Below are 57,671 nucleotides of genomic sequence, written 5' to 3'. Positions count from 1 at the left end.
TCGAGGTACTCCGTTTTCTCCGTGGCCTCGTAGGCAGCGAGGTACGCCTCGCAGGCGTGCATATTCGCGTTCTGGCCGCGATACGCCTCCTGTTCGGTCCAGTCCGAGGCACAGTCGCTCCGTAGCATCCCAGCGTCGTCGCGGAGTCGGTTCTCGATCAGTTCGTGGATCGCCGCGAGCCCGTCCTCGGCGCCGTCGATCCCGGCCTCGGTGGCACGTGCGTACGCAAGGAGGACGAAGGCATGCCCGTACACCGAGCGGGTTTTATCGAGGGGCGTTCCGTCGGCATCCACAAGCAAGTGATAGCTGTCCCCGCCGTCACGGTGTCCCTCTTCAAGGAATGCCAGTCCGTGTTCGGCAGCGTCGAGACACCAGTCCGAGCCGTCGACGATCGCACCGACTGCGAAGTTCGAAATCGACCGACACGTTGCGACGAGGTGTCGGCGGTGGTCCGTGTACGGCTCCCCGGATGTTGGGTGCAACAGCCGAAAGCCCTGTTCTGCGAGGGTGTCCGGGTACTGTACCCGGAGCGTCGCGAGCAGTCGAGCGCGATGTGCGGTTGCGTGGCGGTTACTCTCCTTCATACGCTATAATTGGCTCGAGCTCGCACCGGCGTTCTGTGATTGCTCGGTAGGTGCGGCCTCGATCTCACTGTCGAGTTTGCGCTGATGGAGCGTCTCGCCGGTCGCACGATCGAAGAGGTGTGCATCCGTCGACGGAATGTGGGCGTATAGCGTCTGGCCTTCGGTGATCAGCTGCTGTCCGTCGACTTCGACGACGAACGTGTCGTCGTGGTCCTGTCCTTCGGCCCGACAGTATGCGTACGAGATGCTCCCCATCGGTTCGACCACGTCGACGGCGACCTCGAAGCTGTTCCGATCGACAGACTCGTCGTGCAGTTCGATGTCCTCGGGACGGATACCGAGATCCAGCTCGCCGTGACTGCCGGCGCTCTCTTGCATCCGTTCCGAAAGGTCGTATCCGAATCCGTCACACTGTAACATACCAGCTCGTGCGGTTCCGCTGAAGAAATTCATCGAGGGCGATCCGATGAATCCAGCAACGAACCGATTGACTGGCCGGTAGAAACACTCGAGCGGTGTGCCGACCTGCTGGAGATCGCCCTCGTTGAGGACGACCAATCGATCGCCCATCGTCATCGCTTCCGTCTGGTCGTGCGTGACGTAGAGTGTGGTGACCCCGAGGTCGTTCTGGAGTCGGTTGATCTCGGTCCGCATCTCAGTTCGGAGTTTCGCGTCCAGGTTCGATAGCGGTTCGTCCATCAAGAAGACGTTGGGGTCACGGACAATCGCACGACCGAGCGCAACGCGTTGCTGCTGCCCACCCGAGAGTTCCCCGGGCGTGTTATCCAGCAGGTTGGCGATGCCCATCATCTCGGCCGTGGAAGTCACTTTTGTCTCGATCTCTTCGTCGGACATCTCCGTCGACATCTTCAATCCAAACGACATGTTCTCCTCGACGGTCATGTTCGGGTACAGCGCATAGTTCTGGAACACCATCGCAATGTCCCGTGCACGTGGCCCGAGCTGATTGACGACCGTGTCGCCGATCTCGATGTCGCCTTCCGTCTGGGTTTCGAGTCCCGCGACGATCCGCATGAGCGTCGACTTCCCGCTTCCTGACGGACCCACGAAGACGACGAACTCACCGTCATCAATCTCGAGGGACACGTCGTCGACTGCGACGATCGAGTTATTCCCTTCTCCGAATCGTTTCGTAACGCCGTCTATCGTGATATTCGCCATTATCGTTCCTCCGTTGTGCAGCTGTCCGTCCCCGCTGCACGGGTGCGGTTTGCGAGTGATGCGCGTCGGTTGTGAGCTGTCGTTTTCATTCTTTGATCACCACGCCGAAGCTGAGTCCAGCGGCAAGGTACTTGTTGACCGCAACGAGGAAGATGGCGACCGGGATGATCATCGACATCGAAGCGGCCGCGAGCATTCCCCACTCGATCGAGCGCGATCCGATGAACGAGTAGACGAACAGCGTCACCGGCACTGCCTCGAAGCTCGTCAGCACGAGGCCGAACAGCAGCTCGATCCACGCGAAGATGAAGCTGATAATCGCGACCGAGAAGATTCCGGGTTTCGCTGCCGGGAGGACGACCTTCCGGAACCCTTGGAACCGAGTCGCGCCGTCCACTCGTGCGGCCTCTTCCAGCGTCTCGGGGATACCGTCGAAGAACGCCTTCATCACCCAGACCACTAACGAGAGGTTGATGCTGACGTACATCAGCACCATCCCTATCCGGGTGTCGAACAGGTTGAGCTCCCGGAAAACGATGAAGAAGGGGAGCACGACGGCGATGGGGGGGAGCATCCGTGAGGAGAGGATCCACACGAGCACGTCCCGTTCCATCGGGATGTCGTATCGTGAGAGGACGTACGCCGCCGGCACGCCGATCAACAACACCAGTACGACCGACACCGACACCATAATCAGGCTATTGGCGAACGCCGCCAGGAACTCCGAGCTCTGGGCGAGCTGGATGTAGTTGTACACCGTCGGCAGAAAAATCCAGTCCGGCGGAAGCGAGTTCGCTTGCCCCGGCGGTTTCAGCGACATCGACGCGAGCCAATACAGCGGGAACAGGACGATACCCGACCACGTCAGCAGGACGGCGTGTCGAACGACCGTGACGAACGTCTCGCGCGTGTTCTTGGCGAGGCGCTGCGAGGAGCCGGGCTCGATATCCGTCGTCGCCATCAGTCCCACACCCCCTCGAAGCCGACTTTCGCGATGATGATGTTACACAACGCGACGACCATAACGAGATAGACGAGCGCGATGGCAGCTGCGACGGTAATTTGGTTGTTGATGAACATCTGCTCGTAGATGTTGATACTCACCAACTGGGTGGCCGTGCCCGGCCCACCCTGCGTGAGCCCGTAGACCACACCGAACGTCCGGAAGAGGTCGATCATCCGGATGAGAGCCGCGACGAACACGACCGGCTTCATATACGGAATGATGACGTGGACGTAGCGTCGCCACAACGGCGCGCCATCGACCCGCGACGCCTCTACAAGCGTGTCGGGCACCGACGACAGCCCGGCGTAGAAGATAATGAACATAAACGGCGTCCAGTTCCACGTGTCGAGCAAAATCACGGTGAAGAGCGGAATATTCGAGAGAAACCCTGGGGACGAAAACGGCGTCACCATCTCGATCAGGTACGGAATGATACCGATCTCGGAGTTCAACATAATCCGGCCAATCGTCGCCATCGACACGGGCGCGACTGCCATCGGAATAATGAAAAGAATCCGATAGAACGACTTCGCTCGACTGGACTCGACGCCGGCGACGAACGCTGCCAAGACGAACCCGAGGACGCTCTCCAGGAGCAACGCGCTGACGACGACGGCAATCGTGATGACGAACGAGTGGATAGCACCGCCTCGGGCAAACGCCGTCTCGAAGTTGCTTAGCCCGACGAACTCGGCCGCGAAGACGTTCGTCGTCGCCTCCCCGATCAGGCTAAGATAGAGGTTGTAGGCACCGGGGAAGAAGGTGATCAGTATCATCACCAGCACCATCGGTGCAATAAACCAGTACGGTAGGTACTCGTTCCACAGATTGTGGAGTCTGGCCAATCCCCGCTCGCGAGCCGTGTCGGTTTTCGTTTCAGTTGGAATGCTCATAGGTGGGAAGCTCTGAATGATTACCTCAGCCGCTGTAGGTGCCCTCGGCGACCTGTGCTGCCCGAGTCATCGCTGCTTTCGCCGATTTCTGTCCGGCGATAGCCCGCTGTAGTTCTTCGGAGTAGCGCTGGCCCCACTCGGGGTACTTGCGGTCGAAGGGATCCGGTGCCGCTTCCTGCAGGGATTCGAGCGTGACCTGTGCGAACTCGTCGCCGACTCGCGAACGGAACTCGTCGTTCTCCCAGACGGACTGACGGACCGAGAACGCGGCGTCGTTGTTCAGATGCATCCAGGTGTTGGTCGGCTTCGAGGTCGCCCAGAGCATGAACAGGAACCCCTGTTCGGAGTTCTTCGCGTTCTTCGACGTGGATATCTGCCAGTTGTACGCGTTCGGTGCGAACTGGCCGTCGGCCGGCTTCGGCACCTTCGCGATGCCGACACTGTCGGCGACCGACGAGTCCGAGCCGGTCAGCCCGGGCCAGAACAGGTTGGCGTCGGCGACGATGTGCCCGGCGCGGCCTTCCTGCATCGTCGAGAGAACATCGGACCACGCCTGAGTAGACGCACCTTCCGGACCGTAGTTCTGCAGTAGATTGACGTACCACTCTGCAGCGTTACTCGTCGCCTCCGTATCGAGGCCGGAATCGTCCGGGAACTCGGTCCAGAGTTCGGCTCCGTGCTCACGCAGGAACGTGTTCAGGACGTAGATGTTCATCCCGTACCCCTTCTGGCCGCGGCCGACGGTACCGACGATGTTGGACTCGTTCTCGTGGATCGTCTTCGCGTTCTGGCGGAACTGTTCGAGGGTCTCCGCGACTTCCAGCCCGTGTTTCTCGTAGAGGTCCGTTCGGTAGAACTGCGTCTGAACCTCGACGGTGATCGGGAGACCGGTCCATTTCTCGGTAAACCCACCGCCGTGGGCTTGCCACCGCGAGGACTCGAAAATATCGCCCGGCTGGTACCAGTTCTTGTCGTACAGACTGCTGTCCTCGAAGTACGGGTCGAGGGGCTGGAGCCATCCTTCGTTGCGATACTGGTTAACGACCTGATCCATGAAGAACACGTCGAACTGTCCGGCACCGGTGCTGACGTCGGTTTGTCGCTTCGTCCGGAACTGGTTCTCCGGCAGGATGTTCCAGACGACATCGATCCCGGTGAGTTCCTCGAAGACGGGGACTGCGGGTTTGATAGCATCGACCCACGGATGCTGGACGGCCCCGATGTTGATCTGTGAGCCCTCGAACTGCGTCCAGTCGATGTCGGCGTCCTCGTAGTCGCTGTGCGGAATCGCGAGTCCGCCGTCTGACGAGTTAGTTGATTCGGAATCGGTACCGTCAGAACCCCCCGTGTCGCTGCCGCCGCGGGTACAGCCCGCGAGACCGGCGAGGAGGCCAGTACTGGTCGCTTTCAGGAATGTCCGTCGGTTGTGTGATTTGTCTGCCATTGTTGTGTGATCTGTGGATGTGGAATCGCTGTCTACAGGTTGGGGTAGATAATCTTCTTGAGACCGTCGCGGTCCTCCATCTGCTCGAAGGCCTCTTCGAGGCCCTCCAGCGCGAACTCATCGGTGACGAGCGTGTCGACGTCGATGCAGTCGTTCTGGAGCAGCGTCACCGCTCGGGCGAACGTGTCCGGTGTGAGTGAATAGGTCCCGACAATTTCCCGCTCCTCGAAGAGCAGGTCAAACGGAGAGATCTCAACTGTCGCTCCTTCCGGTGGAACGCCGAAAACGAGCGTCCGACCGCCCGGTCCCGTGAGAGAATGTGCTTGGTTGATCGTCTCCGGCAAGCCGACCGCCTCGATAGCAATGTCGACCTCGCCGACGAGGTTCGGAACGACGGTCGACGGATCTTGCTCAGTTGGATCAAAAACATGGTCTGCACCGACTTCAAGAGCCGCTTCGCGGCGTTCGTCGACGGGTTCGGAGACGAGGACGGTTCCGGCACCACTTGTCTTGAGTAGCTGAACGAGCAACAGACCGATCGCTCCCGCCCCGACGACGACAACTGTCTCGCCGCTCGTCAGATCGATCTGGTCAACGCCCTCGATGCAGCACCCAAGCGGTTCGGCGAGTGCTGCCGTCCGGTACTCCATGTCGCCGATATGTTCGACGTTACCGGTGGGAACCGTTACGTACTCCGCAAACGCGCCCTCGCTGATGTGCTTGGCTGCGCCACCGAGCGAGGTAAGATCCTGGCAGAGGTTCTCTCGTCCAGATTTGCACGCTCGGCACTTGTTGCACGGTATCGAGGGATTGATCGCGACGCGGTCGCCTACCTCGTAGCCGTCTACATAATCTCCAACTGTCACTACTTCCCCAGCACTCTCGTGGCCAGGGATCATCGGATAGTCCACTGTGAGTGACCCACTGTACATATGCACGTCCGTTGTACAGACGCCACAGGCGTCGACTTCGACAAGCAGTTCGTCGGTATCCGGCTCCGGCTGTTGCTGCTCGCCGATCTCGACCGAGTTGGCGTCCGTGAGTGTTGCTGCTTTCATCGAACCAGCCGTTCGACCCGATTCGGAAGTCCTTGTTAAGGGTTTCCTATCAAGGTCCAATACTCCTTTGCACGCTATTAGACCCTTGAAATCGACGTTTTAGTTTTGTTTTTCTATGGAAAACAACTCTATGGCCGGCATTATAATATAAGAAATAACACAGTTAATGGACTATTATGTACGTTTTGGCCAGCTCTCAGCCAGCTCTTTCGAGACAGCTGTTTTTCTCTGAAGAACAATTTATAAGCATCTTGAGAACCTGTTGAGAGCTAATCAATGTCGAGTCAAAGTCCAAAGACTGTCAAAGCAACGGTGAATTCGTTCAAAATTTTGGAGAGGCTCGTCGAGGTGGATCATCCAATGGGCGTTACAGAACTGTCCGACGCAGTCGGACTCTCGAAAGGAGTGGTCTATAACCACCTGGGGACGCTCATGGAACTTGGCTACATCCAGAAAGAAGACCGGGAATACCACCCGTCACTTCGCCTGCTATCGCTCAGTGAACCGACACGCTTGAACCATGACGTCTACCGTGTCGCACGATCACACGTCGATAACCTCGCTGAGACGACTAATGAGGTCGCAACACTCTTCGTTGAAGAAGATGGTCTTGGTATTTGCACGTATCTGGCGACGGGTACTAACATCTGGTCGCCGGACTACTTCTGTGGCGACGCGCTTCCTTTGCACGTTACTGCGCCAGGGAAGGCGATTCTTGCCACGCTAGACACCGACCGAATCGATGAGATCATCTCGCAGCATGGCTTGTCATCGATGACCGATCACACCATTTCAAACAGAGAGTTGCTTGAAACAGAGCTGCGATCGATCAGAGAGAACGAGATTGCGTTTTCCAGAGAAGAACAGTCTGAGGAAGTCGTCGGTGTCGGGGCCTCATTTGGTCTCGATAAGCGCGCGCCAGCCGCTGCGATCGGGGTCTGTGGACCCCTGGATCGACTGTCCGGTCGCTACCTCCAAGAGGATATCACTGGTCAGGTGATCAGTACGGCGAAGTCGATACAGGTTGAATTGACGAAGTAACCGACTCGGCCGCCGTACTCTCGGCCCCACAGTCATCCTCCATCTAAATTCACCCATAACGAGGAGAGGCCTACGAACACCCATATTACATCATTCAGCAGGCTAGGAACCGCGAGATCCGGCTGCTCTTTCCGTTGGCGAACAATTGGAGGGTCCTACGGCGGAATGTTGAAGTACGTGAAGTCGTCGGACTCTGCGGATACCCACGACGAATTCTACACGAACGATCAGTGCCGGGAGTGATACTGTGAGCATGTGGAGAGCCTCGACAACCAAGGCGACGATCGACCAGCGACTCACACTTGAGGCCGTAGACACCACCGTTGACATCCTTCCCGTCGTGAAGGGTGATGATTCCTCCGGTGGGGTTCGGACGGCCTACGCCGCCGAACCTACGAAAATCTTTTAATAGTGTACCTGAACCTCGTTGGGACGAGAGCGTGACAACTCTGACCATCGGTGGTCGTCCCACTTGAGGCGCGCGGACCGTGCCATCGGCCCAACTTCGCCGTTCGTCTGTCGTGCGAGGAACTTCGCTGACGCATCGAGGTCCGCGTGTCCCTTGTAGCAGCACGGACACCAGAACGAATCGCTCGACCGAACGGTGTCCTCACGTTTGCCGCACTCGGGGCACTCTCGCGTGGTATTCGCTTCCGGTTTCACTTCGACCGTGATACCGAACTCGGCGGCGGTGTACGCGAGTCGGTCGATGAACGCTCGGAACGCCCAGAAGTTGTGCGTTTTCGCGTTCACTTCGACCGACCAGTGTTTGTCGAAAACGCCCTTGAGGTCGCCGACGTACACCGTCGCCACACCCCCAGCGTGAACGCGCTCCATCAGGTCGCGGGCGAGAGCGTCGTGTGCGTGGTCGCGCCGCCGTGTTTGCTTCCAATGCAGTCGCCGAATCCGGTTGCTCGAATACTGACCTTCGCGGAGTTTCGACTGGTCACGCGGAAGCGGTCGAACAGGTCGCGCCCCTCGTACAGCAGTTGCGTTCCAGTGGTCGTACTGCACGCGACGATGTTGTTCGCGCCTACGTCCAGAGCGGCGGTTTCGTCCGCCAGTGGTGAATCCAGTCGAGAATCGTTGACGGTGACTGGTTGAATCGCTCTGAATTGGTCGTTCATCTCGTCGTAGTACAGTTCGAGTTGCCCGGCTTTGCCATTTCCACTTCGGGGCCGCCCTAAACGTCGAGACGGAGCCGTTCGTGGTCGCTAATGTCTTACTCCTCTCTCTCAGTTGCTTCCCGCCCGGAATATTGAGGAGGGACTGTTCGAGGTTGCATACTACTACAGGAGAGCTTACGGCGCGTATCCCCACCGTGAACGGAGAGAGTTAGCGTCTGTCTTTCACATAATTTGTTGAGTCCGCCAGTCGCAGATCCAGAGCTACGTTAACAGAACCGTTCCGTAGTCCTGTTCGCCTACTACTTGTCAATGTTAATTCGTCCTGTAGTAACTCCTTTATCCGAAGCCACCGATGCATGCTCATGGCTATCGTATCGACTAGGCAGGACCAACAGCCATTTATTGACGGACAGTGGGAGGATGGCAGTGAATCCATTGAGGTCGACGACCTCGCCGAGGGCGGCGTGTTCGGTCGGATCGCCGCCGCGGGTCCGCTTCAGGCCGAGGCCGCGCTCGATGCGGCCGAGAACGCACAGACGGCGATGGCTGCATCGACGATCCCCGAGCGGGTGGCGTGGCTCGAAGCCATCGCCACGGGACTGCGCGAGCGGAAGGACGAACTCGCAGACGTGATCGTTTGCGAGGCGGGCAAACCCATCGCGAGCGCGCGCGGCGAGGTCGAATCGGCGGCCGAGCGGTTCGAGCGCGCCGTCGAGGAGGCACGGAATCTGGACGGCGAGTATCGGCCGGGGACGACCGCTGGGCACGAGGGCTGGGAGGCGATCACCAAGCCCGAGCCCCGGGGAACCGTGCTCTGCATCACGCCGTACAACTACCCGCTTTCGACGACCGCGCTCCAGGTCGCGCCCGCGCTCGCCGCCGGCAACAGTGTCGTGCTCAAGCCCGCGAGCAAGACCCCCGTGAGCGCCGCCATCCTGACCGACGTCATCGCTGCGACCGACGTTCCGGCGGGCGGGTTCAACTTTGTGCCAGGGCACGCGAGCACGATCGGCGACGTGCTCGCCGGTTCGGACCAGATCGATGCGATCGCGATGACTGGCTCGTCGGGCGCGGGCGAACACGTGGCGCGCCAGAGCGGGATCGTGAACCTCCACATGGAGCTCGGAGGCAACGCGCCCGCCGTCGTCTTTCCGGATGCCGACCTCGACGAAGCCGCCGCGGCGTGTGCGAAAGGCGGACTCAAGTACGCCGGCCAGCGGTGTTCGGCGGTCAGCCGCGTGCTGGTCCACGAATCGATCCACGACAACCTCGTCGAGCGGATCGAGAGCGAGATGGACGCCTACCCCACCGGCGATCTGTTCGAGGAGGACACCGCGCTCGGACCACTCATCAGCGACGAGCAGGCCGACTGGGTCGAAGAACTCGTCACCGACGCCACCGATCGGGGTGCCGAGATCGTTCGCGGCGGCGGGCGTGACGGCCAGTTCGTCGAGCCCACGCTGCTCGGTCGTGTTCCCGAGAGCGCACGCCTCGTTACCGAGGAGCAGTTCGGCCCCGTGATCCCGGTGACGACGTTCGCCGACGAGGATCACGCCATCGAGATCGCCAACGGCACCGACCTCGCACTCGACGGCTGCGTCTTTACTACTGAGTACGACCGCGCGCTCCGGGTTGCCGAGCGGATCGACGCTGGCGCAGTCCGGATCAACGGTGCACCGAGCCACGGTCTCGGCGACATCCCGTTCGGTGGGAACGAGGACTCGGGCATCGGCCGCGAGGGCATCGGCATGAGTATCGAAGGGTTCATTCGCTACAAGAGTATTGTTCTATAGTCAATGTTATTACACAATCACACGGTGGAGCGGGACGTTCGGGAACTCGGCGCGCTGGTTGGCGAGATGCTCGAAACACAGACCTCGACCGACGCGTTCGAGACGGTCGAGGAACTCCGGACGACTGCTATCGACTACCGCAACGACGAGATCGACTCGCGCAACGGCCTCGATCGCACGCTTCGCGGCCTCGACCCCGAGACCGCCGTCACGGTCGCGCGCGCGTTCACGACGTACTTCGAGATGGTGAACCTCGCCGAGGAGCGCGAACGCGTCCGCGCCATTCGAACCGCCTCACAGGAGGGCTCGCTCGCCGACAGTCTGGGTGCCGCCGTCGAGAGCCTCGCCGACCGCGATCCGGAGGTCGTCGAGCAGATTCTCGAGGACGTGCTGATCGAGCCGACCTTCACTGCTCATCCCACCGAGGCCCACCGCAAAACCGTCAAGGCGAAGCTTCGCACCATCGCCGACCACCTCGTCGCACTCGACGAGCGCCGGCTGACCGACACCGAGCGCGAACAGCTCGAGGACGCCCTCGAAGCTCAGGTCACGAGCCTCTGGGGCACCCGCCAGATCCGCGAGCGCCAGCCCGAACCGCTCGACGAGGCTCGGAACGTCCACTGGTATCTCGAAAACACCCTCTTCGATACGACCGGCGAGGTCTATCGGGAGATCGAGGACACGCTCGGGGCCGAGTTCGACGATATTGGAGTACCCAAACTCTTCGAGTTCCGATCGTGGGCCGGTAGCGACAGAGACGGCAACCCCTACGTCACGCCCGACGTGACGAGCGAGACCCTCGCGCGACAGCGCCGCAGTGTGTTGGAGAAATACCAGGAGGCACTCGCCGACCTCTCGAGCGTACTCGCCCACGACGCCGACCGACTCGACACGGGCGCAACCTTCGACGAACGCCTCGCTGCGAACCGCAAGCGCTTCCCCACCCTCGCCGATCAGGCCCGCGAGCGCTACCCAGACGAACCCTACCGCCAGCACCTCCGGCTGATGGGCGAGCGCCTCGAACGCATCGGCGACGTTCGGCCGAACGGGTACGACGAGGTAGCGGAGTTCACCGCCGATCTCGACGCGCTGGCGACGAGCCTTCGGGCGAACGGCGGCGAGCGGATCGCCGCGGTCCACGTCGACCCGCTCGAACGCCAGGCCCAAACGTTTGGATTCTGTCTCGCGGGCCTCGACCTTCGGGATCACCAGGAGAAACACACCGAGGCGATCGCCGCAGCGCTCGGTCGCGAGGACATCGCCTACGAGAGCCTCGACGAGGACGAGCGCGTCGAACTCCTCACCGAGGCCATTCTCCAGGACGCGCCACTGATCGACGTCACCGACAGGGAGGGACTGTTCGACCCCGCGGCACGCGTGCTCGAACGGTTCGATCGGCTGAACGATTGGCAGCGCGAGTACGGCGCGGATGCGATCGACACCTACTGCATCTCGATGGCCGAGAAGCCGAGTCACGTGCTCGAAGTCCTGTTTCTCGCGGATCAGGCAGGCGCGGTCTCCCTCCCCGAGTACTGTGGACTCGACGTCGTGCCGCTGCTGGAGACCGAGGCCGCCCTCGACGGCGCGCGCGAGATCATGGGGACCCTCTTCGAGAACGAGGCGTACAGCCAGGCGCTCGCCGCGCGCGGCGACGTTCAAGAAGTGATGCTCGGCTACTCCGATTCGAACAAGGAGAACGGGTTCTTCGCCGCGAACTGGGATCTCTACCGCAACCAGCGCCGACTCGCCGACATCGTGGACGATCACGACATCGACCTCCGGCTGTTCCACGGTCGTGGGGGTTCGATCTCCAGAGGTGGTGGCCCGATGAACGAGGCACTGCTGGCGCTGCCGAACAAGACAGTGAACGGCCAGGTCAAGTTCACCGAACAGGGCGAGGCGATCGCGGAGAAGTACGCCAACCCCCGCATCGCCGAACGCAACCTCGAACAGATGCTGAACGCCCAGATCCGCGCACGGGCACGGTCGCTCGATCAGCCTGCGGATGACGTACCCGAGGAGTGGCTCGATGCGGCCGCGACGATCGCCGACGCGGCGCGGACGGCCTACCAGGACCTGCTCGACACGGACGGATTCGTGTCGTACTTCGAGCAGGCTACGCCGATCACGGTGATCGAGGAGCTCAACATGGGCTCGCGGCCGGCGTCGCGGTCGGGTGAGCGCACGGTCGAAGACCTTCGGGCGATTCCGTGGGTGTTCTCGTGGACGCAGTCGCGATGTATTCTGCCTGGCTGGTACGGCCTCGGAGCGGGGATCGAGGCCTACCTCGACGATGGTGGCTCGACCGAGACGCTTCAGGCGATGTACGACGAGTGGGCGTTTTTCCGAACGACGATCGACAACGCGGCGCTCGCGCTCGCGCGCACCGACATGGAGATCGCCACCGAGTACGCCAGGGTCGCCGACGACGACCTGGAAGCACGCTTCTTCCCAGTGTTCGAGGCCGAATACGAGCGGGCTGCCGACTTCGCGACGACCATCGGCGACCGCGACGACCTCGTGAACCGTGGGTGGCTTCAGGAGAGTCTCCGTCGTCGGAATCCCTACGTCGACCCGCTGAACGTGCTCCAGACCCACCTGCTGGATCGCGAGCACCGGACCGAGACGGAAAAGCGTGCGCTGCGCCTGACGGTCAAGGGGATCGCTGCCGGCATGAAAAACACTGGATAGAAGTACTGTATTCGAAGCTATCTTCAACGAGCGCTCGTCCAACAAGTGCGTGATTAGGTCGACCGTATTTGTAGGAGTATTTGAGCCGTCGCAGCCAGTGCTGGAATGGTCGGATAATGCAGTAGGTCAAGGGTTATGCGGTAGGACGTACCGAGATAGATACAGAGGCATTGGTAGGAAACGAGAGCATAATTAGCGAATCCGCTGCCCCGAAAGGTAGCAGCGGATTCGCCTCCCTCGCCAGTAACTCTTCTGTCCCGCGGATCCAGAGAAACCGCCATCGGACGAAAGTGGTACATGGAACAAACGCGGCTTCTGGACTGTTGATCGGATCGTCAACTGGATCATCACCGGCGATTCCGAAATGCCATAACATCGGTGTTCGGCCGGTCGAAAGGCGCTGTCTAGTTAAGCCTCCTCAGCCGGCGTGCGGCCGTTGAGCGCTTGATGCGGTCGTTGCGTGTTATAGTAGTGAACGAACCGCCGCAGCCAGCGGCGAATGCTGGCCGGACCGCCGTTCCAGGTCGTATAGAAGCGGTCCGTTCGCTGTTTGAGCGTCTGGAACCACGCTTGATGTGATTCCGGCCGCTGTACTCCACCTGACCGCTCAGTCCCAGTCGGGACAAAGCGGTCCGATAGCCGAAACTATCGACCAGCAATTCCGCCTCTGAGAGGTCGTGACGCTCTGCGAGGCGTGAGAGAAACGCCGCCGCGGGATTGGTCCCGCGGCGGCTGGACACCTCGATATCGAGCACTACCATCGAGTCAAGATCGATTGCAGCGTAGCACCACCGCCACTCCATGCCGATCTGGACCGCCGTCTCGTCGACGGCGACTCGCCGCGGAGCACTCCGTGGCGGGTCATTCTGGTTGTCTGCGAGGCGGTGCGTCCAGTCCCAGACCGCTCCGTGCGAGCGATCAACGTTGAGGAGATCGAGAATCGCCACGGTCTCGCGCAGTGACAGCCCCGCAGAATGGAGCTGGACGGCGAACGCCCTGACGGGCGTCGCCGTCCGCTCTCGATCCCAACAATCACTATCTGCCGCCTCACACGTTTCACCGAGTAGGTCGCTGAGTGGCATGAATCACCAGCTCTTCGACCTGCTCACTCTTAACTAGACAGCGCTGGTTCCGACGTCCCGACAGAGTCGATTGTAGTAGCTTCGATGCGGGTCGCACCGTCTTCGCTGTTGATCATTATCACTTGATCTCACCTTTGGTGCTGTCCTTATAGTACTGCTTTCAGCAGTAGCAGAGGCGGGCTGGCTGGATTCGTCATGCACAGCAATCTGCGAAGTTTAGACTACCTGATGTCGAAATCCAATTTTCATGAATAACTGCTTGTGGAGTTAGATTCCCTCTATAAATTTCGAATCTAGCCGTGCATGACGAATCCAGCTAGCCGACCTCAGATGGTGGGGTTTCGAGTTGGTGCTTATGTCTGTTGCTGCTGTGCCCGAAATTCAGTCGCCACTTCGATGATAGGACGTTCGTGTTCGGCTTCGGCATCAGCGACAATTCCCTCGGTGAGCGAGGCAATCGTCACGTCGGCGAGACGTTCCTCGAAGGCTCGCTCCGCGGACGCGAGCATATCGTTGAGCACCTCGGGCATCCGACAACCGACCGGACACTCCTCGTTCGGATAGTCGTCGTAGGACTGGAACAACGGGCCGGTATCAACCGTGCGATAGACGTCGAGCAGAGTGATCTCCTCCGGAGAGCGTGCGAGTTCGAACCCGCCGCTGCGGCCACGTTGGGACCGGACGATACCAGCCTCCTGAAAATCCCCCAACAGCCGGCGAACGACCACGGGATTCGTGTCGACGCTGTACGAAATCGTTTCGGAGGTAGTCGGCCTGTCCCACACGGCCAGCACGACAAGCGTGTGTACACCGGCTTGAAACCGAGTGTTGTTCATAGATCCGTGTCAGTACCGAGTGGCTAAATCTCCGTCGCCGCCCTATCGGTGCTGTACCGGTTGTCCGTCGAAACAGTCTGAATGCGGTGCGTTTATGTACAATCCAAATCGTAACTAGAGTTGTTACGATAAAACGTAACGGGCAAATCACCATGCATAGCCAGTTCAGCTCCCTCATGGAGCACTTGCTCGACGAAATCGACTATCAGGTCGTCGCAGCCTGAACCAACCGAACGACACAGGAGAAATAACCATGGCAGCAACCAACACGGAAGCAATGGAGTACAACGAGCGGAAACTAGAGAACAAGGTCGCGGTCGTCACTGGCGGCAACAGCGGTATCGGCCGCGCGATCGCCGAGAGGTTTCACGCCCAAGGCGCGTCGGTCGCGATCTTCGGCCGGAATCAGGAAACGCTCGACGAGACCCTCGACGCGCTTGGCGGCGAGGACGAGTCGCTCGCCGTCCAAGGTGACGTCACCAACCCCGAGGATCTCGACACGCTCTATGCGGCCGTCGAGGAGCGTTTCGGTCGCGTTGACGTCCTCGTGGCGAACGCCGGGGTCGGCAAGATCCGTCCGTTCGACGAGGTCGACGAGGACTTTTTCGACACGGTCACGGACATCGATTTCAAGGGTGCGTTCTTCACGGTCCAAAAGGCCCTCCCGCTACTGAGCGACGGCGGCTCTGTGATGTTTACTACCACGGGCGCGACCGAAAAAGGTCTCCCGGGTATGTCGGTCTACGCAGCAGCGAAGGCGGCGCTGCGCTCGCTAACGCGCACGTTAGCGGCCGAGCTCGCGCCACGAGGAGTCCGCGTGAACGCTATTAGTCCTGGTCCGGTCGAGACATCGCTCGTGGAACGAATGGGTATCCCGACCGAGCAGGCCACCGAGGAACTGGGCAAAATCACTGAGCAGCAACCACTCGATCGATTCGGCCGGCCAGAAGAGGTTGCGGCGGCAGCGGTGTTCCTCGCCAGCGAAGACGCTTCCTATGTCACCGGCGCGAAGCTCGACGTTGACGGTGGGATGGCACAGGTCTGAATCATATCTGATGTCGGCTAGCTAGGTTCAGTATTCACAGTTCTCTGCGAAAGTTGGCTATCGGCGTAGATTTCGAGCCTAGTCATGCGTGAGAGATTTACCTGCCTGACTTCAGGTGAGATAGACAAAAACCCGGGAGCGATCGCGAAAGCTGCTCCCTGCATGAGCGTTGGGACGAGTTCGGTCCCGCTGTTGAGGACAAAAATCGGTCCATGCCACGAAACTATCCGACAATGAAAGCCACTGCCGCATCGGACAGCAGCAGGGTCCAAGCCACGGTTTTGAAAGTCCTCCCACGGGAAATCGTCAGCCATCTCAGTTCGCGGTGGCGTTCAGTTGTGAGTCGTCGCTGAGTTCATCGAACAGATCCACCACACGCTGGTGAATGTCGTCTCGAATCGAACGTACCGTGTCGATGTCCTCTCCATGAGGATCGAGAAGGTTCCAGTCGCGGATGTCAACCGTTGAATCCTCCTCGTCAACGTCGAGCGTCGAACAGCCCATCGTCGCCACGTATTCACAGGAACGAAGTTCTTCGCTCGTGATTTTGCGGGGCGTCCGCTCCGAGAGATCGAATCCTTCCTCGCGCATGACTTCGATGACCTCCTCGTGAACGTGGTCCGCTGGGCGGGTACCTCCAGTGAGAATCTCGATAGCGTCGTCGAGACCTCGATGCTCGCGTTCGTACTCGGCGAATGCGGTCGCCATCTGCGAGCGGCCAGCATTTTGGACGCACATGAACGCGAGTCGGATCGGGTTCGCTGTATCAGTAGTGGTGGACATTGGTTTTGGTTCGTGTGGTGGTTAGTCGTCAGTTGTCGGCTCCGAAGCGGACGCGTCGAGACTGTCAGTCCCAGTCCCACTCCAGTCGAGTTGGCGCTGGAAGTAGAGTGCAACGTTGACCAGCGCGAGCAAGACGGGCACCTCGATGAGCGGGCCGACGACGGTCGTGAAGGCGACGCCGGAGCCAACACCGAACACGGCGACCGCGACCGCGATGGCGAGCTCGAAGTTGTTCGAGGCCGCTGTGAATCCGATTGCGGTCGTCGTCGAGTAGTCCGCGCCGATCCCCTTCCCCATGCCGAAGCTCACGAGGAACATCACCACGAAGTAAATCGTCAGCGGCACGGCGATCAACAGGACATCTGCGGGTGCAGCGATGATGTTCTCACCCTGCGTGGCGAACATCACAATCACGGTGAACAGTAACGCGACCAGCGTCAGTGGGTCGATTTTCGGGACGAACTCCTCGTCATACCACTCTTCGCCCCTGGTGTGCGTGCCGACGTAGCGAGTGAGAAAGCCGCCGACGAAGGGAATGCCGAGAAAGACCACGATCGCTTGAAACACCTGCATCGGCGTGATGTCGAAGGTCGTGATCCCAGCGACGAGCGAATCCATCCCCAGCAGCGGCGGCAGGAACAACCCGAAGAACCAGACGTAGACGCCGTAGGTGACGATCTGGAAGAGGCTGTTGAACGCCACTAACCCGGTGACGTATTCAGGTGAGCCCTCAGCGAGTTCGTTCCAGACGAGCACCATCGCGATACAGCGGGCCATCCCGATGAAGACGAGTCCGAGGAAGAACTCGGGACGGGCTGGCAGACCGGGGACGAGTCCGCTGAAGAACACGACCGCCAGTCCGAACATCAGCGTCGGGCCGATGAGCCAGTTCTGGATGAGGCTCAGACCGAGTACGCGCCAGTTGCTGAACACCGTTCGGAGCTGCGAGTAGTCCGCCTTCGCCAGCGGCGGGTACATCATCACTATGAGGCCGATCTCCACGAGGTGGAGGTTCTGAATCGGTTCGGTTACCGATGGGGCAACATAGCCCAGCCCCACGCCAACGGCCATCGCGCCGAAAATCCAGACGGTGAGATACTTGTCGAGAAAGTCCATCGAGCGCGGGTCGCCACACTGCGGACACGAGCAGTCCGGGCCGTGCTCGTGAGCATCGACGCTACTCATCGCTCACGCTCCCTTCAAGGACTGTCACAAGGGCGATGGCACGGTTGGTAGCTTGGTACTTCTTCCAGCGTCCGTCCTTGCGTCCGGTCACGAGCCCCGCGTCGACGAGTGCCGAGAGCGCGTGACTGAGCCCGCTCTCGCTCACGTCGACGACGGCCTGAAGCTCACAAACACAGAGTTCCTCCTCGGCTGCTACGAGCACGCGAACGAGGGTGTAGCGCGTCTCGTTGGCGAGCGCGGCGAGCACGTCGAGTTCGGCGTCGACCTGCTCCGGGCCGAGTGCCGCTTCGAGCGTGCCGAGTTCGTCGAGTCGCCGCTCGACGTCCTCGTCTCGACACTCCCCGAGCTCGTCTTCGAGGTATCGCTGAAGTCGTTCAGTCGCTTGTGCCATGAGAGATTAATTGATTATCGGCTCAATTAATTGTTTCGATGCCAACGCGAGTGGTCTCCTCTCTGTGTGCTATCTCTGCCTCTATATCATTTGTCTGGGTGCGGACGAAAGGCTTTTTGTTTGAGCAAATACTAAACTGGAGCGTGCAATCAGAGCAAGTCAGCAAATCGATTCCGGATCGAGCGAGCGAAGCCAGCCGAAGGCAGCGCGCTGGGACGGAGTTCATCGGCGGCTACGGAATGAAGACTGGCGACTCGGACCTCCGTTTCATCGAGGGGCAACTTCCCGAGGACGAAGACCGGATCGAAAGCGACGAATCGCCGGCCCAGCAGCTCGAACTCGTCTTACAGAACCTCGAAGCCACGCTGAATCAGCGCGGGCAGAGGATGGATGATGTGCTTCAGCTAACGCTCTATCTTGCCGATATGGACGCCTACGAGTCGGTCAACGAGACCTACGAGAGATACTTCGAGGACACGTATCCGGCGCGCACGACCGTTGGAGCCTGCGAACTACTCGGTGGTGCCGCAGTCACCGTCGACGCAGTCGCCGTCCTCGAATAGCACCGAGCAGACTGTTACGGATACGAAGCCGATTCCGGGCGCTCGTGATCGGGACCATCAGGACGGCGAAGCCGTCGGCGGGTCGCGGTCGACGAGACCGCGATTCAGGTCGGCCGTGAACAGTGCTGGGTGTACGCCGCGATCGACGTGGATTCGAAGCTGCTGCTCGGCGTGCGCGTCTCTCGCTGGCGGGGCACGCGGCTCGCCAGCGCGATCTTTGCCGAACTGAAAGAGCGCCATGACCTCTCGGAGGCGGAATTTCTGGTCGATGGTATGGGCTACCTGACCGCACTTGCACAGAATGATCTGGGTGGTCACCTCGACTACATCATGCGAAATCTGATCGAGAAGTGGTTCCAGACGCTCACAATGCGGGTTGACCGTTTCCACAACACGTGGATGGGCGGCAGAGCCAGCGCGCAGCGCTGGCGAGCCCGCCGTTCCAGGTATTGTGGAAGCGCTCGACGCGCATTTTCAGTGTCTGGAACCACTTCTCGATCTTGTCTCGCTCGGTGTACTCGAGCTGACCGCTCAGGTCGGTTCGTGCGAGAGCGGTCAGGGAGCCGAAGCCGTCGACCAACAGCTCCGCCGCAGAGAGGTCGTGGCGCTCCTTCAGCTCCGAGAGGAACGCCGCGACGGGGGTCTCCCCCGCCGCGGCGACAGCCGCACGCCGAACAAGAGCTTCGAGTCCAGATCGATCGCGGCGTACAGCCAGCACCACTCGGAGCCGATCTGCACCGCGGTTTCGTCGACAGCGACCCGCCGCGGAGCACTCCGCGGCGGGTCGGGAAGGTGGTCGGCGAGGCGGTGGACCCACTGGAAGACCGCCTGATGCGAGCGGGAAACGCCGAACAGCTCCAACACAGCCGCCGTCTCCCGCAGCGACAACCCCGCCGAATGGAGTCGCACCCGACGCCCTGACGGGCGTCGGAGTGCTCTCCTCGGCCCAACACTCAAGAGATGCCGTGTTTAACGTCTCTTCGAGCAGTTCTTGGAGTTGCATGGACACCAGACCCAGGAACTGCTCATACTTTGACTAGGCAGTGCCCTGGCAGCCAAAATGTAAAGATATCGTCCATAAGACTATAGTTTTTGTATGGGTCGGTAATACCTGTTCTACGATGGAATACACTACCTTGGGGAATACTGGCCTCGAAGTAAGTCGTATCTGTGTTGGATGCATGGGATTCGGTGGATCTGCCGATTGGAAACTCGGCGAGCAGGCGAGCCGCGAAATCATCGACCGCGCTATCGATCTCGGGATCAATTTCTTCGATACTGCGAATAAATACGCTGACGGCGAAAGCGAGACCATCCTCGGGAATGCACTTGCGGAATATGACTCCGAGCAATTCGTCATCGCAACAAAAGGGCGATGGGGTTCTGGACAGGATGACCGCAACGCTCAGGGCCTTTCACGGAAGGCTATCGATCGACAGATCCAAAACAGCCGCGACAGACTTGGTGTTGAGACTATTGATCTCTATCAACTTCATCGGTGGGACGACGATACGCCGATTGAACAGACCCTTCGCGCTCTTGACGACGCTGTGAGTCGGGGCGACATCCGATATATGGGGGCGTCATCAATGTGGACCTACCAGTTCGCCGAGTCACTGTTTGCGAGCGAGCGTCTGAACCTCGAACCGTTCACGACGATGCAACCCTTCTATAACCTTGTCTATCGTGAACGAGAGCGTGAACTCCTTCCATACTGTCACGAGAAAAACATCGGTGTCCTCCCCTGGAGCCCCCTCGAACATGGCTATCTCACCCGTCCTGATGAGGAGTGGACCACAACAACCCGTGGGGAGGGGCTCGTAGATAATACTCACCCCGTTCGAGAAGGAAATAATCCAGAAATCAATCGCCGTGTCAAGGAACTTGCCGAGGAAAAGGGTGTTTCGATGGCACAGATCAGCATAGCGTGGTTATTTCATAATGAATACGTTGATGCCCCGATCCTCGGGACCACCAGTATCGAACACCTCGAAGATGCCGTAGAGGCTCTTAATATCTCTCTTTCGACGAGTGATATCGAGCATCTTGAAGAACCCTACACCCCCGTTCGCGTCTCGGGTTGGGACTCTGCCCGCGAACGCATGGATTATGAAACTGAAACTACTGGTGGAGAGTGATACCCCGTCCTGATCGATAGGAGATATTTACTCTTCTTCCCCTGAATGCAAGAGCTGTGGGGAACGCTTCAGACTTCAGCAGCAGGTGTGCTCTGAGTGCGGTGAGTACATTCTCGACCGGGTTGAGTAGTCCTCTGAGAGCACCCTGTAACGAGAAAAGTGGCTATCGACAGGCTGATTAGCTCGATTGCCTCACTACGTGAAACTGGCTCGCAAAATCAGTGCGAAAGGTGAGGAAATGGCTAAGAAGTCGGTGTGTTCCTCAGCTTCGCCTCCCAGCCAAGATAGGCGAGTGCGATGATGAGTGTCGGGAGTGTAGCTAGATCAAGGAGAGTAAAAGCGGGTCCCTCAACAGGTGTGCGGAGGATGCTGAGTGGGTAGGGTATTGATGGAATTGTGCCCCAGAACCGCCAGAAATAGAGACCGATCCACCACACGAATCCAGCTATCGCGGGAGTACCGATCAGAAGAATCTCTTTCCATGACTGCTGTGCGGTCGCCAAGAGATATCCCGTAGTCAGGGTTGCTACTGGAAGCACGTACCAGCAGAAAAGTGCCCATGAGGCGATAAGTTGACCAAGAAAGAAAAGAAGGCGCTCCACCCCCGTCTCCTGATCAACAACGGGTGCAAGATAGATATTGACGAAGAGAGGAACGAGAATAATGGAAAGCAACGCAACAAATCCAGTCAAAGCACTGACTGGAAGGAGTGATAAATCTCGACGGTGTGGGGTGGTTCTGGCGAGTCCGAGAGCGAAAATAACAGGAATGAGTACGGCTCCAGCAGCTATGAGTGGTGAAACTGTCACGACTTCCAGTACCTCCTCCAAACAAAAATAATTCACTCTATGTTCAACATGATCCGAGAATCATTGTCACACCCTAAAACCCACCGCTACGGCCTAGACAGAATAGGGATTGTGAGGGTCGATAAAAGGCAAGATATAGCGAGCAGAATTCTCACGGATGTCTAGTTATGTCTCCTGTACCGGCGAGGTCGTTGAGCATTTGATGTAGTCGCTGTGTGTTATAGTAGAAAATGAACCGCCACAGCCAGCGGCGAATGCTGACCGGACCGCCGTTTCAGGTCGTATGGAAGCGGTTGGTCCGCTGTTTGAGTGTTTGGAACCACCACTTGATGTCGGTTCTATCACCACTGTGTTTGTTCGGAGACTAATATTCAATCATTAGAACTAGATATCAGCCGATACAACCGATATTTCTCATTCCACTGGTTGGTTGTGGACCTGTACAGTATGTTCGAGCGTTCCAGCTATGCCAGCGTAATATCGCAAGCTTGGCAAAGAGAGATCAAAACTATCTTTGAAACCCCACTCTGTTCCACCGATGAACTCTCACCGATGAGTATAGAATAAAGTCGAAAAGAAAGTATACCCCTACTCCGTTATTCTGGTGATGGCAGACACCTACGAGAACTACGTCGACGGGGAGTGGCGCGCGTCGGAGACCGGCGAGACGTTCGTGGTCGTGAACCCCGCGAACACCGACGAGACGGTCGCGGAGTGTCAGGATTCGAGCGCCGCGGATGCACGGGGAGCCATCGAGGCGGCCGCGGCTGCCGAGGACGCGTGGGCGGACACGCCCGGCCCCGCCCGTGGGAAGCTCCTGCGCGAGACCGCCAAGCGGATGGACGATCGGCGCGAGGAGCTCACCGAGATGCTCGCGCGCGAGGAGGGCAAGGCCCGCGGCGAGGCAGGCGGCGAGGTCGGCCGCGCGATCAACATCTTCTACTACTACGCCGAGAAGGCGATGGACTACGCTGGCGAGGCCAGCAATCCGAGTGCTACCGGCCAGAACCTCTACACCGTCCGGGAGCCGATGGGCGTCGCGGGCCTGATCGTGCCGTGGAACTACCCCATCGCGATCCCCTCCTGGAAGATGGCCCCGGCGCTCGCGACGGGCAACACCGTGGTCTGCAAGCTCTCGCGGGACGCCCCGACGGTCTTTTTGAAGGTCACGGAGTGTCTCGCCGAGGCTGCCGAGGCCGTGGACGCCCCCGATGGTGTCGTCAACGTCCTGACCGGCAGCGGCAGCGAAATCGGCACCCCGATCGTCGAACACGACGAGGTCGACGCAGTCTCCTTCACGGGGAGCCGGTCGGTCGGGGACATGATCTACGAGCAGGCCACCGACGCCCACAAGCGCGTCCAGACCGAACTCGGCTCGAAAAATCCTACCGTCGTGACCGAGAGCGCCGACGTCGAGGAGGCAGCCCAGATCGTCGGCGGCGGTGCATTTGGAGTGACGGGCCAGGCGTGTACGGCGACCGAACGGGTGATCGTCCACGAATCCATCGAGGAGGAGTTCGTCGACGCGCTCGTCGAGTACGCCGAGTCGATCGAGATCGGCCCCGCTCTCGACGGGGCGGACATGGGTCCCCAGGCGAACGAGGGCGAACTCGAAGGCACCCTCGACGACGTCGAGACTGCCAAAGAGGAAGGAGCGACCGTCGAGTACGGTGGCAGCCGGCCCGACGGCGAGGCGTACGAGAACGGCTACTTCGTCGAACCGACGATCCTCTCTGGCCTCGATTCGGACGCGACCGTGATGCAGGAGGAGGTGTTCGGCCCCTTCGTCGGGATCATGACCGTGAGCGATCTCGACGAGGCGATCAAGCTGGCGAACGACGTCGAGTTCGGACTGGCGGCCGGGATCGTCACCAGTGATCACACACAGGCAAACCGCTTCGTCGACGAGGTCGACTTCGGGGTTGTGAAGGTCAACGAGGCCACCACCGGCCTCGAACTCCACGTTCCCTTCGGTGGGATGAACGCCTCTTCCTCCGAGACCTACCGCGAGCAGGGCGAGGAGGGGATGGACTACTTCACCATCATCAAAACCGTCTACGATAACTACTAATATATTACAAAGGTATAGTATATGGTGAAAAACAACTGATTACAAAACAGTTGAGATAATTTTCGCAAAAATTTCACTAACTCGTTCATCCAGCATACACGGCACTGTCTAGTCAAAGTACGAGCAGTTTCTGGATGTGCATGACACCAGACCCATGAACTGCTTTGCTGCTGATTGACTTTCTCTTGTTCTATGCTTATTCAGAAGGTTCGCTTCTAGACGACTCTTTCTGATTTAGTTAGGCATCGGTAAGTGGTTCACTGTCCCAATACGGGTGCTCATCGCTGTAGTCACGGAAGCATGCAGACCCATGTCCATCACTGTCTCTATCTTGAAGACTTGGATGATCTTGCTTACAGACCTCTCGGGCCTCTGGGCACCGAGTATGGAACCGACAGCCTGTTGGTGGATCGACTGGATCTGGAATGTCGATCCCACGAATTGGTGGACTCTCAGCCGATTGATCAGCATCAAGTTCTGCTGTAGACCACTTTAGAACCTTTGTATACGGATGTTCCGGATTGCTCACAACCTCTTCTGCAGGTCCGATTTCCACAATCTCGCCGAGGTACATGACACCAATCCTACCGCCTGCTTTGCCAGCAATATATCTGGCATTTGATAGGTTATGCGAGATGAACACATATGACGTATCGAAAAGATCTTGCAGTTTGAGCATGAGATCCATCATTTCTACACGCAATGAAACATCTAATGCGCTCACAGCCTCATCTGCAAGTATGAGATCTGGATTCATTAGTAGTGCTCGAATGAGAGCAACTCGCTGCTTTTCACCACCACTGAGTTGGTGTGGATACCTTCCAGCATAGTCTTCGGGTGGCGTCATTCCGACATAATCTAGTAATGAAAGGATTCTCCCCTCTCGTTCGTCCTTACTTAGGTCGGACTGAGTGTGCTTTAGTGGAACTTCCAAGCTTTTCATCACCGATCGGTTCGGATTTAGTGCACTACCAGGATCCTGATGAATGATTTGCAGGGAACGACGGATCTCCTCGAACGGAATATTAGCATCCTCCTCGTTGTCATGTGCAGCCCATATATCTTGATTTCGGTAGGAGACGCTTCCCGTGGTCGGGCGTTGTCCACCGATTAGCGTTTTACCGAGTGTAGTCTTTCCACATCCACTTTCACCAACGAGGACAACTACATCATTTTCGTAGATGTCGAGATCAACATGATTGACTGCCTGGACAGTCTCTGGATCGGAAAATATCTTATTAGTTAAGCCTTCACTCTGCTCAAAGTGCACAGAGAGATCCCGTGCTGTAACAAGAGGTTCAGTGGACTGTTGACCTTCGAATGTAGTGACACTCGAATCGGGATCTTCTGAAATCAATGGGATCTCCTCTTTGGAATCCTCCCAGTGGAAACAGGCAGTCTGATGACCATTCTCCGCGTCGAAATATGGCGGATCTTCAGTCCGACATTCTGCGTCTGCGAGAGGACAGCGGGGATGATATGAGCAGCCAGCGGGTACATTCACTGGATCCGGACTTGAGCCTTCAATGGGTCGCATTTCTGAAAGCGGTGCGTTAAGATTGGGAACCGCTCTAAGTAGATCTCGTGTGTAAGGATGGGCCGGCTCACTTAGCATCTGATCTGTCGGACCCACCTCAACAATGTCAAACGCGTATAGTACTGCTAGACGATCACACAATCCTGCAACAAGTGGGAGATCATGAGTGATGAAAACGATCGTTAGTTCGTATTTTTCTTGTAGGTTCTGTAGAAGACCGAGAATTGAGCGCTGCATTAGTAGATCAAGCGCTGCTGTTGGCTCGTCCATGACAAGTACATTGGGCTCAAGAACGAGACTCAGAGCAAGCAACGCCCGTTGTTTCATTCCCCCGCTAAGCTCGTGCGGATACGAATCGAGAACTCTATCGGAATCAAGATGCAGATCGGAAAGCAGTTCCTCTGCGTTTGACATTCCCTCTTGCATTTCCACATCATGAGCGCTGATGGTTTCTTCAAAATGGGTCCGGATATCTAATGTTGGGTTGAATGAACTCATCGCACCCTGGAATACCATGGAGATCTCCTCCCAGCGTAGTTTACGAAGTTCTTCGTCACTCAGGTTTAGTAAATCAATGGGATCTCCATTGTCGGGATAATACGTAATCTCACCAGTTGTTTTTCCGGGATCGACAACAGCGTCAAGCAGCGACGATGCAAACATCGACTTTCCACTTCCGCTTTCCCCTACAACACCCAGAATTTCTTCCCGGTATATGTCTATACTGACATTATCGAGAACCTTAGAAGTTCCCCGGTCCATGTCAAACGAGACAGAAGTATTCTTAAGGCTGAAAATGGTCTCATTTTCTGGTTTCTGTCTTGTGGTTGATTCCTCTGCCAGGTAACTACTATCTGATTGGTTAACTGTCATTTTGGTTTACTGTATTTCGTGATTGTGATTGAGCTTCTTGACGTCAATTCTATGACTGATTTGAGGTCAGCCATTCTCTGCACTGTAGTACTGCGAATGGCTCTCACACCACCTGTAGTGTTATAGGTTGGCTACTTACTACTTAAGCATTCCCCTATCATTCTGTGTGCTGTTAACTTTTTTGGCTATCTGACAGGTGATCCCCTATACAGGGTGATGTATGTGGAATTGTCCGAATTGAGCGATATGCTGGATAAAATTGAGTTTTAGACGGGAACTGGCAAATCGCCAGTTCGTATGCCAACGATCCTGCTCTACAACTGCTATATGTGTCTTCGTGGTAGTGTTGATTGCGTGTGGCTGGATTGGCGCCGAGTGCTCACATGTGAAAATGGGATATAGTTTTGGAGTTTTAGCCAGCCATTGCATAAAACGGTTGATGAAACATCGCCGACTTCGATGTTATACGAGGATACTGCATTAGAGACTCAATCGAATGTTGAATATGTGTCATGGTACATCGAATCGACACTATCCAGCTTCGCTTATTGGAACGACGTTGTCTCCAGAAACGGCTAATTGCGCCAATAGGACCGAATTAGGGGTACATACCTGAATTTACAGCGTCAATATAGGGAGCAAACCACTGGGTTAGTGCTTATTAGACTCAGTTCATATCAAACTTTCTGCACTTATGGAGCATCCATCCAGATGATAATAAACCAACACTAAATATGATCAAATTAAATTGCAGAATCACATACCCAGCCGAAGACCGGTCGAGAAAGATGAATGAAATCCCCAGAAGAACAATGAATAATAAGTTAAGGATGAAGATGTAGAATATGGTTCGACGAAATTCACAGAAGCTCTGCCAGAACCTTGACCTGAAATTGCCGTCCATGAAAGCATATAACTGTTCCTATATAAGAACTTTCCGACGTCATTCTCCCTACTGGACACTGTTAGATTGAACTCTCCCGTTCGAGTGCTTCGATCGGCGGTTGATTCTCCAACGCTTGGTGACCTCCGGAGATGGTTGGAGTAGTAGGCGGTGTAGGCAGTCAGCCAGCGCCGTAGAACCTAGCGTGACTTTTTGACGCTCATTCTCGTTCAGATCGTCGGAGCTCGCTGGAGAAAGCGTGCTGACCGATATTGAACGTCAAAAGGTTGCGCTAGCCCCTAGAGCGTTGGCTGACTGCCATTCCAAGTTTCGTGGAATCAACCGATCCGCATGGTGTAGGTCTGGAACAGATTCTCAACGATGTTCCGGTTAGAGTAGTTGAGGTCGCCGAGAAGGTCGGTTTTAGCCAGTGCCGTCAGGTAGCCCATGCCGTCGACGAGGAACTCCTCGTCGGAGACGCGGTGTTCCTCTTTGAGCTCGCGTAAGAATATCGTTGCGGGCTCGATGCCGCGATTCTGAGAAAGTCGTGCTCCACGCACGATTTTCGAATTGACGTCGATAGCAGCGTAGAGCCAAACCTTCTGCTCGTTTTCGAGCTGGATCTGTTTTTCGTCGATGGCGACACGATCAGGTTCGGCGGTGAGGTCCTGATCGTAGTGGTCGGCGTAAGACTGGTACCAGTGGTGGATGGCGGTTCGGGTTCGGCTGACGCCGAACCACTCACAGAGATCGCGACACTCCACCAGCGACGCTGCAGCGGCGTGAGCAGCGCACGCCAGCCTGATCAGCCAGGCTGGCGTGCTTGTCCGATCAGTGTCCAAAACGGTACATCCGAGCAGTTCGTGACCCCCTCCTGGAGTTTTTCGAGCATGGTTCCAACTGTCTCGAAGAATTCCGCTCAGTTCAACCTCAATCTAGCAGCGCCGTCCCACAGAACGAAATTGGACTGTGAATATCCTAACTGGTGTCGATATCTTCTCCCGCTCTCACCAGTCACTATCTTATCTGCCCTAATGCTTCACCGAACGATTGCCACGTAGTACGAGTAACCAGCCCTTCGGCCTGCTCACTCTTGGCCAGATAGCGCCGTCCTGATATTGTATCTATCATGACGGCAGGAACAGTAATATATCGACGACCGATCTCATCGGCCATCTCGACTACTCCGAGCGCAACATCGTCGGGAAGAGGTTTCAGACCTATACGATGCGGATTGGCCGCTTCCACGAAACGGGGACGTCGATCAGCTCAGAACAGAATGCTGGCTGACCACCTATACTACAAAGATAACCATCTACGCGGTCATCAAGCGCTGAACAAACGTCCCCTACCGAACAGCGAGGGATCCGGTCTAATGATGTCGAGTGAATCACTATATCTGGTCTCTTTCGTCAGCTTTGTGCTTTGCTCTAATTCGGGGGTTGACAACTCGGTCGAGACCCTGTACCAGCATGATCATCGCCCACGAGAGGAGAACGATAGCAAGGATCGGGAAGAGCAATGCGTGGAATTGCGATGGCGTTTGTGCCGACCCTGCTTGGTATGCCATATTCATTAACACACCCCAATTGAGTCCCTCAAAGGGAAGAACTCCGAGGAAGTACAAAGCAACAGAGCTAAAGATAACCTGTTTTGAGGTGTCTACGAACCCGATGAGGATTAACGGCATCATCTGTGGGGTGATGTCCTTCGAGAGGATCTTTCTCGTCTTAACACCCATAAATCGGGAGGCTTCAACATATGACTCCTCCCGTATTGTGAGGACCTGCGAACGAATTCCACGAGCTTGACCTGCCCATGAGTTTATTGAGATGAGAATACCGATTACTACTGGATTAGTTGGCTCGAAAACTGCTGAAAGGACGATGATTAGCGGGAGGCCCGGAATAGTCATAGCTACGTCTGTAAAGGTCATGAGGAGGCTGTCAATTCTCCCTCGCTTATATCCAGATACGATTCCTATCGTAGCGCCAACTGCGGTAGCAAATACTCCTCCAGATAGGATCATGACATACATCGAGGGTGCCGCATGTACGATAGCACTAAATACACCTTGTCCGTTTCCGTTCGTACCTAGTGGGTACTGCCATGTAGTGAAGGGTTGAATCCACTCCTCGGGGTATAGTGTTGGCTCAGGAACAACCAATACCCCAATGGTACCCATGAGAGCGTATAGTCCCAAAATGATGAGACTTACTTTTGTTCTCCAATCGGACCATGCAATTTCCCAGACTGCGCGGATCTCTGTCATCATCCCTCGCAGCTGGTCTCTTACCAACTTATTCTCAGTTGATTGCTCTTTTTGGAATGATGAGAGCGGGAAATCTTTTGTTCCCCCATCTGTAACCTTGCGGGGCTGCTCGGATGAGGTCTCATTAGTAGGCTTCATGTGAATCACCCCCAGAACTAGCCCGTGGGTCAATTAGCCCATATGTCATGTCTGCAATTGTGACTGCAATGATAACCGCAAATGTGATAATCAAGAATCCACCCATCATAAGTGGATAATCGCGTGAGCTAATTGACTTGAAGAAGTAAAACCCGACACCTGGGTATCGGAAGATTTGCTCGAGGATAATCGAACCACCAAGAACAAATCCGATTTGGATCAGGATACCTGTGTAGATTGGCAATACCGCATTGCGAGCTACATACTGGGTTCGGATTCTGCTGGATCTCAGACCACGAAGTCGTGCGACCTGTAGATAATCTTCTCCGAGTACGCGAATTGAGTTACCTCTCATCCGAAGTGCTCGTCCTCCGAATGATGTAATCACAACTGAAAGAATTGGTAGCGTCGCATGCCAGAGGACATCAGTAAAGTATTCCAATGTGAAACCAGCTTCGACTCCTATACTCGTTCGATTACCAGACGGGAAGAGTTCAAACGTATATGCGAATATAACCAAAAGGAACACTCCTGCTATATAATATGGAATAGAATTCAAGGTGACAGAAAGTGTACTTAGGAGGTTGTCTACCTTGGTTCCTTCATGATATGCCAAGAAAGCTCCCAACACAATCGAAATTATCAAACTGATAATCAGTGCGACTCCCATGATGAATAATGTCCATGGTATTGCCTCCGCATATATGTCGATCACTGGCCTGTTGTAGAAAAATGAGGTACCTAAGTCTAATTGAAGTAATGACACGAAATACTCGATGTACTGTTGCCAAATTGGTTCATCTGGCGTTATACTTATATATTGTGACACCATCTGGTTGATCTGTGCTGGTCGAGCAGCAGGATTGTTTCTTCGTATCGTAGCCCGTACGTAGTCTGCGGGACCCCCTGGCATGAGCCGGGTTAGCACAAATGTCAATGATATTACAATATAAGCGGTTAATCCTGACCGGAAAAATCGCTTCAGGTAGTAATTCATTGGTTCACCCTTTTGATAGCGTCTGTGATATGTGTGGTTGGCTCTGTCTTCCCCAAGGCACAACACCTCTTTTCAGGACTTTCTAGTATGTGCATACCACTCACAGAAGATCATGGAATGTACTCACACATAAAGTTAGTGAATCGGTCCAGATGTCGGCGCGAGCCATCCGAACGTTCGAGACCACTATCCCGAACCAGCAACAGGTTCGTGACGGCCTCGATGCGCTCGGCCATGCCGCGTCGAAGCTCTGGAACGTCGGTCGCTACTACGCACAAGGCGTGTAGGACGAAACGGGCGAGATCGTCGGTAACGCGGACCTCAAACGCGATCTCAAAGGCCACGAATGCTATAGGGACCTTCTATTCACAGTCCAGTCAGCGCGTTCTCGAAGACCCCGCCGAGGCGTTCAACGGCTGGTTCGCAAAGCGTCGGAACGGCGATAGCCGTGCCCGACCGCCCGGCTACCGCAAACGCGGCGATTTGCACCCACGCTCCACGGTGTCGTTCAAAGTGGCTGGCTTCAAACCCCACGCACAGTATCAGCGCGTTCGTCCCTTGAAAGGCCGGATCCTCAGTGAACACCGCTCTGGCTTCGTGATCTGTGAGTATGGGACGCGCCCGGACGTGGATCTCGCCGAGGGGGGTATTCAGCAGGTCTGGGCTGTCCACAAACGCGGCGAGTGGCGGTTTCAGTTTGTCTGCTGGACGATCATCGATCCCGACTCACCGGGCGACGAGGTTGCCGGGATCGACCTCGAAATATACAACTCCGCCGCCGTCTCGTTCGGAGGCGAGTCATTGCTGTACCCCAGTGGGGCGCTCAAGGAGGACAAATACTACTTCGACAAGAAACGCGCAGAGTGCGACGACTCGTTCTCCCGCGAGGCATAGCGCCTTGACCGGAAGCGCACCGATCGCCGTACACACTTTCTCCACACGCGCTCGAAAGAGATTGTGGCGAAGTGTGTCGAACGCGAGGTCAGCACGCTCGTCGTGGGCGACCTCGGTAGCATCCGCGAGGACGCGAATGGTGACCCATTGAACTGGGCGACCATGGCAACATGGGCTCTGTAGTTTCGCTAGACGGAGCCGCCGCGACTGCGTTATTGCTGTAGAAAGCGAAGAGACGGAGTGTTGTGACTTCGGAGTTCCGTCTCCTCACGCGTGTTACGGTCGCTAAGGCTAAATCAGTTGTCGCTAACCCGGACGAACCCGCCGACCCCGAAGGGGGTGGCGGGTTCGCCGAGTGGGCGATGCTCACGCTGCATGCACTCCGCATCGAGCTGGGCAAATCCTACCGCGTCGCGGTGGATTTGCTCAGCGAGATGCCCGGCGTCCTTGACGAGATCGGCCTCACGCGATTGCCTCACTACACCGTTCTCCGCACGTGGTTTGCACGGATTCCGACCGAGACGTGGCGTGCGTTTCTCGGCGCGTCAGCCGAGAAACGCACTGGCCACGCCGCCATCGATTCAACCGGCTTCGACCGCGACCAGCCCAGCCGCCACTACGCCAACCGCACGCACTACCGCGTCCGAGCGCTGAAAGTCACTGCACTCGTGGATGTCGAAACGCTGTACATCACCGACATCCATTCAACCACGAGCAAGAAACACGATGCGAAGATCGGCCCGCAGGTCGCCCGGCGCAATGCCGGCGACCTGCGGAGCCTCGCAGCCGATCGAGGCTATGACGCGAAAGCCTTCCGCGACGAACTTCGTGAAAACGGCATCAGACCGCTGATCAAACACAGGATCATGAACCCACTCGATCACGCCCATAACGCCCGTATGGACGGTGATCGATACCACCAGCGTTCCATGTCAGAAACCGTCTTCTCGTCAATCAAGCGCACGCTCGGCGCAGCCGTGCGTGCGCGAAGCTGGTGGTTGGAGTTCCGTGAAATGCTGCTGAAAGCCACCGTCTACAACCTCCGACGGAGCGTCCGATACACGTGAAATCAGCCGCTGTGTACCGAAACTACAGAGCCGCAACATGGACCTCTACGGTGGGAGTTCGACCGTTTCACCACGTTGCTTGACTACGAGGCCGAAGCCGAAGGGATCGAGATCGAACTCGTCTCCGAACGGGATACATGGAAGACCTGCTCGGTCTGTGGGACGAAAGCGGACAGCCAGCGTGTCGAACGTGGCCTGTACGTGTGCGACGACTGTGGGTTGGTCGCCAACTGCAATGGCGCGGAGAATATCAGACAAAAGGTACTCTCGAATCTCGCCACGGATGGCAGTGATAGGGATAGCGGCTGGTTGGAACAGCCAGCGACCCGTCTCTTTGACCGAACGCGGGGAGTGTTCTTTCCGCGTTCCGAGGCGGATTGCAAACCGGAATATCTTACCGTGGATTACCACGCTTTCAGGCGCGGGATAGTGTCCATTTGAAGACAGCTCCTCAAAGAGTACTCACAGTTCGTTTACTGAACCGATGGAAAGCACCGATAGTGCGGTTACTCTTCGTCGAGATTCCCTTTCGAGTCCCAGATCTCGGTCATTAAATCGGCGAATAGTGTAGTCCGAAGTGGATAACCGTTGTCATCTTTTTCTTCGATTGGAGCTTGTCTCACGTTCTCGACGAACGATTGTTCAAAAGTCATGTCTGCGAGTGTATCGTGAACATCGAAAGTGATCCGGCCGTCTGCATCAGTTCGAAGCCAAGCTGCTGTCTGCGTCTGGTTATCATACTCGATCGTATACGTCTTGCCACCGATCAGGTCGTAAATGTCGTCAATGTCCCCGACATCGAACCAACCGTCGTCGCTTTCGATTACGTATGTTTCACCTTCGAACCGTGTCTCGTATCGGTCCATACTCACTCTATTGTCGTCAGACGATTAAGATACACGAATTTCGTCGCTCTGAGACAAATCCATAACCACTACAAATACGTCAAACAAGAAACTTGATTGGATGTTCAGGGACGTCTTCATTTGGTAGGGTTGTCACTGTGTTCGAGTCGCTTGACACTGGCCGTGCCCACGAAGCGGTCTGAAACTGGACTACCACGCTCTGATAATCAGGGGGCCGCTTGTCGACGGCGAGAAGAAAGGGCTCTATGCGGCGATCGATACCGATTCGAAGTTTTTCTTAGCGCTTGACGTGTTCAGCCGATACGGGACTGAGTGACTGCGTAACGTTTGGATAGTCGATGATCGCGACTGTTTTTCTGTGACGAAAACCGAACGACGAGGATGAGTAGGCTGGCGCGCTCTCCGACCAGTATTCAGTTCTTACGCAGACCATTCGACTCCGCGTCGGCGTTCCTCCACTGTCTCAGCGAGAGACACAAGGTCTCAGATACCGAGTTCCTCACCGACGTAGGTGGGTATCTGACCGTTCCCGCTCGGCTTAAACTGGACGGCGGACTCAACTTCAGCGAGTGGAATATCATCAAAGAATGATTACAGACCGTGACGATGCGGATCGACCGTTTCCACTCGTCCTGGCGGCGAAGTCCAGCCAGGGCACGGCACTGGCTGCAACGGTTCAGATACCACTACAACCACGACCGACCGAATCAAGCGCTCGATGGACGAACGCCGATCGAGGAGGCTCTCAACTAGACAGCGCCCTGTCGCCCGCATTTGCCGCACTTTCGTCTGGAATCAGCGGTAGGTGCATGATGATCTCGATGAGTTGGTTTCGGCCAAGTACTCACCAATAATCTCGTCCTCTCAGTATTATCCCGCTTTCCAAATAGTTAAGAGGGTGTAAAACGGACTGACCGATCGCTGCATGACAATACCACATGCAACCTTACCAAGCGGTGACGAAATGCCAATTGTCGGGACTGGGACGTGGAACCTAAGTGGGGAGACTGTACGTGAATCAGTACGTACTGCCCTCGATGCGGGATACACACACGTAGATACTGCCGAAGGGTATGGAAACGAATCAGAAATCGGCGACGTACTCTCAGAATACAAGCGAGATGGTTTGTTTCTCACATCTAAAGTTCTTGCAAAGAACTTGAACTACGAATCAGTCATCGAGGCCTGCAAGAATTCCCTGGAAAATCTTGGGACTGACTATCTGGATTTATACCTGATTCATTGGCCAAATCCGGCAATTTCAATTCGGGAGACGATGGACGCTATGGCCACACTACACGACCAGGGTTTAGTTCGAAACATCGGCGTGTCAAACTTCAGTGCTTATCAACTCAGTTGTGCCCAGCACGTCTCTGAACTACCAATAGCTGTTAATCAGATCGAATTCCATCCATGGTTGCAACGCCCAGATATCGTCGAGTATTGCCAGGAAACGAACACTATCGTTGAGGCTGCGGCACCCCTCGCTCGAACAGAAATTTTGAGTGACGAGATCGTCCAGGAATTGGCTGAAGAATACGAAAAGGCCCCTGCTCAAATTGTGCTTCGGTGGGCTATCGAAAATGATGTTGTTGTCATACCGAAATCATCTTCTTCAGAGCATATTAAAGAGAACGCTGAGCTCTTCGACTGGAACCTCAAGGATAGCGATCACCAGCGATTAAATGAGATTGATCGAGACGAACCGGTATACGACACCGCTGCAAAGGATTGGACAGGAGAAACCTACGGCATTCAACAGTAGTCATAGTATTCTCCACTCATAGCAGCGGAAAAGTATAAACATAATTTCAATCGGCAATGAGATCCACCCACAGATTCTTTGGGTTTACTCACGCTGTCACTTCCTTTTCAGTCCAGACGAAGAATCGAATGAGTACTGCTTCCATTTAAGTACTAAAAAGGAAGGATGGTGTCTCCCCTACAGATCGTATGACCGACCAACTCTGACATGGTTTCGTGCTTCTGGGGCGGCTATATCACCATACCATGATGAATTATTCGAGTAGAGAACTATTCAATTATAGAATTGAAAAATATTTATATTCATATTAGAATCTCTGGAAATTGGACTCTTTAGTTGGGGTGGCTTGAGAGACAAGCAGGTCGTAGCGAGCACTGTTCGTGGCACTCGGTGACCTGCTCAGAGGGACGTTGAACGTGGACTGTGATGAGATTTGAAACAATGGACGCACCCGAACATCTTGAAGGGTGTTCGGGGGTATCTCCATTTGATGGGGCTATCACTACGAGAGTCCGGAGAAAATAAAGGGAAACGAAGACGTGATCGACGAACCCGCCGCCACCATTCAGGGCAGCAGAATCGTCTCCATCGCCAGAACCCTTTCACCGATCGAGACACACTACTCGGTAGAGCGGGAGATTTGTGTCATAGACAACGCAAGCCTCCCCTTCAGTACCTTTGATTTAGCGACCTATCTCGCTGCCGTCTAGTGATTCAACACAGTCAGTGAGTCCTCTGCTCACTGAAATTCTTCGAATCGCCAACAGTATTAGTGTGGTGCGTTGACAGAAATGATTGCGTAGTTCCAATAATTCTGGCCTGATAATGTTGATATCAACCCTTGTACTTTGGGTAGCCTACTCGAATCGGCCAGAATTGGGGGTTGCCAATCCGCATATTGGGGTTTTGGTCAACACCGTATTCATCCTTGCTGAGCCCTCGATCGCCAGAAGGCTGAGGCCATTTCCAATCATCAGTCGTGTATGGAGCTGCTTGGTTCCGAACTACGTCATAGGTTTTGTCCTGGTTCCAGTTGTATACCCAAGCTACCTTCTGCAGAAGCGGTCGTTGTTCGTCTTCGGTAGTCGCTCTGGATAGATCTGTGATGACTTGGTTGACATCGACTGTCGAGAGTTTTCCGTTGGGTTCCCCGATCGGAGGTACTTCTATTTTGTACTCATGCTCTGAACGACTGTCATCCCAGTTATTGGGCCAGGCAGTAATCCCTGCTTCTGAGATCATATTAGTCCGGTACCCGACGGTAGGAAGTGGTGGTACCTGTCCCTGCCAGTAGTGCAATGCATCGTACTCACGATTTGGAACCGATTGACCCTCGTATGTTGTAGATTCCTCATTATAGATTTTAACTCTAACTCCGAACGACTCTAGCGTCTGCTTGAATGCCTGACTCCGACCGGAGAAATACGGGGGTGATTTTACATTGACTTGGAACACCTTTCCATTCGGACGCTTCCACCATTTCCCGCTTTTCGTGAATCCCTCCTCCTTGAGCAGTTTGGATGCTTCATCTTTGTTGCCAGTTTTTCCAAACTTGAGATAGTCTCCCTTTCGATCACCGAGCCACTTGTCTGTTAAGAAATTAGACATTCCACAGGGCACGTCGGCAGCCTCGAGCATAAACTCGCCGTAGGCTTCTCCTTTAACCATCAATTCTCGGTTAATTGCGTGAGCTAGCGCCCAGCGAACCCTTCGATTGTCGAACGGCTTTCGACGAGTATTCCAAGTAATGGCTCTGCCGGTATGACGCTGTTGAACGATCCAGTCAATCCAGTCGTTGCCATTGTCGTCTAGTTGTTCGACCTGTTTACTCGTGATTGAGGCGTTTTGTGAGACATCAGCCTCTTTATTCGTTAGTCTCTGCCAACGCTTTTCTGGCGTATCGATTGGAAGCATCACAACTTGATCAAATTCGAAATCGTCCGCTGTGATGTGGGGATTTGAGTAGTCTTCGTAAACCTCTAGGATCAACCGCGTGGCGTCTGAAGCTTTGTATTTAAGCGGGCCACAACCTAGTCCTTGGTCTAGCATCTGTCTACCGGTGATTCTCTGTTGAGTGAGGTCGTTCATTGCACTCTGACGCTCAGCGTCACTATTGGCATCCTTGAGTGCGTTCAGGTTCTCTTTAAACAGATCGTCACGGTACATCCATCGCGTACCTCCGAACAACATATCCTCAGCGAGCAGCGGGTTTACTCTCGTGGATAGAGTTAGTTCCGCCGTTTTCTCTCCAGTAGCCTCTGCTTTAGAGATGTATTCCCAGAGAGGATCTTCATAAAATTTAAAAAGTTCAAGGTTTCCGACGAAATCTTTCGCTTTATACGGGGTGCCATCATGCCAGGTGAAATCGTCGTAGATATGGACTTGAACCGTTTCTCCCTCTTTAATCGTCGAAGGCCATTCCCAGTTGTCTATAAGAACGTTGTGCCACTTCTCGCCTTGCTGGTCGTAGCCGGCGGCGAAGTCAAAGACAAGGCTGCGATGCAAATCATCGGTTCCACCGTTCCATGGATTGAAGTTAATCTCGTTCGGTTTCACCGCATCCATAAACATCCGGAGCGAAACAGGATCACCGTTGCCATTACTACCGCTGCTGTTGTTACCACTAGTTCCACTACCAGAGCATCCGGCCAAACCAACAGCTCCGATAGTGCTCAGCGCACCTGCTGATTTCAGTATCTGTCGCCGCTTAGCTTCGTAGCTGTGTCTGGTACTACGCTTGCCACTGTTTGGCATATCCATACCGTATTTGTGCATGAGTATAAGTGTTTCCCTATCCATTTGACTTCTGCTTGGTACACTCTCTACGGTTTCTGTTTAGTATAGATCCATCGTAGATGCCCATTCACGGACCTTCGGCTCTCCTCATAGAATCAGTACCTCACAAAGCTCGTCGGCTGACTGCTTCTGAGATGTGTGTTCGGTAGAGAAATCGGTGCCGAGCAACTGCTGAGAAGGACGGTTCGACACCGAGAGTACCAAACTTGTCGCAGTCGGCGGCGTTCCGCCGCCGACGCGACGGTGTTGTCACTCGCCGAGCGGGCGGTCCCGGTCGGTGGGTCAGCGCTTGAAGCGGTCGTCCGGAGGCTTGTTTGCGGGGACGGCGCGACGCACTGCGAGCGCCGTCTCCGCTGCTCTCCGTACCATCCCGAGGAACTCGTCGAATCGCCATGGCTTGAGGTGTCGTGCACCTTCGGCGCGGTGACGCCACGTAATCCCAGTGCAGATATTGTCATGCATTTTAGAGAAGGAAGTTGATTAGTACGTACAGAAACCGCACCGCTGAATTCTGTGTCGTTGTCGTCGCAATGCTTCGTTCGGACAGACGGTAGGTCGATTCGATCTCGAAGCGTCGGCTGTAGTACTTCCGAACCTGACGTGGAGTATCGATAAACGGCACGTCACGGCTACGCCGTTGACGCGCCGCACCTTCCTCGTTGTACTTTCCCTGCTGGTATATACAGTCGTTGTAAAACGGAAAATCGACGGTCCACGTGTGACCGTCGATTTCGCCGTGGAGGTCATGGTTGGTCACGCGGCTCCAGCCTTCACTCAGTTCGGTCTGAATCTTCTCGCCCCACTTCACTATCGGCATGGCGAAAGCGTAGTTGTGGGCAGCGAGCAGCGTCAGACAGTGCGTATCGTGGAACTCGCGATCAAGGTAGACGGCCTTGACTGCGAGGTTTAGGCCGTTGAGCACACCGAGCAGTTCCGCGAGGACCAAGCTGGCGATGTCGCCGTCGGTGAGACGGCGCACCGCCAGCGTGTAGCGTTTGTTGCGTACGCGGGCGTAGAGTGTGGCATAGCCCTGGAACGTGGTTGTTCCAGCTTTAGCGAGTAACTCATAGAGTCCCTCCTCAGAGTCGTACTCCTTGCCATAGTACGGACGGAGGTGGAGGTCAGAGACGCCCTCCACGGCCGATCCGAGAGGAGTTCAAGGATGTCTTGCTGGATGAGTGTCTTGCCGACTCGCTCGAGCTCTCAGAGTTCGAACTTCGTCTGGAGATGGTGGAGGATCGTGTTGCCGTGGGGTGAGTCCTCCGAAATCTCGCAGAGATGACTGACTGAGTCCTCGTCGGTGCAACAGCTGACGAGGACGTCCTAGATGTCCTCGGAGTCGATATCGGCACTTTCGCTGAGGCCGATATCGATCTCCTTGTCGAGAGTGTTGACGAGAAAGTTGAGCACCTGCTCTTCGGTGAGTTCATTGGCTACTTGGTTTGGCTGCATCAACCGACCAAGCAGTCCGTTCACCTGCTTGCCTTGTGAACTACTGATGACAATTAGGCGTGATTTGTGTCCCCATTCCGAAGATATAAGATACACCCGCGAACAGAGCAAGATATGGCTCCAGAGAAAGAAGAGTGTGCCGAGAGCGATCACACACAAGCCACTGCAGCTGATGACCCCGTACTATTCACCAATCGTGGTGCGAGACACGCAGTTACCGGAAACCATGGAAAACAAGCAGAATACGTGGAGAGTGAGGACACCACCTTTGTTGTTATTCGAGGAGACCTTGGTCAGCAGTACGCACTAACTTACGACCACGAAACCGGCGAGCGATCGCCTCACTATCGGATTGACGAAGATCATATGGCAGATGATCGCCACGCCACTCCAGCACTGGCCATCGATGATGATGGGATCATCCACGTCTTCTACAGTTCGCACAACAGCTACCACTACTACGCTCGAAGTGAGAATCCATACGATATCACTTCTTGGGAGCGTCGAGGTCAGATGACAGATATCCCAGAAGGCACGTACCCAATTCCGTTGGTCTATGAGAATGACGTTTACGTGCTCTATCGGACCGGTGGTGGTCTGGCTGACGGCACCAGTTCACATGGCGACAGTTATCCTGTTCACGAGTTTGCGACTATTGTCCGATCGACAGATAGTGGAAATACCTGGGAGGACATTGGGCCGGTTCTGGACGTAACCGAGCATCCGGAGCAGGATTCAGACGCGTATATCACGGATTTCGATGAGCGTGATGGCAAGTTCCACATTTCGTGGTTCGTCGCCAATGGTGACAACCACGATGACTACCATTCGGATGCCTACCACGCCTACTACGATCCCGAAATGCGCGAGATGTTCGATCTCGCTGGCAACAGCTACGGTGACACTGTCGCTTGGAGTCAACGCGAGGAGGGGCATGTTAGAGTGTACAATGGCGAGTACGTTACCCCGGTCAAGCATGCTCTTGGTGAGGACCAGACGCACGTCGTCTTCGGTGCCGAGCACCCTGAACGGGGCGATGGGCAGTACTTCCTCGCCACGTGGGACGACGGCTGGGAACTCGAGGAAATCCCTGGCGCGACGCATAACTACAAGTGGAAGAAGTGCGATGCGCGGATATCAGACGACGGCTACCTCGAAGCCCACCTAATCACTGACGACGACGGCGTCTTGCACCTCGAAAACGGGCGGCGTCACAGCGTCGGTAATTACGACATATACGCTAAGGACCACCACGGTAAATGGACCTCTCGCCGCCTAATTGAACGGTACTACCATGAGGGAGTCTCCGTCGTACGCGAAGGCGCAGAGAACATCGCCGTCGTTCGTAACGGACACGACGAATTCGCGGCACTTGGTGCGGAATACACCCCAATGGACGATTCACGCCAGAGGCCGATGGCACGCGTGTGGGCCATCGGTGATATCGATATCAGCCCAGCCCTGCAATACGTTAATGACCAACCTAAGACAGTCGCCCAGCGTCACCGCTTCTCGGAGGATCCTATCCAATTCAATCATGGTACGGGTGACAGCGGCTGGATTCAGCTCTTAGAGTTCGCCGGCGCAGGCTACAGTAGCATGTTCGGACTCGGGATCGACGCCTCTGAGCGGGCGCTACACCTGTTAGGTCACGAGAATTGGACCGACAGTGTCTCGCTTTCACTCCGTAATGTTGCCGAGAACGTTCTGGAGATCCATAACGATGGCACCGCCCGCTTGGGCAACAACGGTTTGGTCTACCCAAAGAAAGATATCTCCAAAGGCGGTTACACTGGGGTCTACGACGGCGAGATAGTTCAGAACGAGACGAGCCAAAACGACAATCCCGAAGGCCTCTGGCGGTGGGATGAAGACGGAGCACAGTGGAAGGTTGAGCGTGACCCCACTACCACGGTCTCGCCAAAGTAAAATCGGTTGAGAAATTCACTTCCCGCTTCTTTCCCTCAATACTACTCGTTTCCGTTTGTGCTGCTATTTCTATCCTTCATCTGAGACACTTCGAGTTACCTCGATTAATAGTAGCCCCTTCTATATACGATATTAACAAGAATGAAATCGAGAGCAACGGAGAGAAAGGCAGTGTCTAGTTGAGGTGGGTTGGGGAGTGAGCAGGTCGTAGCGAGCACTATCGATGAAACTCGCGGACCTGCTCAGAGAGACGCTGAACGTGGATTGTGGTGAGGTTTGGGAGAACGAGCGCACCCCGACACCCGTCAGGATGTTCGGGATGCGTCTCCATTCGATGGGGCTGTCGCTGCGGGAGATCGTCGCGGTATTCGACTGGCTCGGCGTTGACCGTTCACACGGAGCAGTCTAGAACTTGACGCACGCACTCTCAGAGGCCCAGCCAGCCCCGCCGACGGCGAAGCCGTCGCGAGTCGCCGTCGACGAGAAACAATCAAAGTAGATGGCGAGAAGAAGTGATTCTATGCGGCGATCGACACGGATTCGAAACTCCTCTTAGAGGTCGACGTGTTCAGCCGCCGCGGGACAGACCCCGCGGTGTTCACGAGAGCGAAGCTCTCGTGCAGCCCATCAGAACGCTTCGCGTTCTGAGGACGGCGTTCCTTCACCGACTCACCGAGAAACACAAGGTCTCAGATACCGAGTTTCTCACCGGCGCAGGCGGGTATCTCACCGCGTTAGCTCGCCTCGACCTCCGCGGAGAATTCAACTACAGCGGCGGAATCTGATCGAGAAGTGGTTCCAGACCGTGACGATGCGGACCGACCGCTTCCCCTCGTTCTGGCAGGGGAGTCCAGCCAGCGCACGGCGCTGGCTGCAACGGTTCAGATACCACTACAACCACGACCGACCGAATTAAGCGCTCGATGGACGAACGCCAACTGAGGAGACTTTCAACTAGCCACTGCCATGAGATTTCTTCCATGACTCGACAAATGATTAGTGCCTCTGCTTTTCGAGCCACTATCGACGTGATACGAGGAGGTGAATGAAAAACTTCCCGCATAGAGGAACAGGTTGCTGTGGAGCATTCATTAGGAAAACTTAGAGTTGAGTTCGATTATGTTTGCAGTACGCGTGACTACATTGGGAATTTCTTGGTTGAGGCGATCACCTTTCATTCGTCGTGATGGACCTGACACGCTGACCGCACCCATGATTCTATTATCCTGAATCACAGGAGCTGCGACACATCGAAGTCCGATAACATTCTCCTCATCATCGATGGCGTATCCACGATCCCGTATCTTCTTGAGATCCTCAAGGAGTGATTCTCGATCGGGAACCGTATTCTCAGTCTTTACTGGGAGTCCGTGACGGTCAATAATTTTGCCAACACGATCATTGGACATATACGCCATCATAACCTTGCCTAACGACGTGCTGTGAAAGTACTCTCGTGTTCCGACGTTCGAGGACGTTTGGACACCATTCTTACCGTATGTTTTGTACAAGTAGACTACCCATCCATGTTCCTTGGTTGCGAATTGAGCAGTTTCACCGGTCTCTTCGGCAAGACTTTCGATCTCTTTGCGGATAACATCGTAGTTATCGATTTGACCGCGGACGCGCGTAGCCATGTCAATATACTTCAACCCGAGCTGGTATTGGCCACCATTTTTAATAAGGTACTCTTTGCTGTGAAGTGTCCTGAGTTGCCTGTGTGCTGTGCTCTTGGAACAACCTATTTCGTCAGCCAGTTCAGTCACGCCTGCACTACCGAGCTCACAGAGTGCATCAAGGACATCACAGGCGAGACCAACAGAATTGAGCAGGTTTGTGTCTTTCTTTGGCATATGACATTGATTATGCTGCACACACTTAACCATTGTTCTTCTATGTGGGAAAGAGGGTTTGTTAGATCCTTTGGAAACCGATCTGAAATAGTGGAGTATATTAACCCCTGTAACGCTCGAGTTAGCTACGAGAGATAGGCAAGCAGAATACTTTCGAGGAAAAGCCCACCCACCTGAGTAACACGAATACATTCGTTATAGTAGCGGGAACAGCGATGGTGTGTAACATTGATATGCGTGTTATAGACGCAAGGTTCATAATCGCCACAGCATATGTACCACTGAAGATAGGGACATGGCACAATGAAATCAAATTAGTGACTGTACCGGAGCCACGATCAGACAGCACTCATATAGGAAAAGACTATTATTGGATTTGCTTGTTTAACCATATCTACTACTGTTCCTCAGGGTGGAACGGATGTCCCATGATAATCACCGAGCTCACCGAGTTTCATAGACAGTGCTCGCTACGACTTGCTCACTCCTCAAGCCACCTCAACCAGATAGTGCAGATCGATTACTAACCGCTATAGAGCCCGTCTAAGAATTCCGCCCCATCAGTCCCCTGACGACGACTGAAGATACTGCTGCACGATTCAACAGACCAATTCATCCGTCGACAAAAAAGAGGACCGGGCTCAGTTATCCGACGATCGCGTCCGCCACTTCGTGGCCGTCCGGCCCCCGGCCGGACCGCCACAGTTTCAGCAGGTTGTGCGTCGCTGAGAACAACGACCACTCCGCTTGTGCCCCCGTCTCCCCGCGTAACAGGAATCGGTCGCAGCCGCGGGTGACGTGCTGACCGAACACTGCTTCAACGCTCTGGCTGCGCTTGCGGTAGATGCCTCTACCCCGTTTCGTCCGGAGTTTCCGCTCCATGCGTTCTTTCAGCCCGTACCATTTGGGGATCCGCCCTCGTGGCGGATCCGCCTCTCGAAGTTCTTTCCGTCGCTTCCAGTCTTTGGTCGTGGCGATGAACAGTTCCGTCTGCTCATCCGCTAACTGCGCGTTCGCTTTGCTCCAGTAGCCAGCATCGGCAAGCGCCTTCTCCGGGCGCTTGCCGTTCACCTCCTCGCAGTTCTCCAGCATCGGCTTGAGTTGCTGTACGTCATTTGCGTCAGTAGTGATGTCCTGAGCGACGATGACCTGCGTGTCGCAGTCCACCATTGCTTGGCCGTTGTAGCCCTGTTTCCAGCCGTTGCTGGTTTTGAGCGTTTGACTCGCTGGATCTGTCGTGTTTGCTTTCTTGTCGTCCGGAAGCTCCACCTCCTCCGGAGGTGTGGGCTTCCGGCCACGTTTCTTCCGGCCCATTTCTTCCTCTTCTTGTTCTCTCTGGCGGATTTTCTCGGCTTGCTCCTCCTTGAGCTGTTGTTCCTCAGCGTCGAGTCGGTCCTTGGCTTCCCGCAATCGGTTCAGTCGGTCCTCTTGCTCCCGGAGTTCCTCCGGGAGCTCGTCTCCACGCTGGTACGGACCGTATTCTTCATCTTCGGCCTCGTCGATCTCGGCGGCTTCGTCGAGGATGTCGTGGATTTCGTCGGTGATCTGCTCACGAGTACGGTTCTGGTCGAGTGCAGCGTCGCCTTGGACGCGCCGGCCGTCCAAGGCGACTTCACCCATCTCGGCCATCCCAGCTTCTCGACAGAGGCGGAGAATCTCGACGAAGAGATGCTCGAACTCCTCGCGATGGTTTTTGCGAAAGAGGCTGATCGTGCGGAAGTCAGGGTGTTGATTCGCGGCGAGATAGCGGAAAGCGACGTTACATTCGAGGTGGCGGTCGAGTTTGCGGGAGCTTCGGACGCCGATACAGTAGCCAAAGACGAGGATTTTGAGCATCATGACGGGATGGAAGGGCGGCCGGCCACGGCCGTCCGCCTGTTGATCTGGATAGAACGGGTCGAGGCGGCCTTCGTCATCGAGATGATCGATGACGTCGGAGACGTAGGCTTCGAGGCTGTCGTCTTCGACCCAATCCGCGACGTTCTTCGGGAGGAGGTGTTGCTGATCTTGATCGTATCGAACAAAGTTAGACGTCACGGGTAATCCTTACGCAGTACAGGGGTTTCAGCTAGATAAGATTTGTGTCATCTGAATCCGGATCCATAGAACCAAACCCATCCTGTCGTTGTTTCTTGGACAGGCTCTATAGCTTCGAATACGATAATCACAAAGATATTATACATAATGTTTTCATCAACGTTATCATAGCGGCATTGTTCCCACCTGAATCACCCTGTCTACTCCCTACTCAGTCATACACCACCACATCAGATGGCAAATTTATAATAGTTTGAGATTGCGCCATCACGTAGACGTTCCACAGAGTGGAACAGAATTAAGTACGTGCATCGTCATTGACCGATCATGACAAAGGAGATAAAAGCGGTGCACCTTGCGTGTGAGATTCTTGACGAACTTCAAAATACACATACTGCTGGTGTGACAGAGATTGCAAATAGAGTCGGTCACTCAAAGAGTACTGTACATCGACAACTTGCTACGCTTGAATCTAATGAATACGTGGTTAGGGAAAATGGAACGTATCGTCTCAGTCTACGCTTCCTCGAAATATCGGAATATTTAACGGAACATATCGAGAATTATGACGAGATTGTCCGATCGGTAGATGATTTAGCAAAAGAGACGGGCGAAGTAGCTCAATTTGCGGTTGAAGAACATGGCCAAGTAGTCTATCTGTATAAGTCTGAAGGCGATCGAGGAGTCAAGACTGCATCTAATATAGGATCACGTAAGGAGATGCATTCGACATCACTCGGAAAGTCAATCCTTGCGCATAAACCAGATGAGGAAGTCAATGAGATAATTGAGAGGCACGGCCTCATGAGTAAAACAAAAAACACCACTACTGATCGCGATCTCCTTCGCGAAAATCTTGAGGTAATCCGAGAACGTGGATACGCACTCGATGATGAAGAAAACGTGCTAGGTCTTCGCTGTATTGCTGCTCCCATAATGCATGAAGATCGCGTTTTCGGTGCTATAAGTGTTTCAGGACCTTCTCGCCGCATGAACAGAGAGCGGTTTCAAGATGATCTTCCGGAAACCGTCACCCGCGCGGCCAACGTAATTCAACTCAATTCTAGATTCTCTTAGATAGATTAATTTCTGCTATCGCTGTTTGGTTGAGTGTGGCCATGCCAAAGGAGCGTTGTCTGCGTGTCTTCAAATGGCGATAATGACGTATCCGGGACAAAGGATACAGGCTGTAGTGATCGAGAACAGACCACGGCGTCCATGTGATTGTTCATCCCTTGCCTCTACTCAATCGTACTCCTTCTACTATCGCCAACCTATCTGTGAATCCGTTCCATAGCCACATATAGAAATACTGAGGAATTATGAATTAATGAGTCTAGCAATAACATTTATATCCCTCCCCGATTACGACTCATATTGCAGCCCATGCAAGAACATAGTAGAAGATCCGTCCTTCGTAGGGTCGGCGCGACTAGCATCGTTGGGGGAGTTGCCGCAGTAAGCGGAATCGTAACGAGCGAAACGGTTTCAGCTGCGGGACGTGACCATACCGTTAGTCCCGAAGAATCGATTCAAAAAGCTATCAATCAAGCACAGCCAGGTGACACGATTCACATTGAGCCTGGTGAGTATCGAGAAAATCTGGAAACTGTCCGGAGCGGTAATAATGGCTCACCGATTACACTTACTGGCCCCTCTGATGCAGTTTTCATGGGTGGTGGCGACGCACGAAGCTTCGAAATAAAACATAGCCACATTCACCTGACCGGGTTGACGCTGAATGGGCTCCACGATGCAGACAACCCGAATCAACTGAGCTCATATCGGGATAAAATGGTCTACGCTGAGCCGGATAGCTCAGAGTACCTTGAGGATTTGATTATTTCGCCTCATGGTGCTGGTAACACTACTGGCGAATGTATCCGACTTTCAATGACTAAGCAATCAATGGTTGGAGATTTCAACGTAATCGGGGCGACCGGTCGTGAGCACTACGGACCCGGAAACCAATCGGGATCGAACGGTGAGGTCGTTTACTTGGGAACGTCGCCTTCCCAGATCGATGAACCCCCACATAATGGGAATATCGACGAAACACGCAATATCTGTGTTCGACAGATCGACAACAGTGATGGACATGAGCACTCGGAACTCGTGAATACTAAAGAAGGAACTCGCAACATTCTAATTGAATATTGTACCGACAGAAACTCAGTCTATCCTGAAGGAGGTGAAATCAATATACAAGGTCAAGAGACTATTGCCCGGTACAATGATCTCCAAGATGGGGATGGAGCCGCTGTTCGAGTGGGATGGTCAACACCTGACCCGGATGCTCCCGATGCTGGGAAGCTAAATTCCGTATATTATAACACTCTGAAGAATAATGACGGAGATGCAATTAAGTTGCCAAAATCGAACGCTGGCCCAAGCGAACAACGTTACTTGTGTGGGAACGACTACAACGGTAGTACCGCAGATACCCCTGGATCATCGTGTCCCCGTAAACTTCCGACAAGCAGTACTTGGGGCGCCAGTGGTGGTACCTGGAAAACGGTCAAGAGCCAAAAAGGAAGGATGATGGCGAACTTCCGCTCTAGTTGGATGAGATTCATCGTGCGAGCGCGCTCCACCAACTAATCGTCAAACATCTTCTTTTAATGAGACTACCAGTAGCTGAATCAGATAGCTAGTGCGTCGCCAGATCTCGACCGACTAGCTGAGAAAGAGCCAGTCGCTCGATTGTGACTCGGCAGTCGACGCTTGCGAGCTTATTAGTGTAATCGCAAGCGTCGACTGCTGAGAAAAACCGGCTTCCTCGACCTTCCTGAACTAGTCGGTCGAAACCTGGCGAGGTACTATAGGGATTAGCAGTGATGTCTGGTGATTCGTTTGTCGAAACCGACATCAGCTAAAACCGACCGACGAGAGAAATTATGGGTTTGGCTGCTAATCTCTATAGTAGCGTTATCAACTACCAGGATTCCAGTCCTAATTGCTTTAGCAGCCAACGCAAGACACTGCACCACAGTGTCCGGATAGTGTACGTCTAAACCAGCTTTTCGACAATATTGGAACCAGTGTCACAACGAAGAGATTTCACGTTCCCAGTCATCAAGTACTGGTGATAGCACTCATCATCAATGCGCGCTATGCGTGTGGGCGTTGGAGAGAACACGCAGTGTTTGATGGATAGTCGGACTCCGACCACTCTGAGAGGTTCGCAGAAGCTCATGCTGTTGTAGCCCTGTTCGCTGCAAGATTGAGAAGTTGCCCGCGTTCCGCAGGGCGACTTTTGAAGCCGAGTCGAATTCCTCTGAGACATTTCGTACTGCAGTGGAGGTCGAGCTCTGTCGACCATGTCGCCCAGAAACGCCGCCTGGATCGTTCGACCTGCCCGCATGGGATTGTGGGCCGATGCCTGCTAGCGGTCGAAATGGGTAGCACCCATTGCGGTGTGACCGCTTTGGTTGAGCAGTTCCGCTGGTCGGCGAAGCGGTGGACCCACTGGAAGACCGCCTGATGCGAGCGCTTGATGCCGAACAGCTCGAGCACAGCCGCCGTCTCCCGCAGCGTGGAGTCGCACCTCGAGCACCCTGACGGGTGTCGGGGTGCTCTCCTCACCCCTACATTCAAGAGATGCCGTGTTCAACGTCTCTGCGAGCAGTTTCTGGATGTGCGTGAACACCAGACCCAGGAACTGCTCGTGCTTTAACTAGACAGTGAGCGTGTCATAGAGTTCGTCACACAGGCCAACAGCAGGACGAGAACCAGTGCCTGACACCGGGGCGGTATTATCGCCATTGAGAACCAGCGGTAGCAGACTTCTCGGACGGTGGCCAAATACCATGCGAATCTTTCTATGACACGCTGAGACAGCGCCAAACGATGAATCGTACAAGACAGATCGTTAGCGACACGGTAAAAGATCAACGGCCGCCGACACGACGTTATCGTCTACTTTCTCTTAGTAAACCTCAAATTTCTTGGCAGAGCCTTTCCCTATAGCGTTGCATTCTGAGTCCGCTGGTAGCACTCTTCAATCCGTCGCTTATCTTTTTCACACAGTTCGACCAGTGGTTTCCTAACTGGACCACCGTAGAGACCCGCCAATTCCATTCCGTACTTCACTGCGGGGACATTGTTCGCATTAGGAAGAGAGTTATTCGGACCAGTCTCCTCACGTAGGTCCTCGAATGGCCTGAGGATGTCTCGAATATACCGTGCCTGCTCCCAGTTCCCGGCTTCAAGCGCTTCCTGAAGTGAAATAACTGCTTCAGGAACGAAGTTTCCGATCCCGGTTGTATTCCCCTCCGCACCTTCAATAGCGAAGGAGAGTGCATATCGCTCGGCGATACCATTCAGCCAGACTAAGTCGCCCGGTGCGTCCGAGACTGTCTGTGAGAAGTCATTGATGTCGTTTACCGCATATTTCAGGCCGATGATATTCTTTATTTTTGAGAGTTCTGAGATAACGTTTCTAGAAATTGTCCCCCCGCGCTTGTATATGACAAGGCCGAGGTCAGTATTGTCAGCGATTTCTTGGAAATAGTCGATTAGGCCCTGCTCATGGATATAGGTATGGCGAGGATACATGATCATTACTGCATCCACATTTAGATCCTCATACTGAGAAATGAGATACTTCACTGTCTTCATGCTCCCGCCAGCACCTGCGATAATAGTTGAATCATCGCTGGTCGCTTTGACGTGTGTAGCTACGACTTCTACTCGTTCTTTGTTTGATAGTGAGTAATATTCGCCTGTATTCCCGCAGGGAATGAATATTTTCCCACCAGATTCCTCAATCATCTGGAGGTTCTCGGTCATCTTGGCTTGATCTACCTCTTTCCCGTCTTCGCTAAAAGGGGTAGCTGTGGTGAATATTACACCTTGGAGCTGCCTCTTAATACCGTTATAGCTCATCCTGTGAGCTTTCTGCACGCGATTATATAAGGATTGTGTCTGTCGGACCCTACCAAGTCTGGTGTTGTTGAGAGGGAAGACAAGGCCGTTACAGCTAGTTAGCTGATACGTGTCGCGGTCGGGAACGATACTTTTGTTCAATATAATAGATAAACAAAGAGGTTTGTATTTATTTCTATTACTTCCGTGAAGGTGAATTCACGTCACGATAGCGCAGCCGCTCCGCATGGAGCGGCTCGCGCACCTCTTCCTATCGATTAGCCTGCCTCAAGATCGCGGCTCCACAGATACCGCTTCTTTGTCTCGGTGAAAAGCGGAATCACTGCCTCCATCTCGATCTCCGGGAAGAGCTCGCGCATCCGCGCGAGCGATTCCTCTCGCGAGATGTAGCCGTGTTTGACCGTCCGCACGGTCATCTGGGTCTTGAGGAACGACTGGACGCCCTCATCCGTCCGAAATCGACGCTTTACCTGCGTCGATTTCGTGTGGCTGAAGTAGCGCTCGGCGTTGTTCGATGTGCTCGGGACCCACTCATCCCGAAGATGGATGGCGAATTTGTCGAAGTTCTCCATCACCTCCTCGACATAAGTCCGGACCGCTGGCGGCAGGTGCTCGATTTTATCGAGCACCGCCTCAAACCGCCGGAAAGCCGCTGGATACGACGGAGCCGCGAACACGCTCTTGAACTCACTCCAGACGATCGTGGCGTGAAGCTTCTCCGCGTTCGAGTAGCGAACGCTCCGGAACACCTCGTTCCGGAGCTTCTTCTCGCCGTTTTTCAGGAAGTGGTAGTGACACCGGTGGTGGAACGCGCCGAGATCGTCTTCCACGATCTCGGCATAATCCGAGCGTCCATCCGTGGTCACAACGAATACGGGCTTGTTTTCGAGAGTAGTGTTGAGAAATTCGCGAACAGTGGCCTTCTCGCACCCGTCGACGACTTGCTCGGCGACGGGTGCTCCCATGAGGTCATCGTAAAGCAACAACCGGTATGCGCGCTTCCCATCGATGCGGAGATACTGCTCGTCATACGTGTAGATGCCCGAATACGTGGGGAGATCGTTGCGGACGATCTCCCCTGTATCTTCGGTGATCCAGTTGCGAATTTGCTCGTCAGATGGTCGAACACCGAAATGACCGGTACAGATGTCCTGAAGTCGTTCAAGGGACGCGTCGGTGAACGCGTTCACGACGCGTACCAGCCGTCTAACCTCGTCGGGATACTGGTGTTCGTCCTCGATGTAGGACAGACTCGGCGAGAACGTCCCTCCACAGATGCGACACCGATACCGTTGCACTCGCACGGGCGCGTGCCCGTGCGGGTGCCTATCGTAGGTTCCGTGCTTGTTCGCACGCTCTGACCCGCACTCACAGACCAGCGTCGGGTCCTCGACGAGTGAAGGTTCATGAGGCGTGGTCCCGAACGATCCGGTTGGTGCGGTGTGAGTGATTGTCATTACATTCACTACCGCACCAACCTTCTAAGAACATGATGTGCTGCGTCGCTGCGGCGCAGCGACGCCACAGTAATCCGAGACGACTTCTCACTATTCGAGCATAGTTGCGCTCGTCCTCACCAACACTCTACTTGGTAGGGCCGTCTGTCGTGGTATCGTGCCGTAATTCGGACCTTTGGTTATTCCCTCGCTAGGTCTTGGTGCTGGGGTTATAAATGATCCAATCTCTGTTTGATACAACCGAAACAAAATTTGAATGTTTAACGAGTGGTCACAGGGATATCTTGAACCAGGTGTCCACAGTCTCGTCAACTGACCGGATGAGTGGCGACAGGAGTCGTTAAATATATATTATCAACGGTAGGATGATCAGTAATGCCTATGAATGTGCTTGCAACTGGGGTGTACGGCCGCTGTGGCACGGCTATTATTGATCACCTGCATGACCGCGACGAGTACGAATTCACGTATTTGAATAGGTCAGATAGGCCGGACGACCATCCCTATGGCGGATACGACACACACGTTGCGAACATTAAAGACTACGAAGCAAGCCGACCGGCGTTCAACGACCAGGATGCGGTTATCCACCTTGCGGCCTATCCCTTTGACTTCGGGACCTGGGATGATGTGCGGGCTCCCAACATTGACGGAGTCTACAATGCATTGGAGGCCGCTCGTGAGGCTGAGGTTGAGTCGTTCATTTTTGGGTCGACAAACCACGTGATGGGGATGTACGAGGTTGAGAACGCTCCAGATATCTACTATCCTGACTCAGATATTATGATTGACCACACGGATCCGAAGCGTCCGGACTCGTACTACGGAGCGACGAAGTCTTTCGGAGAAGATCTCGGTCGCTACTACGTTGAGAAACATGAGTACCCAAAACAGTTCTATGCGATCCGGATATGCAGTGTCCGTATGCCGGAGTACGACCACCCTTATGGCGACGCCGAGCGGATGGTTGACGAGGACGAGATCGAGCGCGGTAGTCCCGAGTACAAGGAGCAGGTAGCTCGAATGAAATGCATGTGGCAATCCCGACGAGATTTCGCCCATCAGGTTGATTGTTGTCTACAGGACGAATCGACCGAATTCGACATTTTCAACGGCGTCAGTGACAACGACCGCCGTTGGTACGAAATCGAACATGCGCGTGAAACCATCGGATATAATTCACAAGATAACGGCGAAGAGTGGGATTCGCCGCCGGAGTGACGAGATCGGTGGTGTAACCGACGTTGTAGTGCTCTGTTCTCATGGTAATGATCTGTCCTAGAGTGTGTTTTGCGATGTACCAAACCGCAAGTCATTGCTACTAATCCTCAGGGATAAGTTTGGAGGATAATTAAAAACTTTTGAACTGGGAGCACCGTATTCAATGGAACATCTACAAAGCAACTTTTCGCGGTCCAAGAAACGAAACCTTCGGCGTTGTGCCAGTCACTTCTAGCTGAGTCGATCAGTCCCAAGGAGTCTTGTTTCGAGTGGGGCTGAAAATGTCAATACCGGCAAGAGGTTCATCAGTTCTGTTCTCAGCAGCATGTGAAATACCACCCGGGATAACATATGACTCGCCGGCCTCGAACTCGTATTCTTTGCCTTCCATGATGACTGTGAACGTTCCCTGTTGGAGGTAGACAACTTGTTCGCTTGGGTGACTATGCTCCATCGCTGTTGCGCCTGGGTCGAAGCGGAAGTGCTGGGCGTTCATGTTCTCGCCAGCGACGAGTTGAGTAACGTGGACGCCTTCTTCCGGTTCTCGTGTTTCCTGTTCGGAAACTGATCCAGTTTCCATATTCATAACGTTGATTGCAATCCACCTAAACGTACCGATTGCAACACGGGAGTCTTCTCGCACGTACAGATGCATTTTTCACACAGACGGAATTACACGGAATAAAATCCGATGAGCCCTTACTCGGTGATTTGTTCTATGAGTCCCTGAATATAGCCGATAGCGTGCAGACGACCTTTTAGTTCATCGTCGCCTCCACCAGCCGTGACTTTCGGGTAGTGGTCAGGTCTGATCGGTCCCTCGAAACCGATTTTCTCGTATGCTCGTATCGCAGCGAGCATATCAGTCTGACCGTTGTCATGCCAAGATTCGTAGAAATTCTCGGCCACTCCTCTGACATCCCTAAAGTGGACGAAATGGATGTCATCGCCGAAGTGCTGAATCGTATCGGGGATGTTGGCGCCCATCGCGGAGAAGTTCCCCTGGGCAAGACAGATTCCATTATGATCACTCGGATGCAGATTAAGCAGGCGATCGTAAGCCTCTGGGCTCGTCATAATCCGATTTGTCCCTTCGATATCATTATCGATTGGTGGATCGTCAGGATGAATCGCAAGTTTGACTCCCGCCTCCTCAGCAACTGGGACCACCTTATCGAGGAAATACATGATGTTCTCCCAGAGCTCAGCCTTGGAGACTTGTGGAGCCCTCGCGGCTGTCGGGTCTCCCTCGAGATGACCATCGAGATGTGAATGGACGTACGCGGTCCCTCTCGAGCCGCCGCGCAGTTCAACATGGCCTGTGCGGAGTACGGAAAAGTGTGTCCGCCAGCTCCAACACCAGACGGGAATGTCGAGTCGCCCCATGTTTTTCAGGAGGTCACACACTTGCTCAATCTGCTCATCCCGACCATCACGGGCCAGCCGGATGTCATCCATAGGAGGGCGCTCCTCAATGACCTGTACAGATAGGCCGGCTGCTCGGGCTCGTTCAGTCATCTTTCGAAGCGGTTCGTACGCCCATGGCTTCGCATCTCCCGCCGGACTCGGGAGATCGAAAACGCCATTCTCAATTCCCAGCTGCGTCGCAAGGTCCCAGATCGGATCTGGGTCCGGTCCAAGTCTTAGTGAGAGCTGAATTGTTCTTCACACTCCAGCAGATCTGTTGCGTTCTGAATTCATAAAGCTAGGGGGAGCGGGACCACTGCGAGGGGCACTGGAAAGGGGTGCGTAGACTGCGCAAGCTCAACCTGATGCGAGCAAATAGACCCAGAACCAAGAAATACGTCGTCTCAGACCCAGAAAGCGAAGAAAACCACGACTCTGGCGACAGCCGTCGCTGACTGACGACGGCTGTCGCTGATGCCGTGTGATAGGATTAGCCGAACGAAGTCAGCGTCTCATTCCAGTGCGTCCGGACTTTCTGGATTGCACGCGCCACGCCACCCTTGACCGGGTGGCGTTGGCGCAGCCACTCTACAAGCACGTATCCAATCAACGCACAGAACAATTCAAACAACACGCCGTTCAGCGATTTCGAATGGAAGTTCTCGATATTCAGATACTGCTTGAATTCGCGAAACAGGATCTCGATCATTGTCCGGAGCGTGTAGATACTGATCACGTCGATGGGATCGTACACTGACGACGCCAGCGTCGTCAGGTACTGAATCTCTTCTCCGTCCGGCGTTTCCAAAATGATACGACGGAACTGTTCACCGGTCTCGGCCAGTTCGATTCGCTCGTCACGAATCCGTCTCGTTCCATCCTCGGTAGTGACCTCGACGTTCTGGACGCGCTCCAGAACGTCGAGACGGGCGTTTGACTGGAGTAGCGTGACAAAGTCATCGTCTTCGTGCTTGATCTCACAGAATCGGTGATAGAGTGTGTATCCACGGTCAAAGACCCAGATAACCGAGTCGAGGTCTGCGAAGACCTCGATATCATCGCTGAGGTAATCGAACTGCGGACTTTCGTGGGTTTCGCCCTCTGTTACGGTGGCTCCGAGCGGATGCTTGTGTTCACCGTCTACGCGTGCGGCACAGTGAAGTTCGAGTCCACCGTCGTCCGGGTCGATTTCATAGACCTGCTCGTCGTCTCCGACAAATTCGTCGGAGACGACAACTGAGCGAGTGAGTTCGAGATTCGTCGCGTCGACAGCAATTACCTCTCGCGTAAGCCACTCCAGGCGTTTTCGTTGGACAGCACGCTGATGATACAGCTGTGGCGTGTGGAGCAACGCGAACAGCATGCGAACGACCGCGCGGTAGTCGCGGTCGTTCGTGAGTTCGGAGAACCGTGACTCGGGCATTTTCTCAAGAGAGTCATCAACAGCGGTCTTATCGGCGAGTTCACTGAGAGAGCTAGACGGATCAAGTCCTTCCCGAATAGCGACTTTGAGGTGGTTATCGAAGTCGTGTGTCTCGTTGTGGATGCCGATATCGAACTCCTCGGCGATGGACTCGCTGTCGCCTTCGGCGAGCAGCGAGTACAACTCATCGGCGACAGTTTCGACAGAATTGATGTTGTTGGCATTCGTTTCACCCGATGACGGCCTATCTGATGACGTGGAAATCACAGACATCAGGCCGTCACTACCGGCTCACGCCGGTTTTAAATAGTCGAAACGCCACAGCAGCAGATTGATCAGGGCCAGATGAGTAAATGTGTTGCCTCGGATGACAGATTTTCGATGATAGTTGGTTTCTTGTTCGGATTGGCGATGTTCGCTGGAGAAGGTGTGTTAGCCGATATTGAACGTAGAAAGGTTGCACTAGCTCCTATCACTGCTGGGCATGTTTGACTTCTCAGCGTGCCTTTTTGACAGAAATAGAGTATCTGTTGTCCAATCATTCGCGGTAACCCATATCCCAAGAAGGCATCCAAAATCTTTGGAACACAATGATGAAACTCACCGATTGCGACAAGGATCAACGGAGTACCTCGCTTTCTCGTACTGACACTCAACTCATTAGTGTGCTGTCCGGTAAAGATTTCGTCGGTCATCCATCGACGGTCACCTCGGTTGCGAGAAGGTCGCCACCGCCCTTCGCTGGCGATGGCACCAACCGCTCGAATGCCTCGGCTGGCGTCTCCAGCCTGTTCCAGTCGAGGCTCATGTGCGGTCGCTCCTCGTTGTAGAAGGTGAGGAACTCCTCGAGAGTTCCGAACCGCTGGCGGTGTTTCTCGTAGGTCTGGAAGAACCGCTCGATCTTCCCGTTCGACTGTGGCCGCCCGACTTTGCAGAGCGTGTGGTCGATGTCATTGTCATGAAGAAAGCGTTCGAACTCGTGATCGAGACATGGCCGATCGTCCTGACGAGGATTGACGAACTCCGATCCGTGGTCGGTGATGACTTCCAAGATCGGGACAGGGCTGTCGAACTCCCCGTCAATACTGTCGAGGAGTTCGACGGCTTGACTCGCCGAACTGGAATCGGTCTCGATCATGTCGAAGACGCGCCGTGAGGCGTCGTCTTCGACCGCCAGTACCTGTTGTCCGCGGTCGTTGTGGTACCAGTCCATGTGGACCGTCACCGCCGCATTCTCGCGCTCGAACCGAACCCACGGCCGCCTACGGCCCTGCTTGTTCGGATGTTCGGTCACGTGGTCGTGCTCCTGGAGAATCTCGTGGACGCGGTTGTTGGCGATCGAGAGACCGTCTCTGATACGAAGTACGTGGGCGATGACGACTGCGCCAGCGCCTCGGCGCTGGCGTAGGTCGAGTATCCGGTCTTCGAGGTCGTCAGGATACTCCGCGTAGGGTCTGCGTCCCGGCGTCTCCAGCTGTGGGATTTCTCCGGTCTCGCGGTAGGTTTTGGCGAGCTGCTGGACCCGCCGCCGACTGATCTCGAACTGCTCGGCAACCACCCTCGTATCCACACCGTGGTCAACAACTCGCTCGCATATCCGGGTAGCATCGTCCTGATCAAGTTTCAGTACCTCACAAAGCTGGTTAGGTGAAGGGACTGCTTGGTGGATTGATGGAGGCCAACCAAGCAGCCAGTGAACTCACAGAGGACCAGGTGCTTAACTTTCTCGTCAACACTCTCGACGAGGAGATCGATATCGGCCTCTGCGAAAACGCCGATATCGACTCCGAGGACATCTGGGACGTCCTCGTCGGCGCAACTGCCGACGAGGACTCAGTCAGTCATCTCTGCGAGATCTCAGAAGAATCGCCGCACGGCAATACGATTCTCTACCACCTCCGGACGAAGTTCGAACTCGGAGAGCTCGAACGAGTCGGCAAGACACTCATCCAACAGGATATCCTCGAACTCCTTCCAGATCGGCCGGTGGAGGTCGTCGCCGACCTCCACCTCCGGCCGTACTACGGCAAGGAGTACGACTCCGAGGAGGAACTCTACGAGTCACTCGCCAAAGCTGGAACGACCACGTTTCACGGATACGCCACGCTCTACGCCCGCGTGCGCAACAAACGCTACACGCTGGCGGTGCGCCGTCTCACCGACGGCGACACCGCCAGCTCGATCCTCGCGGAACT

The 57,671-nt window shown here is 55.0% G+C and carries 43 protein-coding genes and 12 pseudogenes (1 of these 55 running past the window's edge); 22 read left to right on the top strand and 33 right to left on the bottom strand.

Going from position 1 to position 57,671, the window contains the following annotated elements; translation table 11 throughout:
- The 6 genes from PHA81_RS15135 to PHA81_RS15110 all read right to left on the bottom strand — a co-directional run.
- Positions 1-584, bottom strand: the 5' portion of a protein-coding gene (locus PHA81_RS15135) for an AGE family epimerase/isomerase (protein WP_273837412.1). Its footprint begins 691 nt before the window's first position; only the first 584 of its 1,275 coding nucleotides appear in the window; the start codon lies at positions 582-584; the stop codon falls past the left edge of the window.
- A gap of 3 nt (positions 585-587) precedes the next feature.
- Positions 588-1,766, bottom strand: coding sequence for a sn-glycerol-3-phosphate ABC transporter ATP-binding protein UgpC (gene ugpC / locus PHA81_RS15130; RefSeq protein ID WP_273837411.1), 1,179 nt, complete (start codon positions 1,764-1,766; stop codon positions 588-590).
- 85 nt (positions 1,767-1,851) lie between these two features.
- The gene (locus PHA81_RS15125) at positions 1,852-2,727 is read right to left on the bottom strand and encodes a carbohydrate ABC transporter permease (RefSeq protein ID WP_273837410.1); all 876 of its coding nucleotides are present in this window, start codon (positions 2,725-2,727) and stop codon (positions 1,852-1,854) included.
- Positions 2,727-3,659, bottom strand: a complete 933-nt coding sequence (locus PHA81_RS15120) for a sugar ABC transporter permease (protein WP_337958939.1) — start codon at positions 3,657-3,659, stop codon at positions 2,727-2,729. Before PHA81_RS15120 ends, PHA81_RS15125 begins: the two co-directional genes overlap by 1 nt.
- Before the next feature lie 31 nt (positions 3,660-3,690).
- A complete protein-coding gene (locus PHA81_RS15115) occupies positions 3,691-5,109 on the bottom strand; it encodes an extracellular solute-binding protein (RefSeq protein WP_273837408.1) in 1,419 nt (472 codons plus the stop codon).
- A 32-nt stretch (positions 5,110-5,141) separates the two neighbouring features.
- Positions 5,142-6,167 (bottom strand): alcohol dehydrogenase catalytic domain-containing protein, encoded by a 1,026-nt coding sequence (locus PHA81_RS15110; protein WP_273837405.1) that lies wholly within the window; start codon positions 6,165-6,167, stop codon positions 5,142-5,144.
- 276 nt (positions 6,168-6,443) lie between these two features.
- Between PHA81_RS15110 and PHA81_RS15105 the strand changes: the two genes are divergently transcribed.
- Positions 6,444-7,208, top strand: a complete 765-nt coding sequence (locus PHA81_RS15105; protein ID WP_273837403.1) for an IclR family transcriptional regulator — start codon at positions 6,444-6,446, stop codon at positions 7,206-7,208.
- A 405-nt stretch (positions 7,209-7,613) separates the two neighbouring features.
- On the opposite strand, the pseudogene PHA81_RS15100 reads toward PHA81_RS15105, so the two are convergent.
- Positions 7,614-8,415, bottom strand: a pseudogene (locus tag PHA81_RS15100) (transposase); the annotation flags it as partial.
- A 282-nt stretch (positions 8,416-8,697) separates the two neighbouring features.
- Here PHA81_RS15100 and PHA81_RS15095 point away from each other — a divergent pair.
- Complete coding sequence (locus PHA81_RS15095; protein WP_273837401.1) at positions 8,698-10,128, top strand: aldehyde dehydrogenase family protein; 1,431 nt, start codon at positions 8,698-8,700, stop codon at positions 10,126-10,128.
- A gap of 3 nt (positions 10,129-10,131) precedes the next feature.
- Positions 10,132-12,819: a phosphoenolpyruvate carboxylase gene (gene ppc, locus PHA81_RS15090; RefSeq protein ID WP_273837398.1), complete on the top strand. Its 2,688-nt coding sequence runs from the start codon at positions 10,132-10,134 to the stop codon at positions 12,817-12,819.
- Positions 12,820-13,227: 408 nt separating this feature from the next.
- Here ppc and PHA81_RS15085 read toward each other — a convergent pair.
- Together PHA81_RS15085 and PHA81_RS15080 are read right to left on the bottom strand one after the other, a co-directional pair.
- A pseudogene (locus tag PHA81_RS15085) lies at positions 13,228-13,901 on the bottom strand (IS6 family transposase).
- A 353-nt stretch (positions 13,902-14,254) separates the two neighbouring features.
- Entirely contained in the window at positions 14,255-14,737 is a 483-nt protein-coding gene (locus PHA81_RS15080) for an Rrf2 family transcriptional regulator (RefSeq protein WP_273837396.1), read from the bottom strand.
- A gap of 253 nt (positions 14,738-14,990) precedes the next feature.
- On the opposite strand from PHA81_RS15080, the gene PHA81_RS15075 reads away from it, so the two are divergent.
- A complete protein-coding gene (locus tag PHA81_RS15075) occupies positions 14,991-15,782 on the top strand; it encodes a glucose 1-dehydrogenase (protein WP_273837394.1) in 792 nt (263 codons plus the stop codon).
- Between the two features lie 315 nt (positions 15,783-16,097).
- Here the strand turns inward: PHA81_RS15075 and PHA81_RS15070 are convergent, their stop codons facing one another.
- The 3 genes from PHA81_RS15070 to PHA81_RS15060 are packed head-to-tail and all read right to left on the bottom strand — an operon-like array spanning position 16,098 to position 18,141.
- A complete protein-coding gene (locus PHA81_RS15070) occupies positions 16,098-16,565 on the bottom strand; it encodes a low molecular weight phosphatase family protein (RefSeq protein ID WP_273837392.1) in 468 nt (155 codons plus the stop codon).
- 21 nt (positions 16,566-16,586) lie between these two features.
- Positions 16,587-17,750, bottom strand: a complete 1,164-nt coding sequence (arsB, locus tag PHA81_RS15065; protein ID WP_273837389.1) for an ACR3 family arsenite efflux transporter — start codon at positions 17,748-17,750, stop codon at positions 16,587-16,589.
- Positions 17,743-18,141 carry a metalloregulator ArsR/SmtB family transcription factor gene (locus PHA81_RS15060; RefSeq protein WP_273837388.1) on the bottom strand — a complete coding sequence of 133 codons (399 nt, stop codon included), beginning with the start codon at positions 18,139-18,141 and terminating at the stop codon, positions 17,743-17,745. Before PHA81_RS15060 ends, arsB begins: the two co-directional genes overlap by 8 nt.
- Positions 18,142-18,284: 143 nt before the next feature.
- Between PHA81_RS15060 and PHA81_RS15055 the strand changes: the two genes are divergently transcribed.
- Together PHA81_RS15055 and PHA81_RS15050 are read left to right on the top strand one after the other, a co-directional pair.
- Entirely contained in the window at positions 18,285-18,704 is a 420-nt protein-coding gene (locus PHA81_RS15055; RefSeq protein WP_273837386.1) for a RidA family protein, read from the top strand.
- Positions 18,705-18,779: 75 nt separating this feature from the next.
- Positions 18,780-19,109: pseudogene (locus tag PHA81_RS15050) on the top strand (DDE-type integrase/transposase/recombinase); the annotation flags it as partial.
- 19 nt (positions 19,110-19,128) lie between these two features.
- Here the strand turns inward: PHA81_RS15050 and PHA81_RS15045 are convergent.
- A pseudogene (locus PHA81_RS15045) lies at positions 19,129-19,707 on the bottom strand (IS6 family transposase); the annotation flags it as partial.
- Between the two features lie 118 nt (positions 19,708-19,825).
- Between PHA81_RS15045 and PHA81_RS15040 the strand changes: the two are divergent.
- Positions 19,826-20,842 (top strand): aldo/keto reductase, encoded by a 1,017-nt coding sequence (locus PHA81_RS15040; RefSeq protein WP_273837384.1) that lies wholly within the window; start codon positions 19,826-19,828, stop codon positions 20,840-20,842.
- 242 nt (positions 20,843-21,084) lie between these two features.
- Here the strand turns inward: PHA81_RS15040 and PHA81_RS15035 are convergent, their stop codons facing one another.
- Positions 21,085-21,672, bottom strand: coding sequence for a hypothetical protein (locus PHA81_RS15035; RefSeq protein ID WP_273837382.1), 588 nt, complete (start codon positions 21,670-21,672; stop codon positions 21,085-21,087).
- 586 nt (positions 21,673-22,258) lie between these two features.
- Between PHA81_RS15035 and PHA81_RS15030 the strand changes: the two genes are divergently transcribed.
- On the top strand, positions 22,259-23,722 hold the full coding sequence (locus PHA81_RS15030) for an aldehyde dehydrogenase family protein (RefSeq protein ID WP_273837380.1): 1,464 nt from the start codon (positions 22,259-22,261) through the stop codon (positions 23,720-23,722).
- A gap of 238 nt (positions 23,723-23,960) precedes the next feature.
- Here PHA81_RS15030 and PHA81_RS15025 read toward each other — a convergent pair whose 3' ends face one another.
- From PHA81_RS15025 to PHA81_RS15005, 5 genes are all read right to left on the bottom strand, one after another.
- Positions 23,961-26,132, bottom strand: a complete 2,172-nt coding sequence (locus PHA81_RS15025) for an ABC transporter ATP-binding protein (RefSeq protein WP_273837379.1) — start codon at positions 26,130-26,132, stop codon at positions 23,961-23,963.
- Between the two features lie 1,221 nt (positions 26,133-27,353).
- Positions 27,354-27,779 (bottom strand): DDE-type integrase/transposase/recombinase, encoded by a 426-nt coding sequence (locus PHA81_RS15020; RefSeq protein ID WP_273837378.1) that lies wholly within the window; start codon positions 27,777-27,779, stop codon positions 27,354-27,356.
- Positions 27,780-28,032: 253 nt separating this feature from the next.
- A complete protein-coding gene (locus PHA81_RS15015; protein WP_273837376.1) occupies positions 28,033-28,191 on the bottom strand; it encodes a hypothetical protein in 159 nt (52 codons plus the stop codon).
- A gap of 217 nt (positions 28,192-28,408) precedes the next feature.
- Complete coding sequence (locus PHA81_RS15010) at positions 28,409-29,287, bottom strand: ABC transporter permease (RefSeq protein WP_273837375.1); 879 nt, start codon at positions 29,285-29,287, stop codon at positions 28,409-28,411.
- Positions 29,288-29,411: 124 nt separating this feature from the next.
- Entirely contained in the window at positions 29,412-30,422 is a 1,011-nt protein-coding gene (locus PHA81_RS15005) for an ABC transporter permease (RefSeq protein WP_273837374.1), read from the bottom strand.
- A gap of 152 nt (positions 30,423-30,574) precedes the next feature.
- On the opposite strand from PHA81_RS15005, the gene PHA81_RS15000 reads away from it, so the two are divergent.
- The 4 genes and pseudogenes from PHA81_RS15000 to PHA81_RS14985 form a co-directional block, all read left to right on the top strand.
- On the top strand, positions 30,575-30,709 hold the full coding sequence (locus PHA81_RS15000; RefSeq protein ID WP_273837373.1) for a hypothetical protein: 135 nt from the start codon (positions 30,575-30,577) through the stop codon (positions 30,707-30,709).
- A 340-nt stretch (positions 30,710-31,049) separates the two neighbouring features.
- On the top strand, positions 31,050-31,316 hold the full coding sequence (locus PHA81_RS14995) for a hypothetical protein (RefSeq protein ID WP_273837372.1): 267 nt from the start codon (positions 31,050-31,052) through the stop codon (positions 31,314-31,316).
- 245 nt (positions 31,317-31,561) lie between these two features.
- On the top strand, positions 31,562-32,383 hold the full coding sequence (locus PHA81_RS14990) for an IS5 family transposase (protein WP_273837371.1): 822 nt from the start codon (positions 31,562-31,564) through the stop codon (positions 32,381-32,383).
- 51 nt (positions 32,384-32,434) lie between these two features.
- Positions 32,435-32,824, top strand: a pseudogene (locus PHA81_RS14985) (zinc ribbon domain-containing protein); the annotation flags it as partial.
- A 65-nt stretch (positions 32,825-32,889) separates the two neighbouring features.
- Here the strand turns inward: PHA81_RS14985 and PHA81_RS14980 are convergent.
- Entirely contained in the window at positions 32,890-33,249 is a 360-nt protein-coding gene (locus PHA81_RS14980; protein ID WP_273837370.1) for a hypothetical protein, read from the bottom strand.
- A gap of 220 nt (positions 33,250-33,469) precedes the next feature.
- Between PHA81_RS14980 and PHA81_RS14975 the strand changes: the two are divergent.
- From PHA81_RS14975 to PHA81_RS14965, 3 genes and pseudogenes are all read left to right on the top strand, one after another.
- A pseudogene (locus PHA81_RS14975) lies at positions 33,470-33,559 on the top strand (IS6 family transposase); the annotation flags it as partial.
- A gap of 107 nt (positions 33,560-33,666) precedes the next feature.
- Positions 33,667-34,002 (top strand): annotated as a pseudogene (locus tag PHA81_RS14970) (integrase core domain-containing protein); the annotation flags it as partial.
- A gap of 172 nt (positions 34,003-34,174) precedes the next feature.
- The gene (locus tag PHA81_RS14965; protein ID WP_273837369.1) at positions 34,175-35,014 is read left to right on the top strand and encodes an aldo/keto reductase; all 840 of its coding nucleotides are present in this window, start codon (positions 34,175-34,177) and stop codon (positions 35,012-35,014) included.
- Between the two features lie 512 nt (positions 35,015-35,526).
- On the opposite strand, the pseudogene PHA81_RS14960 reads toward PHA81_RS14965, so the two are convergent.
- The 3 genes and pseudogenes from PHA81_RS14960 to PHA81_RS14950 all read right to left on the bottom strand — a co-directional run.
- Positions 35,527-35,624 (bottom strand): annotated as a pseudogene (locus PHA81_RS14960) (IS5/IS1182 family transposase); the annotation flags it as partial.
- A 224-nt stretch (positions 35,625-35,848) separates the two neighbouring features.
- Positions 35,849-37,768: an ABC transporter substrate-binding protein gene (locus PHA81_RS14955; protein ID WP_273837368.1), complete on the bottom strand. Its 1,920-nt coding sequence runs from the start codon at positions 37,766-37,768 to the stop codon at positions 35,849-35,851.
- 324 nt (positions 37,769-38,092) lie between these two features.
- Positions 38,093-39,262 (bottom strand): annotated as a pseudogene (locus PHA81_RS14950) (ISH3 family transposase).
- A 114-nt stretch (positions 39,263-39,376) separates the two neighbouring features.
- Between PHA81_RS14950 and PHA81_RS14945 the strand changes: the two are divergent.
- Both PHA81_RS14945 and PHA81_RS14940 read left to right on the top strand, forming a co-directional pair.
- Positions 39,377-41,191: a BNR-4 repeat-containing protein gene (locus PHA81_RS14945; RefSeq protein WP_273837367.1), complete on the top strand. Its 1,815-nt coding sequence runs from the start codon at positions 39,377-39,379 to the stop codon at positions 41,189-41,191.
- Positions 41,192-41,414: 223 nt separating this feature from the next.
- A pseudogene (locus tag PHA81_RS14940) lies at positions 41,415-42,107 on the top strand (IS6 family transposase).
- Positions 42,108-42,282: 175 nt separating this feature from the next.
- Here PHA81_RS14940 and PHA81_RS14935 read toward each other — a convergent pair.
- Positions 42,283-43,044, bottom strand: a complete 762-nt coding sequence (locus PHA81_RS14935; protein WP_273837365.1) for an IclR family transcriptional regulator — start codon at positions 43,042-43,044, stop codon at positions 42,283-42,285.
- A 645-nt stretch (positions 43,045-43,689) separates the two neighbouring features.
- Positions 43,690-44,673, bottom strand: coding sequence for a transposase (locus PHA81_RS14930; protein WP_273837364.1), 984 nt, complete (start codon positions 44,671-44,673; stop codon positions 43,690-43,692).
- A 39-nt stretch (positions 44,674-44,712) separates the two neighbouring features.
- On the opposite strand from PHA81_RS14930, the gene PHA81_RS14925 reads away from it, so the two are divergent.
- The 3 genes from PHA81_RS14925 (at position 44,713) to PHA81_RS14915 (ending at position 47,682) form a co-directional block, all read left to right on the top strand.
- A complete protein-coding gene (locus PHA81_RS14925) occupies positions 44,713-45,087 on the top strand; it encodes a hypothetical protein (protein ID WP_273837363.1) in 375 nt (124 codons plus the stop codon).
- Between the two features lie 321 nt (positions 45,088-45,408).
- A complete protein-coding gene (locus PHA81_RS14920) occupies positions 45,409-46,158 on the top strand; it encodes an IclR family transcriptional regulator (protein ID WP_273837362.1) in 750 nt (249 codons plus the stop codon).
- A gap of 309 nt (positions 46,159-46,467) precedes the next feature.
- On the top strand, positions 46,468-47,682 hold the full coding sequence (locus PHA81_RS14915) for a hypothetical protein (protein WP_273837361.1): 1,215 nt from the start codon (positions 46,468-46,470) through the stop codon (positions 47,680-47,682).
- Between the two features lie 846 nt (positions 47,683-48,528).
- Here PHA81_RS14915 and PHA81_RS14910 read toward each other — a convergent pair.
- The 3 genes and pseudogenes from PHA81_RS14910 to PHA81_RS14900 all read right to left on the bottom strand — a co-directional run.
- Positions 48,529-48,718: pseudogene (locus PHA81_RS14910) on the bottom strand (IS6 family transposase); the annotation flags it as partial.
- Positions 48,719-49,044: 326 nt separating this feature from the next.
- A complete protein-coding gene (locus PHA81_RS14905) occupies positions 49,045-49,968 on the bottom strand; it encodes a dihydrodipicolinate synthase family protein (protein WP_273837360.1) in 924 nt (307 codons plus the stop codon).
- Between the two features lie 257 nt (positions 49,969-50,225).
- Entirely contained in the window at positions 50,226-51,425 is a 1,200-nt protein-coding gene (locus tag PHA81_RS14900) for a transposase (protein ID WP_273837358.1), read from the bottom strand.
- A gap of 381 nt (positions 51,426-51,806) precedes the next feature.
- Between PHA81_RS14900 and PHA81_RS14895 the strand changes: the two genes are divergently transcribed.
- The gene (locus tag PHA81_RS14895) at positions 51,807-52,646 is read left to right on the top strand and encodes an NAD(P)-dependent oxidoreductase (protein ID WP_273837356.1); all 840 of its coding nucleotides are present in this window, start codon (positions 51,807-51,809) and stop codon (positions 52,644-52,646) included.
- 244 nt (positions 52,647-52,890) lie between these two features.
- Here PHA81_RS14895 and PHA81_RS14890 read toward each other — a convergent pair whose 3' ends face one another.
- The 5 genes from PHA81_RS14890 to PHA81_RS14870 form a co-directional block, all read right to left on the bottom strand.
- A complete protein-coding gene (locus PHA81_RS14890) occupies positions 52,891-53,301 on the bottom strand; it encodes a cupin domain-containing protein (RefSeq protein WP_273837355.1) in 411 nt (136 codons plus the stop codon).
- 44 nt (positions 53,302-53,345) lie between these two features.
- Positions 53,346-54,266, bottom strand: a complete 921-nt coding sequence (locus tag PHA81_RS14885; protein WP_273837452.1) for a mannonate dehydratase — start codon at positions 54,264-54,266, stop codon at positions 53,346-53,348.
- 277 nt (positions 54,267-54,543) lie between these two features.
- Positions 54,544-55,749: an IS4 family transposase gene (locus tag PHA81_RS14880; protein ID WP_273837354.1), complete on the bottom strand. Its 1,206-nt coding sequence runs from the start codon at positions 55,747-55,749 to the stop codon at positions 54,544-54,546.
- Positions 55,750-55,811: 62 nt separating this feature from the next.
- A complete protein-coding gene (locus tag PHA81_RS14875) occupies positions 55,812-56,171 on the bottom strand; it encodes a hypothetical protein (protein ID WP_273837353.1) in 360 nt (119 codons plus the stop codon).
- Positions 56,168-57,046 carry an integrase core domain-containing protein gene (locus PHA81_RS14870; protein WP_273837352.1) on the bottom strand — a complete coding sequence of 293 codons (879 nt, stop codon included), beginning with the start codon at positions 57,044-57,046 and terminating at the stop codon, positions 56,168-56,170. The genes PHA81_RS14875 and PHA81_RS14870 overlap by 4 nt, the downstream gene beginning before the upstream one ends.
- A 101-nt stretch (positions 57,047-57,147) precedes the next feature.
- Here PHA81_RS14870 and PHA81_RS14865 point away from each other — a divergent pair.
- Positions 57,148-57,671: pseudogene (locus PHA81_RS14865) on the top strand (ISH3 family transposase); the annotation flags it as partial.

Origin of the sequence: Halococcus sp. PRR34 (assembly GCF_028617175.1) — an archaeon.
GTDB lineage: Archaea > Halobacteriota > Halobacteria > Halobacteriales > Halococcaceae > Halococcus > Halococcus salifodinae.
This window is presented reverse-complemented; position numbering and strand designations above follow the sequence as displayed.

Coding starts and splice junctions, on each gene's coding strand:
- ugpC (WP_273837411.1), bottom strand. CDS start 1,766: ATGGCGAATATCACGATAGACGGCGTTACGAAACGATTCGGAGAAGGG.
- PHA81_RS15125 (WP_273837410.1), bottom strand. CDS start 2,727: ATGGCGACGACGGATATCGAGCCCGGCTCCTCGCAGCGCCTCGCCAAG.
- PHA81_RS15115 (WP_273837408.1), bottom strand. CDS start 5,109: ATGGCAGACAAATCACACAACCGACGGACATTCCTGAAAGCGACCAGT.
- PHA81_RS15110 (WP_273837405.1), bottom strand. CDS start 6,167: ATGAAAGCAGCAACACTCACGGACGCCAACTCGGTCGAGATCGGCGAG.
- PHA81_RS15105 (WP_273837403.1), top strand. CDS start 6,444: ATGTCGAGTCAAAGTCCAAAGACTGTCAAAGCAACGGTGAATTCGTTC.
- PHA81_RS15095 (WP_273837401.1), top strand. CDS start 8,698: ATGGCTATCGTATCGACTAGGCAGGACCAACAGCCATTTATTGACGGA.
- ppc (WP_273837398.1), top strand. CDS start 10,132: ATGTTATTACACAATCACACGGTGGAGCGGGACGTTCGGGAACTCGGC.
- PHA81_RS15080 (WP_273837396.1), bottom strand. CDS start 14,737: ATGAACAACACTCGGTTTCAAGCCGGTGTACACACGCTTGTCGTGCTG.
- PHA81_RS15075 (WP_273837394.1), top strand. CDS start 14,991: ATGGCAGCAACCAACACGGAAGCAATGGAGTACAACGAGCGGAAACTA.
- PHA81_RS15070 (WP_273837392.1), bottom strand. CDS start 16,565: ATGTCCACCACTACTGATACAGCGAACCCGATCCGACTCGCGTTCATG.
- arsB (WP_273837389.1), bottom strand. CDS start 17,750: ATGAGTAGCGTCGATGCTCACGAGCACGGCCCGGACTGCTCGTGTCCG.
- PHA81_RS15060 (WP_273837388.1), bottom strand. CDS start 18,141: ATGGCACAAGCGACTGAACGACTTCAGCGATACCTCGAAGACGAGCTC.
- PHA81_RS15040 (WP_273837384.1), top strand. CDS start 19,826: ATGGAATACACTACCTTGGGGAATACTGGCCTCGAAGTAAGTCGTATC.
- PHA81_RS15030 (WP_273837380.1), top strand. CDS start 22,259: ATGGCAGACACCTACGAGAACTACGTCGACGGGGAGTGGCGCGCGTCG.
- PHA81_RS15025 (WP_273837379.1), bottom strand. CDS start 26,132: ATGACAGTTAACCAATCAGATAGTAGTTACCTGGCAGAGGAATCAACC.
- PHA81_RS15015 (WP_273837376.1), bottom strand. CDS start 28,191: ATGGCCGATGAGATCGGTCGTCGATATATTACTGTTCCTGCCGTCATG.
- PHA81_RS15010 (WP_273837375.1), bottom strand. CDS start 29,287: ATGACAGAGATCCGCGCAGTCTGGGAAATTGCATGGTCCGATTGGAGA.
- PHA81_RS15005 (WP_273837374.1), bottom strand. CDS start 30,422: ATGAATTACTACCTGAAGCGATTTTTCCGGTCAGGATTAACCGCTTAT.
- PHA81_RS15000 (WP_273837373.1), top strand. CDS start 30,575: ATGTCGGCGCGAGCCATCCGAACGTTCGAGACCACTATCCCGAACCAG.
- PHA81_RS14980 (WP_273837370.1), bottom strand. CDS start 33,249: ATGGACCGATACGAGACACGGTTCGAAGGTGAAACATACGTAATCGAA.
- PHA81_RS14965 (WP_273837369.1), top strand. CDS start 34,175: ATGACAATACCACATGCAACCTTACCAAGCGGTGACGAAATGCCAATT.
- PHA81_RS14955 (WP_273837368.1), bottom strand. CDS start 37,768: ATGCCAAACAGTGGCAAGCGTAGTACCAGACACAGCTACGAAGCTAAG.
- PHA81_RS14945 (WP_273837367.1), top strand. CDS start 39,377: ATGGCTCCAGAGAAAGAAGAGTGTGCCGAGAGCGATCACACACAAGCC.
- PHA81_RS14935 (WP_273837365.1), bottom strand. CDS start 43,044: ATGCCAAAGAAAGACACAAACCTGCTCAATTCTGTTGGTCTCGCCTGT.
- PHA81_RS14930 (WP_273837364.1), bottom strand. CDS start 44,673: ATGGCCGAGATGGGTGAAGTCGCCTTGGACGGCCGGCGCGTCCAAGGC.
- PHA81_RS14925 (WP_273837363.1), top strand. CDS start 44,713: ATGCTCGAACTCCTCGCGATGGTTTTTGCGAAAGAGGCTGATCGTGCG.
- PHA81_RS14920 (WP_273837362.1), top strand. CDS start 45,409: ATGACAAAGGAGATAAAAGCGGTGCACCTTGCGTGTGAGATTCTTGAC.
- PHA81_RS14915 (WP_273837361.1), top strand. CDS start 46,468: ATGCAAGAACATAGTAGAAGATCCGTCCTTCGTAGGGTCGGCGCGACT.
- PHA81_RS14905 (WP_273837360.1), bottom strand. CDS start 49,968: ATGAGCTATAACGGTATTAAGAGGCAGCTCCAAGGTGTAATATTCACC.
- PHA81_RS14900 (WP_273837358.1), bottom strand. CDS start 51,425: ATGACAATCACTCACACCGCACCAACCGGATCGTTCGGGACCACGCCT.
- PHA81_RS14895 (WP_273837356.1), top strand. CDS start 51,807: ATGAATGTGCTTGCAACTGGGGTGTACGGCCGCTGTGGCACGGCTATT.
- PHA81_RS14890 (WP_273837355.1), bottom strand. CDS start 53,301: ATGCATCTGTACGTGCGAGAAGACTCCCGTGTTGCAATCGGTACGTTT.
- PHA81_RS14880 (WP_273837354.1), bottom strand. CDS start 55,749: ATGTCTGTGATTTCCACGTCATCAGATAGGCCGTCATCGGGTGAAACG.
- PHA81_RS14875 (WP_273837353.1), bottom strand. CDS start 56,171: ATGACCGACGAAATCTTTACCGGACAGCACACTAATGAGTTGAGTGTC.